This is a genomic window from Ensifer adhaerens (genome assembly GCF_013283195.1).
In the GTDB taxonomy this organism is placed as follows: domain Bacteria; phylum Pseudomonadota; class Alphaproteobacteria; order Rhizobiales; family Rhizobiaceae; genus Ensifer; species Ensifer adhaerens_G.
The window spans coordinates 1,251,066-1,308,736 of record NZ_JABEKT010000002.1 but is presented as its reverse complement, the minus strand read 5'-3'; the positions used below and the strand labels follow the sequence as shown (position 1 = coordinate 1,308,736).

Below are 57,671 nucleotides of genomic sequence, written 5' to 3'. Positions count from 1 at the left end.
GCGGTCTCCCAGCGGAAGATCAACTTTTTCATCGGCTCGCCTCCGCGATCCCAGTTGTTGAAGACGTGGCATCGTGGACGGGCGCACGATCATGGATGGCGTAGCGGCGCGCACGAATGCGCCGCTCGATCAGTTGACGGATGCGGCCGTCAAGCAGGAGCACCGAGAGCAGCAGCGCACCGGCGATGAAGTCGTTCCAGTAGGCCGGGATCTTCAGGAAGACGAGCGCGCTGTCGATCGACGTGATGAAGATCACCGCGGCGACAACGCCTGCGACCGATCCGGTGCCACCGAGAAGACTGACGCCGCCGAGAACATTGACCGCGATCGCCTTGAGTTCGATGCCGTTGCCCGCCTGGTTCGGGATGAAGCCGATCTGGGCGGCAAAGACGATGCCGGCCAGCGCCGCGCAAGATCCAGCGGCAACGAAAGCGGCAAATTGCACGCGCCGCACCGGCACGCCGAGGTGGTGCGCTGCCGCCTTGTTGTCGCCGACCGCGTAGAAGAAACGGCCGAAGCGCGTCTTGCGCAGGAACAGCCAGAGCGCAACGACGAGCAGCACGACGACGACTGTCAACGCTGAAAAGCCGAAGCCCAGATTGGTCGAAAATGCCTTCAAGTCCTGGGGTAGGTCCTCGATCCAGCGTCCACCGGTCAATACCAGCATGATGCCGCGGTAGAGGCCAAGGGTCCCAAGCGTGGCGACGATCGACGGTATGCCGAGATAGGCGACCATCAGCCCGTTGAATGCACCTGCCAGGGCGCCGGTGAGCAGGCAAAGCGCGATCGCCAGCGGAAGGCTGAACCCCGCATTCAACAGCAGGCCAAGCACGGCGGCACTCAGGCCGAGCACCGAGCCGCTGGACACATCGATGTTGCGCGTCAGGATGACGACCATGGTGCCGAGCGAGATCAGCATCAGCACCAGACTGCTCGAAAGCACTGTCGAGAGCGTTGCACCGGAGAGGTAACCCGGCGCTGCCGCGCCGATTGCCGCGTAGGCAAGGGCCAGGATGAGGATGAGGGTAACAACGCGGTTGCGGGCAAAGAGATCAAGCATGGTGAGCCTCCGAGGCGCCGAAGGCCAGTCTGGCGATGGCATCGACGCTGATCGCCTCCGAAAGTTCGCCGCCGTGCCGGCCAAAGGCCATGACCTGCACGCGATCGGCCAATTGCTCGATCTCGTCGAAGTCGGAGGATATGAGGACGATGGCGACGCCTTCGCCGGCGAGCGTGCGGATCAGCGCGTAGATGTCATTGCGTGCGGCAACGTCGACCCCGCGCGTCGGCTCGTCGAGGATCAAAACCTTCGGCCCCGCCGACAGGCACTTTGCCATGAGGACCTTCTGCTGGTTGCCCCCGGAGAGACCACGGGCTGCCTGCCCGGCGCCGGTACATTTTATGCCCATGCTGTCGCGGAAGCCGTCGAAGATCCGGCGCTCGGTTCCCGAGCGCAGGAAAAACGGCAGGCGATGGATCAGATAGGACGAAACATTCCAGTAGAGTGGCGCTTCGAGGAACAGGCCATTCTGCTGGCGATCCTCCGGCAGATAGACGAGGCCATGATCGATGCACGACCGTGGCGATCGGCCCTTCAGCGCCTTGCCTTCCAGATGCACGCTGCCGGCGCTTTGTTTGCGTAGGCCGAAAAGTGTCTCTGCAAACTCCGTACGCCCGGCACCGACGACACCGGCAAGACCGAGGATTTCCCCCGCCCTGACGTCGAGATCGATGTCACGAAAACCCTCTCCCGACAGCCCGCGCACCGTGAGCCTCGGTTGACCGATCTGCGCCACCTTGCGCCCTGCCTTGGCGGTTCCTCCGTCGGCTGCAAGCTGTACGCGGCTCATTGCCTCGACGATCTCTGCGTCCGTATACTCGTCGAGCGGCCCCGACAGCACGATGACGCCGTCCCGCAGCACACTGATGGTGCTGCAGATCTCCCGGATTTCCCGCAGCTTGTGGGAAATGAAGAAGATGCCGACGCCTTGGCCCTGCAGTTTGCGGACGCGCTCGAAAAGTGCGCTCGTCTCAAAGGGGGTCAGAGCCGAGGTCGGTTCGTCGAGGATAAGGACGCGCGCGTCCCGCACCAGGCCGCGCAGGATTTCGACGATCTGCCGCTCGGCAATCTCCAGCGAGGCAGCCTGCGCATCGAGGTCCACGGCAACGGCAAGCTCGGCGACAAGCGTCTCGACGCGAGGCCGCAGCGAGCGTGGCGACGACTTCAAGCCCAGGCAGATATTCTCAAGCACCGTCTGGTTTGGCAGGATATGCGCTTCCTGCGGCACGAGATAGAGGCCGAGATCCTGGGCGAGCGCCGGCGAGGCGTGCGTCAACGTCCGGCCGTTGATTTCAATGCGGCCCGAATTGGCGGGAATCACCCCGGACATGATCTTCATCAGACTGGATTTGCCGGCGCCATTGCCTCCAAGCAGCGCGTGCACCTCTCCAGCTTCGAGCGCCAATGAGACGCCCTTCAGGACCGGCACCGCACCATAGGATTTCCAGATGTCCTCTAGAAGGGCGACCCTCCCGGCCGCTTGTTCCTTCGCCATTCCCCACCTGTTCAAATGTATTCGACTAGCATCATGTGATCATATCGACCGTATGCCGTCAATATGCTCATCCGTACCTAACCACGCCTCGGATCGCTAATATGGCGGCGATTGTGCGAATAACCGCACGAAATCAGTTGGTTGCCAGGCAATAGATTTTTTCGGCGCTCAACACCGTTGACGTATCAAATGTTTTTGAGATACTCAAATGATCATAACAACCCAAAGGAATGGGCCGCATGGCTTCGGACAATGGCGAGTGGAGTTACGCGGATGCGGACGAGGAAACCCTCACCCGCATTGCCTGGTACTACTACAATGATGGCTTGACCCAGAACGAGATCGGCGAGCGACTGAACATGTCGCGCATCAAGGTGTCTCGCCTTCTGGAAAGCGGCCGCCGTTCCGGCATTATTCAGGTGCGCATCAATTCACGCTATCAGGGTTGCCTGACGCTGGAACGCGAGATCAAGGAGCGCTATGGGCTGCTGGAGGCCTACGTCGTGCCGCAGTTGCCCGACCAGGACCCGAGTGATCGTCTCGGCCAGGCGGCAGCCCAATTCCTCATGCAACGCCTGCAGCATGGCGACCTCCTGGCGGTGGGCTGGGGCGCTACCGTCAGCAACACCATCCAGCGGCTTGGCCATCTCGCCAACGAACGCGATATCGGTCTCGTCAGCCTGACCGGCGGCGTCGGAACCTATGTGGACGGCATGCGCACGGCCAACTGGGGTAGCAGCGTTCATCTTGTGCCCGCGCCACTTGTCGTCAGAGACCCACAGGTTGCAAGCAACCTTTCTTCGGAACCGGCCGTCGCCAACCTGCTCGATATGGCGCTCAACGCTTCCTTCCAGCTCGTTGGCATCGGTGAGCTTTCACCCGCCTCGACAGTCGTGCGCTCCGGTTATGTCACGCCGGATGAAGTCGAGCCGCTGCGTCGCAAGGGTGCGGTCGGCGACATCCTTTGCCAGTTTTACAACGAACAGGGCGAGGTGCTGGATCTGCCGCTGCACGATCGCGTGATCGGGGTGAAGCTTGCGACCCTGTCGCGGGCCGAAAAGGTGGTGGCCGCGGCAGGTGGCCTGCAAAAGGTACAAGCCATCCATTCCGCCTTGCGGGGAAAATTCGTCGGTATCCTCATCACCGATGAAACGACGGCCGCCGGACTGCTCGAGATCAAGGGCTAAGCATACGATGAACGCACGTTATCTCCTCGCAGTCGACGCGGGCACGGGCAGCGGCCGCGCTGTCGTCTTCGACCACGATGGCAATCAGATCGCCAGCGCCCAACATGAGTGGTGGCACAAGCCTGATCCGCGCTTTGCCGGCTCGATGGATTTCGATGTTGCAGGCAACTGGGCCCTTTTGGCGCGGGCGATCCGGCGCGTCATTGCCGATGCGGGGATCCGGGCAGCGGACATCGCAGCCGTCAGTGCCACCAGCATGCGCGAAGCCATTGTCGCCTATGATCGCGACGGCCATGAAATCTGGGCCTGCGCCAATGTCGACAGCCGCGCCAACAATGAGGTGCGCGACCTGAAGCGGGACTTCCCGCAGCTTGAGGCGGAACTATACGCCCAATCCGGACAGACCTTTGCGCTCGGCGCCCTACCCCGGCTGCTCTGGCTGAAACGTAACCTTCCCGATGTCTATGATCGCGTGCATCGCGTCAGCATGCTTTCGGACTGGGTGCTCGCCCGGCTTTCGGGCGTGATCGCCAGCGATCCGTCCAATGGCGGTACGACCGGCCTCTACAGCCTGATGGAGCGCAACTGGCTCCCGGATGCGATGGCCAGCGCCGGCATGCGCGACGATATCTTCCCGCCGAGTGCCGAGCCGGGGGCCGTGATCGGTCACGTGACGGCAAAGGCAGCTGATGAAACCGGCCTTGCCGCGGGTACACCGGTGGTGATGGGCGGCGGCGACTGCCAGATCGGCGCGGCGGGTCTCGGCGTCGTCAACGAAGGTGATTGCGCCGTGCTCGGCGGTACCTTCTGGCAGCAGGTGGTCAATGTGGCACCATCCGTTACGGATCCGTCGATGGACCTGCGCATCAACCCTCACGTCGTGACGGGTCTCAACCAGGCCGAGGCGATCAGCTTCTTCGTCGGCATCGTCATGCGCTGGTTTCGCGACAGCTTTGGTGCCGAGGAGATCGCCGCCGCCGGCAGCGGTGGTGACGCCTATCGTTTGCTTGAGCAGAAGGCGGCGCTGGTTCCTCCGGGAGCCTACGGCATTATCCCGGTGTTCTCGGACGTGATGCACTATGGAAAATGGTATCACGCGGCCCCGTCACTGCTGAACCTCTCCATCGACCCAGAAAAATCCGGCAAGGCAGCAATCTTTCGCGCCCTGCAGGAAAACGCAGCCATTGTCGCGGCTCGCAACCTCGCCGCCATTTTCCAGCTTTCCGGCAAGACGCCTAAGAAGATCGTCTTTGCGGCCGGCGCCTCCAAGTCCGCCCACTGGTCGCAAATCCTTTCGGACGCAACCGGACTGCCGGTTGTCACGCCTGTTGTCAAAGAGGCGACGGCTCTCGGCTGTGCGGCCGCAGCTGCAATCGGCATTGGTCTTCACCGCGACTTCGTCGAGGCCGCCGAGAGTTGGGTTCGCTGGGACCGGCATTTCGAACCCAATGTCGAGCACAAGGCGATTTACGATGACGCTGGTGAGCGTTGGGCCCGGGCCTACGCGCTTCAGCGTCAATTGGTCGATGAAGGCGTCACCACGGCCATGTGGAAGGCTCCCGGTCTCTAAACCCTTTCATCGCACGCACCAGCGTGCCGCTCTAACTTTACCAAGGAATACGACATGCTCATTCAGATGGTCAGCATCAACGTCAAGGAAGGCCATGCGGCCGAATTTCTCGAGGCCTTTCGCATCAATTACGAAGGCACTCGCAGCGAGCCGGGCAACCTGCGTTTCGACGTCCTACGCGATCCGCAGGACGAAAACACCTTTTTGATCTACGAAGTCTTTCAATCTGCAGAGGCCCTGGAAGAACATCGCAAGACCGAGCATTACAAGGAATGCGTCCGCATGATTGATCCCATTCTGGCTGGACCGCGGACCAAGGTCTACTACAACGCCGAGATGGCTGACTTTCTCTAAAGCGCCCGTGCGTTCGACGCCGCGAAGGTCGACCGGATGGCGCCCGCAACGAAGGCGGCACGGTATCCCGTCTACAGCGGCGTCGCGCCACAACCTGTGTCGCTGCGCACGATGGCTCCGGGCGATGCCTCGGCCTAGTTCGGGGCGATCGCCCTCACTCCGGCAGAGCTGAGGCCACCGCATCGCCAGACGCCATAGGCAGCGTGCGTGTCCCAGTCGTAGTAGAAGGCGGCCGTCAATTGCCCCGACAACATGAGGGTTTGAAACACGGACCGCATCGCCACGATCGCGTCGGCGCGTTTTCGGTCGTCGAGCGGGCATGAGCGGGTGGTGTTTGCCACCCCCCACTCGGTAACCCAGCAGGGCTTGCCCCGATCCCCTGTCGCACAGAAACGAAGGAGTCCGCGGATATAGCCGGCAAGCTTCGGCCCTGCCCTGCGTCCCGGATAGACGTGAATGCCATAGGCATCGACATAGCTGTCGATCCCGAGCGATTTCAGGAGTGAGATCACGTCTTCCGGGTCGAGGCGCTCCATGCCTCTTTGGTCCGCCTCGGCCGCATTCATGTCCGAGAGGCCGGCGGAGACAACCAGCGCATTCCTGCTGTGGGCCGTCGCCTTCAGCTCCTGCCTCGTAATTCTGGCAATCTCGACATAAGTCGCCAATCCACGCTCAAAAGCTTTCCGGTTGCGGATATCGGACACGCTGCGTGGTGTTGGGGGACCGGGTTCGCGAAACACGACCAGATCGCCATTATAGGCGCTGTAGTTGATCTCGTTGCCCGGCTCGACTGCGGCAAGCGTGACGCCTGCATCGTCCACGCGGCCAAGCGCCGCCTTGAGGCTTTCCCGATATCTGACCGGATCGAGGTCTGAAAGCCGGCGTATGTCCCATATGCGCCCGTAACCCGTTCGCGGGCCCACATCTTCGGCATAATAATCAGGATTCGTAAGCTGGATTTCGAGCAGGATCTTCAGCCCGAGACCGTGAGCGATCTCGACTGCTTCGATGCTCCTGTCAACCGGGGCCGACAGGGACAGCCGAACGTGCGTTGCGCCACTTGCCGCGATATCGCTCAGGATCTTCCTCTGTTCACCCGCGGGCAGCCAGGCAAGATTGACCCTGTTGATACCGAGGATGCCGGTTGCGCCTCGACCTTCTGCGTTCGCCGTGCCTGGCTCTATGGCAAAGAGCGAAAGCAGCGCGCAAAGAACGACCCTGCGCGCCACCGCATTCCATACGCCGCGCTCAGATCCCAATCTGACCGAGCACATTTCTGAAGTTGGCCTCGCAGGCCTGATAGCGGTCAATCGCCGCCTCGGAATCGATCTTCGACAGGAAGTTGGCGAGATAGGTGCGCTTGTCCGCCTCACGGTTCCAGGTCGCCGCCTCGATGTAGGGGAACCCGATGAACTCCAGCATTTCGCGCATGCGGTCGTCCACCGCGATCATCAGGGCGGGAACGCCCGCCTGCATGCCGATGATGCAGCCATGGAACCTGCGGCCGAAACACATGTCCCTGCTGGTGGTCCAGGTGCGCCACTGATTGGTGTCGAAGAACGCGATAAGCTCGTGCTCGCGCTGCCACTTTTCCTTGTGCTTGTACTGCGTCTCGCCGGTGATCCGTCCGCTGGCACGATCGTAAACCGGCGTCGCGTCGTCACCCGGCAGTTCCAGATTGTAGGCGATGACCTCATCCTGGACGACGTAGCTGGCAACGGATTTCGGACCGAGCAGGGCGTGCGCGTCGACGATCGTATCGGCAACACTGCCGAGATAACCGCCAAAGGCGATTTTCTGCGCGTCTGCGAGAGCCGGATTGGCAAGCGCCGTGAGGGACCGGGCCATCTGGTCGGGCGCGAAGTAGAGCGATGGGCAGCCCGTCGGCTTGACGAACTTCATCCCCTGCTCTTTCAGGAACTCTGCGGTAAAATAGCCCCGCGTCAGGAAGTAGCTCTCCCGGTTCCGGAGCACATCAAGGAACTTGAGCGTTCCGGCCGGCAGCAGTTCCTTGAGGCCCTCCTTGCGCTGGATGCCGATGCCCATCACCACAACCGGCATCTTCAGCTTGGCGAAAACCTCTGCCTCGAGATCGGCAGAGTACCCGGGGCGCAGCAGGTTGGCGGAAGCAAAGACGCAGAGATCGAACTCGCGGTTTGCCTGCTCGTAAACCTCGTCCGAGGATCGGTTGTTGGCCAGATGCCAGAACGGCACATAGGTAACATCGTGCCCTCGCAGGCTCTGGGCGGCCCCCTCGCCGATCAGATAATTGCCCGTGTTGGCAATCTTCCTGACCTGAGAGAGGAAGTCCTTTTTTGCCGTCAACTCGTCGAAGTACGGGCGATGATGCACCGTCAGGCCGGAAACCGAGCCGATCGTGCGCTGCAGATACGAGGGAATCCCAGTAAGTAAGATACGCATAACTGTCCTTTGAACGAGCCCTTGGGAGGATACCGGGTGCAACCGGAGCGTTTCCGGCCTGACGGAGGCCGCCAGAAACGCACTGGCTGTCTGTTTCCAAGCACGTCCTGGCGAGAAAGCCCGGACGCACCCTGACCGGAATTGCTCTATTGACCGATGCCGATTTCTCGCAACGTCGAGCGGAACGCACGTTCGCGGTCGGAGTATCTGTCGACGAGTTCCGAGGCATTGAGCTTCTTCAGATGGCCGGCGACGAACTCGCTGCGGTTTTCGGCGCCGTCGATCTCGTTGATGTCAACCGCCGGCAAACCGGTGTAGCCGAGCATTTCACGCATCCGGTCGTCCACCGCCACCATCAGGCTCGGGACACCCGCCTGCATGGCGATGATCGAACCGTGGAAGCGGCGGCCCAGGTTGAAGTCCATCGACGAAGCCCAGGCGCGCCACTGGTTGGTGTCGAAGAAGGTGCGCACCTGGAACGGCTTGCCGAGCCGGTCTGCGCCGGGATAGGCGAGGTTGCCGACCATGGTGCCGGAAGCCGTGTCGTAGACGCGACCCTCGCCATTGGGTTCGACGCTCATGTCGAAATGGAGAAACTCGTCCTGGACCACGTATTGCGGCACGCTGTCGCCGCCCGGCAGAGCCTTCGCATCCAGCACCGTATCCTGGTTGCCGCCGAGATAGCCGGAAAAAATGGTGCGCGCCTTGGCGACGTCAACCTCTGGTAGTTTCTTGAGCGATTTGCGCATGTTGTCGGGCATGAAATAGACGGACGGGCAGCCGGTCGGCCGCACGAACTTGAAGCCCTGGTCCTTGAGGAAACCTTCAGTCTCGAAGCCGCGCGTCAGGAAGAAATGTTCCCGATCCTTGAGGATGGCGAGCAACCGCTTGGTACCCTCCGGCAGATTGTTTTCCAGGTCCTTGCGGTTCTGCTGTCCGATGCCGAGCATGACGATCGGCATCTTGAGCTTTTCGAGCACATCGGCTTCCGCGTCGGCCGAGAGACCCTTGCGCAGCAGATTGGCGCAGGTGAAGACGCAGATATCGAAATTGGCGTTGAACTCGTCGAGGCCGACGCCGTTCTTGGCGCAATTGTAGAGATGCCAGAACGGCACGTGCTTGGCGTTTGGCGAAAGCGCTCGCAGCGCACCTTCGCCGATCAGGTAGTTGCCGGTGTTGCTGATATTGCGCAGCTCCTGCAGAAACTCCTCTTTCGTCTCCGGCTGTTTCTGACGCTCCGCATAGGAGACGGACAGACCGTGAGCGCCATTGACGAGGCGCGTGTAGTGGCCGGGAATACCGGTCACGAGAATCCTTGCAGGCATGCAATCGACCTTTCTGCTTAAAAGAAGGCGTGGGCTCAGCTGGCCGCCCGGATGCCGGCGTCAACCGCCGGGTCCGAGGGAAAGACGGCAGCTCTTGCCTGGGACGAGTTGTCGACCCAGGTGTCGCACCACGCGAGAAACTGTGAAAACGAGGAGGTCCACGAGCGACGGGATGCAGTCTTGATGCAGCCCTCGATCAGCGGAGCCAGTTGGTCCGGGTTGCGAGCAACCTTTTCGATAACGTCGGCCATCGACCTGACGACTTCGGGGTCGGCTGATGCATGGATCAGCACACCGTCTTCGCCATCGACGATCAGTTCGTCGACGGCGCCAACGGACGTGGCGATCGGAACACATCCGAGCTGCTGCGCTTCGGCGATGACGAGCGGAGCCCCTTCCCAGCGCGAGGGCATGACGAGCACATCCGCCCAGGACATCGCCTTGATGAGTTCCTTGCTGGCAAAGGCCGGCGGACGGACGTCAACGGAAAGATCCTTCAACCGTTCAGTCCAGGAGACACTGGAATCGGCGAGAATTTCTCCGCCGATGGCGCGCGCCTCGAAAGGAACGTTCCTTGCCCTCAGCTCTGACAGCATCGCGGCTAGCCGATCGATGCCCTTCTGCCGGTCGAGCCGACCCAGGTAGAGGACGCGCAGCTGCGCGTCGCCGCGCGGCTGTCTGCGGGTTGAGAAGACTTCGGTTTGAACTTTTGGTGGTACCGAAAAGCCCGCGCTGTTTGCGACGGCGAAGACCTTTGCGTGCGGCACGCCGAAACTGTGCAGGTAAGTCTTCAGCTGCTCCGAGCAGGTCAGGAATGCGTCATAGCAATGTTCGTGCGCAATAGCGGCAAAGGGCTGGCCTGCGGGACGCTTGAACGCGGTGTTGTCGACGACGTGAAGATAACATGCGGTGCGCGTCCCCTCGGAGCGCAGCCGTGCGATGAGGGGGTGGACGGCCATGACATGGTTGTTGATCACCAGATCGAAGCCCGAAAGCTGGCCCTTCAATGCTTGCCAGTCGACCCCATGCTCTTCGGCGATGAAGTCCTGGCCGAGGAAGGAGCCCGACCCACCCCATGCGGGAATGCCGAGATCCCAGAAGTGGATGTGATCAAAGCTCTGATCGAACTCGTCGATGACGTCCATCTTCGCGCTGCCGAGTACGAACAGATGCGTCTCGAAACCGGTTCGCTTCAGTTCTCGCGCAACGGCGTAAACGACCTTCTCGGCGCCGCCGAAGGAGGCGTTCGGCACCAAAAGTGCGGCGGTCCGCTTGCCGGCGCTGTGTCCGAGCGGCAGGACGGGCGAGCCACCGACTTCTCTGCGCAGTTCCCTATAGAGCTCGCCATAGGGCACCAACCGCGAAGGCCGCCACGTCCAACGCTTGCCCGACGTGTGACGCAAGGGGCTTGAAGCAATCGCGTTGATGCAATTGACCATCATCTGCTGCGGCGTGATCAGCGATCGGCGCGGCAGGCTCCTGGGGAAAGGAAAGCGAACCTTGAGCAACGTTACCGTCGGCCAGACCTGCTGGTTGCCGATCGATGCGAACCACTCCACCGCATTGTTCAGGATCACGTCTCTGACGAGAGGGGTCGGAACGAAAACGAGATCCGCCGAACCGATATTCTGAGATCCTGCAGGCAGGGCAACCACCTCGATCCCGCGCTTCGCGCCATCATTGGCGAGCTGAACGAACAATGCGTTGGTATTTTCGCTCAACCGCTCCAGGTGGGCGAGTATGTTCGGAAGCATGCGTGAGCGCAGCAGGAGGTCGAAGGCCGAACCGCTGCCTGCCACGAGAAAGGGTGGGAAATGCGCGTTGTCCGGTTCGCCGACATTCGCCCAGAACGCCGGGATGATATCATCAAGACGAAGCACGGTCGGTGACTTGGTCGGATCGGTAAACAGCGAGATCGACGCGTTCTCGGTGCGAGCGAAGAGATAGCGCGGAGCGTCCTCGTGCTCGAAATCCACAAGCATTGGCCGTCTGTAGAGAGCCTTGTGGCGTTTTCTGAGGTAGCTGACCGATGTGGCGCGTTCCCGGTTGGCTTCCTTGAACCGGCTTTCGGCGCGCAAGCGATATTCAAAGACCGTGTCGTGGCAGGGCACCCCGACGAAGCCGTTCTCAATGCAGGACAACCAGAATTCCCAATCTTCAAAGCCGTTCTGCCGGTCGTCGCTGAAGCGCACGCCTGAGCGGAAAACGTCGATGGAAATCAGCGATCCCGTGTCGCAAATATTGTCCGTGATGCAATGCGCCAGCCGCGAATATTGATTGCCGTAATGCGCACGCCAGGACACGGAAAACGTATCTATATTGGTGTAGACCCAGCCGCAGGCAGTATCGTTGAGCTTTTGGTAGAGTGTTTCGATCGTGCGTGGCAGAACTCGATTGTCGGCGTCGAGGAAATACACCGCCCGAGCCTCGGGCAGGTGCTCGACAATGAAGTCGATGGCGCGATTGCGGGCGCCACCCGGCCCCGCATTGCGGCCGAATATCACGTGAATGAACGGATGGGCCGCAGCGTAGAGCAACAGTTGGTCGAATGTCTCGTGGCACGGGTCGCCATCGACCGAAACCACGATCGCAAGCCGGGATGTGCTAAGGTCGGACGCCAGTGCGGATTCGATGGCTTCCATGACAAGCGCCGCATGGCCGTAGAGCGGCATCGCGATCGCGATAAGATCAGCCTCCGGGTTACCGGACATCCAGGGCCTCCGTCGATTGCTTGACCAGTCGGAAGCTCGATACCTTGAGCCAGCAAAAATCGACGCTATCACCCGCTGCCCGGCTGAGGATGATCAGATCCATCGGAACACGGATCGGCTCGTCCATCTGCATGCTGATGCTGATCGATTGCTGCGCACCGACCTCTCGCCAACCACTGAACAGGGTCGAGGGTTTTACCGTGCCCTTGCGGGCGAGTTCGGCGACCTCCGCACGCGCGTTCGAACTGGCGGGGCTCAGGAGAAAGCTGACGGCTGCCGGCGCACCTTTGGGGTGATCGATAATGGCGCTTGCCGACAACGAGACCGTGCCGGGTTCGATGGCACGATTGATCGCGCCGGCCGAAATGCCGCTTGCCAGGGGATGACAGACGATCGCGTGTTCGTGGTCGAGAAACCGGATAGTCTGGAAGTCCGGGACAATTTGAGTGACGGAAACGTCTGCAATTTGGCTTAGTTTCTCAAGCCCAAGCCTGTAATCGATAGTGAACTGCCCTTCCAGCAAGCTGGTCGGGGCAATCATGTTCGCAGTGCTGGCAGGCTTAACCCCAGGCAAACCCGTGAACACCCTGAACGCAAGCGGGCGCAGGTCGAGGTCAGGATGCGGGTGTTCCGAGCGCGCCGAGTATCGCTCGCTGGCGATATGGTGCCCAAGCGAAAGACCAAGTGCGTCCGATCCGCTGGCAGATACCCGCAGACGAAGGGTCCGCGCCGCGCCGCCACAGGCACGCGGCAGCGAAAAGAAGTTCCAGCCAGTGGCCAGGCCGACATAGGGAACATTCCACTCCGCAATGCCTTCGCCACTTTCCAGATAACTCAAGCCGACGATCAGCTCACCAGTGCCCTTCGGCAATGAATGAAAGTGCAAGGCAAAGCCGGCGACGCCGAGGCTCGATACGGGGAGAAGCTGCTCGATGAATGCGCTGCTCAACAGCTGTCCGACGCCCTCATCTTTCGGATCGGCAAAGGGATCATGCGCGAAGACTTCGGCCACCGGCTCCCAGTTCCGGGCATGGAAGGCGTCTTCCAAGAGACGATAGTTCTCAAAAAGTTCTTCACGCTCGCGCCGGAGCATTGCGAGCTCAGATGTGATCGAAGACGTGTATCGGGCCAGCCGTCCGATACCGTCTTCGGCAAGCGCGCGCAGAAGCGCAGAGCTCTCCGCCACGTTGGCGGGGTCAAGGCGCAAGACCGCCAGCTCCGGAACTGTGCGCAAGGCAGAGAGACGTGCCAGCCCCTTCTTCAGATCCGTCTCGCCCTTGTCGGAGAATGCGACCGCAGCGATCGGAAAACTATCCTTCAACATGTCGAAGGAGCCGTCGTCAGGTGCCAGGTAATCCACGAGATGGGCGACATTGCTGCCCTGCAGGATCGCCCGATCGCGATCCGATGCCAGCAGCAGCTTTTTCAAACCGAGTCGGGGCCCTAAGGCGGATTGTCTTACTTCTTGCACGCAACGCCCTCAGAAGAAACGATAACGCATATCGGTGGAGTTCCAAAATGGGCGACAGATATACTATCGAAACCATTCATCACACTGTTTACGTAGCAGTGAATTTTGCGATGCACAACGATAAAGTACATGGAGTTCGCAACAATAAACTTCACATATACTTCAATATTTGAAGTATTGGTCGGTATTGCTGCTACACCACCGGGCGACCTGTCATCGCCGCCATCAGCTCTCGCTGGCGCAGCAGGCAGTCTTCCAGCCGGAATCGCCGCTCGACGGTTCTTCGCGCGGCCGCCCGCATGCTGATGGAGGCCTCTGGATTGCTCAGCGCACCAAGCACTGCCTCGGCGAGTGCGTCGGCATCGAAGAAGGGCACAAGGATACCGTTGTGACCCGTACGGATCACTTCGCGAACCGGAGGCGTGTCGGAGCCGATGATCAAGGCGCCGCAGGCCATGGCTTCCAGCACAGACCATGAAAGCACGAAGGGATAGGTCATGTAGACATGTGCCGCCGAGACCTGGAAAAGCTGGCGAAGGATGTGATGCGGGACAACGCCCGGAAAGATGATGTTGTCCGCCGGCACGTCGAGGGAGGCGAGCAGATGGGATTTCCACGAGCCTCCGCCAGGAGGAGGAGGTCCGTAGCTGGTGCCCTCCCCTCCGACAAAGACGAAAATCGTATCGGGACGTTTGCGCACGATTTGACCGGCAGCCTGCAGCGCCTGGGGAAAGCCACGATAAGGTTCGAGATCGCGGGCGACAAATGTGACGACCGGCGGATCGTTGGCCTTGAGCACGCGGCCGTCTGGGAGCCTGACCGAAGCCGCAGGGTTGGGACGAAACAACGCCGTATCGATGCCTTCGTGGCAGACGGCAATGCGCTCACGCGTATCAGCGGGATAGAGGCTCTTTTGCCATTCGGTCGGGCTGATGCCGCCATCCATCGATTCCAGCGACAACAACTGTGCGACGTTGCGCAGCCGCAATCTCTTGCGCTCCTCGAGATCAGGCACATCGCCGGCCGCAAAGCCGATGTCTGCGCCCTGCGACCGATAGAAGAACTCGCAATATCCAAGGGCCGGAACGTGAGGGAGCGCATCCTTGACGAACATCATGCTGCCCCACCCGATGTGACCGACAACGATATCGGGCTTCATGTCCTGCCGTGTCATCGCGTCGAGCGTTTCGGCGACCCGGTGTCCGATCCGGGTGTGATGATCCGGCACCGCCAGGTGACGTGCGATTGCTGCGGAGGCCCTTGGGCCTGCCTCGGCCCGGTGGCGAATGACGCGCACGGATGGGATTTTCTGATCAACAGTTTCGGTGATCAGGCTGACGTTGTTGCCCGACCGAACCAGGTCAGCCGCCAACGCGGCGAACTGGCCAAAGCCGCGCCGATGAACAAATGCCACATGCATGCTATCTAATCCGCTACCTGAATGATGTGCTTATTGGGTTCCGGCCGGTCACATGTCGTACCGTGACGCGCTGCCCCAGACGAGTTCGAGTTGATGCAGCGTCTGGAAGGCGGTCTCCAGGTTCTGGCGATCCTGGTGACCGCGATTGAGTGCCCGCTCATAGGCCATCGCCGCGTCGCGCAAGTTCGCCCGAAGCAGACGGCCTTTTTCCGTCAACTTGATGCGCGCCGAACGCTTGTCGCGCTGCGACGCCACCCGGTCGATGTAGTCGCCATCGGCCAGTTGTTTCAGGTAGTAGGAGACATTCGAGCCGACATAGTGCCCGCGATCGAGCAATTCGGCGACCGATAGCTCGGCATCGCCGATCGCCAGCAGGACCATCGCCTGCGCCGGACCGATATCGTCGACGCGCAGCTTGGTCAGTTCGGCGCGAACCAAGCCGGAAAATCGCCTGCTCACCCTCTCCATCAGACGCGCAAGCTCGAAATAGGTCAGCTGTCGGCAATCGCTCGCGGCGTCCGCTTGATCTTGGGCTCCTACCGCCGCCGACGCCTGGTCCTCCTGCTGGAGCAACGACACATCTTTGATCCCCGTGGACGGATAGAGTACTCTTTCATTCATCCAACTCTCCATTTCAAAATTTACTTCAAATCTTGAAGTAAACCGAACTACAACAACCCCCTCCCTGTGACCTTAAACTTGCATTACCTCTTACTTTCGTGCCACACATGGCGAAGCAATACTATGCTTCACCTCGATTTAAAGCCACACGTCCTCCACGAATGGCTTTAACGTTAACCTCAGGCAACCGCCCATGCGTGATACTGTTCGGAACGAGACGATAAGCAACGGTCAAATTTTAGGGGTTATGCGCCAGGACGAGATTATCAATCCAAGATTGCTAATATTACAAGCCAAGCGTGTGTTTCTTTCCGTGTCACTTTACGCCGCATTGCTGAGTGTCTGCATAAGCCTGCTTCAGCTGACGATACCGCTGTTCATGCTGCAGATTCATGACAGGGTTCTCAACAGTCAGAGCTTCGATACGCTTACGATGCTGACGCTGCTCGCGATCAGCGCATTGGTCGTCTATGGCGTCCTCGATTTGATCCGGTCCCTTGCATTCCAGGCCATGGGCAGTGCCATTGTGCGAAGGCTTAATGCCCCGGTTCTAGCATCGGCGGTCCAAGCCTCCGTGAATCAAGGGCTTTCGCGGGCGGCGCAATCCCTTCGCGACCTGTCGGAATTGCGTGGTTTCCTCACCTCGTCGGCGGTGGTCGCTCCGCTCGACGCCGCCTGGTCGCCGATCTTTCTGGGTGCGCTATTCCTGCTCCATCCACTGTTCGGGCTCGTGGGGGTTGTGTCAGTGGCGGTGCTCATTTGTTGCGGGCTGGTTAACGACATACTAACGCGCCAACTGACCAAGGAAGCCAACCAGGCGAATGTCGAAGCGGTTTCCAAAATTGCGGGCTCGCTGAGGCATGCCGAGGCGATCGAGGCGATGGGCATGCTGCCCGCACTTGCCAGGCGCTGGCGCACCCTGCAAATCCACGCCTTGGGTGCGCTCGAAGCCGGCGGAAGCAGAAGCAAGGCGATGACGTCGATGACGCGCAGCCTGCGGTACTCGATTCAGGTCATCACGCTTGCAACAGGTGCGCTGCTGGTGCTTGACCAGGCCATCACCCCCGGCGCGATGATGGCTTCGAGCATCCTCGTTGGTCGGCTGCTCATCCCCTTCGACACGATCATCGAAAACTGGCGCCAATGGGTGCTCGCCGTTGCCGGTTGGCGGCGGATCGAGGCGGCGATCGGCGAAGACATGGCGATCCGCCAGACGACGCCGACGCCACATTCGGCCGGCGAGATGATTGTGGATAAACTCGTCTATGCCGTCCCGGGCGTCGAGGTGCCGATCATCAAGGGCGTCTCCTTCTCGCTTTCCCCCGGTGAGGTGCTCGGCGTGGTCGGCCCGTCGGCGGCCGGAAAGTCGACGCTTGCCCGGCTGCTGGTCGGCATCTTGAAGCCAACGTCGGGCGGGGTCTTTCTCGATGGCCACAACACCTATCTCTGGGAGCGCGGGTCTTTCGGCGAAAAGGTCGGCTATCTCCCGCAATCGGTGTCTCTGCTAGAGGGTACGATCCGCGAAAACATCGCAAGAATGGAAGACGGCGATCCTCACACGGTCATCGAAGCCGCGCGGCTTGCTGAAGTCCACGAGATGATCGGCCGCCTGCCCCTCGGCTACGACACACCTGTCGGCGACGGTCATCTGACACTTTCGGGTGGTCAGAGACAGCGCATTGCGCTGGCGCGCTGCCTCTACAATCGCCCGCGTCTCGTCGTTCTCGACGAGCCGAATGCAAACCTCGATTCGCTCGGTGAGCGCGCGCTCGTGCGGGCGATCCAGCGGATGCGCGACCAGGGCGCCATCGTCATCATGATCGCCCACCGGCCATCGATCATGCAGGTCGCCGACAAGCTTCTCGTCCTTGAGAATGGCCGTATCAGTCAGTTCGGGCCGCGAACCGACATCTTGACCGCTGTGCCGGGGCCTGGCGAAACCTTGCGCGAGGTTGCTTCCGCATGACCGACAAAAACACGCTTCCGCTCCGGCCACAACCGTCCGAGCTCGATGTCCGTCCCCCGGTAAGTCTAACCGCCCGGCCGGCGCCGGCGCCTGCCGAGGTCGATGACATCAACGCCGATCGCGCGCTTCGCCGCCTGATGGTCGCTGGGTTTGCAACGATCTTCCTATCCTTCGGCGGTTTCTTCACCTGGGCGGTATCGACAGAACTCAGCAGCGCGACGGTTGCCAACGGCAGCGTCATCGTCGATTCCAAACGCAAGACGATCAGTCATTTCGAAGGCGGTGTCATGGGTCGCCTGATGGTTCAGGAGGGCGAGCAGGTAACTGTGGGGCAGCCGCTCATCCTTCTGGAAGACACCCGGGCACGCTCCAACCTGAACGCGCTCAACAGCCGTCGCATCGGCCTGATCGCAAGGCTCGCCAGGCTCAAGGCAGAACAGGACGGTGCGGCAGCGATCACCTTCCCGAAGAACTTCGGCGAGGCAGGCGGGGTCGCCGTCGATGAAGCGATCAAGGCGGAGAATGTCTTCTTCGACAAGCGGCACGAGGCCAAGTCCGGACGTGTCGACGTGCAGACGAAAACGATCGAGGAATATGGCGAGCAGACAAAATCGCTGTTCACGCAAGTGGAGGCGACCGATCGTCAGATCGCCCTCATCACTGAGCAGCGCACGGCGATCGCCACGCTGGTCGAGAAGGGCTTCGTGCAGCGCGCCAAGCTCATAGAGGTCGATACCCGCCTGAGCGAGCTTGCCCGAACACGCGGCGAACTGGCGGGCGACAAGGCGGGGGCGGAGAAAGCAAAGGCTGGCGCCCAGCTTGCCCTGATCGGTATCGAAAGCGAGTTTCAATCGACGATTGCCGGAGAGATCACGACGGCGCGCATCGACCTGACGGACGTCGAAGAACAGATCATTGCTGCAAAGGATGTGCTTCGGCGCATGGAGATTCGCTCACCGCAAGCGGGCGTGGTCAGCAATATCTGGCTGCGGACCCCCGGAAGCGCCGTTACGCCCGGGCAGCCGCTCCTGGAAATCGTGCCCGAAGACGAGCCGTTGGTCGTCGAATTGCGGGTGAATCCGCGCGATATCGATAGCATATCGGTCGGCTCGCCGACGCAGATCAGGCTGACAGCCTACAATCAGCGTTCGCGCCTGCCCTTCAATGGCGAGGTGACCTATGTCGCTGCGGACCAGTCGGTCGACGAAAAGTCGGGCGTCTCCTACTTCACCGCACGCGCCAAGATCGATGCGACGTCCCTTGCCGCAGATCCCGATGTCCGACTTTATCCCGGCATGCCGGCCGAGGTGCTGATCGTGCACAAGGCGCGCCGTGCCATCGACTACCTCGTGTCTCCGCTGACAGAGAGCTTCAATCGCGCCTTCAGGGAAGATTGACCAAGCCTGAATGGTCGCAAGACGCAGTAAATTACTACAACTTTTGAAGCAATTTACCGCAAGAACGCGGATATAGTTCGCGCAAACTAAGTACATAATAATTCTGATGACAAATACCCATAAATAGTGACAATACCAACGCGAATATTTCACGTTTCTGCCACAGAATCTCTGTTGAAATATACTTTATGCCGATGCACACTCCCGGCGCATCAACATCGACCCGGTCGATGGACGTGCGATTTATCCACCAAGAGGAGAGGCAGATGGCCACACTAGAAGGCGGCGCATACGATGACGCGCTGTTCGGCTCTCGCTTCAACGATTTCATCCACGCCCGAGCGGGTGATGATTTCGTGAGCGGCGGCAACGGACATGACATCATTTTCGGTGACGAAGGTGACGACCAGCTATTCGGCGGCAACGGCAACGATTCGTTGTTTGGCGGCGAAGGCGACGACGTTCTCTATGGCGAGAACGGCAACGACATCCTGACCGGCGGATGGGGCGACGATCTCCTGTTCGGCGGTAACGGCAGCGACATTCTGCTCGGCGGCCAGGGCAACGACTTCCTGTCCGGCGGCAAAGGCAGCGACACGCTGTTCGGCGGTGATGGTAACGACGTCCTCAACGGCGGTGCTGGTGACGATCTCCTGGTCGGTGGAGCCGGCAACGACATCTTCGTCTTCGACGGCGGCGGCGGCAACGACGTCATCCTCGACTTCACACCCGGGGAAGATCTGCTGCAGATTTCGAAGGGCATCAACGGTCTCGACATCACCTCCCCTGACGACCTCGCTTCGCGCATCACCCAGGTCGGCGGCAATGTCATCATCGATCTCGGCCATGGCGATTCACTGACCCTGGTCAATGTCGACATCGACGACATTCACGCAAATCCCGAGAACTATTTCACGGTTCACTAAGCGTGGACAACGCGTGCCCTGCATTCCTCCCGCAGGGCGCGCACTCCAAGAGGGATCGAATTTGCCGTTCAGCGACATCAAACAGCCGAGTGCCGATTACCGGGGCGCAAAGACGTTCCGCCTGGGATCGGACCTGGCGGTTGTGATCTGGGATCTGCCGCCGGTATCGCCGACCTCGACACGGCCGGCGCTGACGATGGTAAAACCGCCCGTGCCGCTCGTCAGCGTGACACTCGCACTCGCCGACGGACAGCAGCGGACGCTATGGGCCATGCGCACGACAAGGGTGTCGATGCCAGCCGTCATTGCCACCGAACGCGACGGTAACGTGGTTCCTGTCAGCATCGAACCGGCAAGCAACCTACCTCCCCTCGACATGGAGCAGCTGTTTCTGGAGCTCGCGCCGGATGCGCGCATCAGATTTCTCAACGTCTTGCTGACGACCTGGCGAAGCGCATTCAAAATTGCCGGAGATCCCTATTTCTGCCTGATCGTCGAGGACGCTCTCAATGCGTTGGCACCATTGCCTCGGCCGGCGCGCACAACCTGCGAACTTGGCCGTGGACGGTACCTGATCGAAACGACGATCAATGCGGAGTTTGACGACAAGCTTTCAATCTACGTCGTCGGCTCGGCAAGTGTCAGCCAGTTGCGACCCAAGACCATCGTCCGGCGCCGCATGCGGGGAGCCTGGCAGACCTGCCACTTCATCGCCGAGATGCCGAGCCTCAGCCCCCCTTTTCAGCTCGTGCTGCTCAGCAAGAACGGTGCCGCCATCAGGCAGCTTACGGAGCGTGAAGCGCAATGTCCGAGCCTGACGCGTTGGTGGGCAGACAATCGCGACGCGGTCGAACTGCGCGAATTGCTCGTTCAGCACCTCGCTACCTGGCCGAACGGCGGACCGGCCACCGCGATCGACCTGCAGATTCGCGCGCCCCTCAAAGAACGTCATGTTCAGAGAGCAGCACAACAGCCATCCGGGCAGGTCGATCTGGCACTCGCACTTTCCGACAGCCTGCTCGTCGGCGGCTGGTATCATGATCCCTCCTCCATGCTCGCTGGTATCGACTATCTGCAGGCGGACGGGAAAGCCGTGCCGCTAGACGGCAACATTTACGAATTCCCCGGATGGGCACAGACGCAGGCTGACAAGTCGAAAACGGACGTGACCGGCTTCGTCGCCCGCCTCCCCCTTGATCAGCCGCTCGGCCCTCTGCTGCAACCGCGCTTTCAGATGCGGTTCGCGTCAGGGGCGGTGAAGTCCCTCATCCCGCCGCCGCAGCCCTTCGAACCGGTGCTGCAGCGAAACCAGATCCTTCGCGCGGTCCCGCCGCAACATGCGATCGACGATGCCTTCCGCACCATCCTCGCGCCGACGCTCCGGGAAGTGGAGCAGCGTCTCGGCAAGACGGTCGAGGTGAAGCGGACGAGAGATTATGGCCTGGCGCAACAGGCACCGCTCGTTTCTATCGTCATCCCGCTCTACAAGGTCCTCGATTTTCTGCGCTTTCAGCTGTCCGGCATGGCCACCGATCCCTGGTTGATGGCAAATGCCGAGCTCGTCTTCGTGCTCGATTCCCCGGAGATCCAGGACGAAACCGAGCATTTGCTCGGCGGGCTGCACCTGCTGCATGGCTTTCCCATGCGGCTCGTGGTGATGAACCGGAACGGCGGTTACGCGCGGGCCTGCAACACCGGCGCACGCATGGCGCGCGGCTCACTGCTTGTCATGCTCAACTCGGATGTCGTTCCTTGCGAACCGGGCTGGGTGCAGACCCTGATAGAGCCGGTCATGAGCGGGGCACTCGGCGCCGTCGGCCCCAGGCTGATCTTCGAAGACAGGTCGCTGCAGCATGCGGGCCTCTACTTCGGCCGCGACCAGCGCGGGATCTGGCTGAACCACCACTTTCACAAGGGCATGCCCAGCAACTACCTGCCGGCACAACTGGCTCGAACCGTTCCGGGCGTTACGGGTGCCTGCCTCGTCACGTCGAGGGACATCTACGACAGCGTCGGCGGCTTCACCGAGGACTATATCATCGGCGATTACGAGGATAGCGATCTCTGCTTGAAGATCCGTCGGGCCGGCTTCGAGATCGGCTACGAACCGGCTGCGTGCCTCTATCACTTTGAGCGCCAATCGATCCGGCGCAGCCAAGACTACATGCGCGGGGTCGCGAGCCAGTACAACTCGTGGCTCCACACTCAGCGCTGGGACGACGACATCGCCGCGCTGATGGCGCGTGATGAGCGTCCGCCGAGTAATCCCGAGCCCGCATCCCCCGATGACCGCACACTTGAATGGACAAATGCATGATCGATGCCCTGCCGCGCGATGAAGTCGGCGCACCGTCGCCCTTTGACGATGCGCATCTGTCCTGGCTGACCGACAGCATCTCGCGCAACCGGTTCCTTCCGCAACCGGATGCCAACAGCATTTTCGTCGGCGACGGCGATTTCCGGGCAATCGGCGCCGAGTTTCTCGGACATTTTGTCCGAACGGGCGGCTTACGCCCCCATCATCGCGTCCTCGACATCGGCTGCGGCATCGGCCGCATGGCCGTGCCGCTCACCCAATATCTCGATGGCGACAGCGGGCGCTATGAAGGCCTCGACCCCGTGGAGGGTGGTATCCGCTGGTGCAGGTCGACAGTGACGCCGGCCTACCCGAACTTCGCCTTCCAACGCCTCGACATCGCCCATGAACTCTACAACCCCTCTGGGAAGATTAGAGGACGTGAGCTGAAACTGCCGTTTGCCGACGGACAGTTCGATTTCATCATCATGACATCGGTCGTCACACACCTGCCGGCAGAAGAGGTCATGGCCTATCTGGCCGAAATCTTCCGGGTGCTTGCATTGGGCGGCCGCTTGTTCATGACGGCCTTCATCGTCGACGACGCCGCCAGACAGAATGCCACGGGCCGACGCGATCCGCGCCTTGCGTTCGCGCGCGCCGGCCAGGGGCCTTGCTGGTTCGTGCCGGATCAACCGCCGCTGGCAGCGGTCGGCTTCGACGACGGATTTCTGGAGGACGCACTTGGTCGCACCGGCCTCTCGGTCGTGCTCAAATCCTTGGGCCACTGGCGTGCACCGGGCGGCACCCACTATCAGGACATTCTCGTGGGCGAGCGTCGACGGAGCCACACATGAGCAAGCGCATTCTCGTGGTGGCGCACAATCATCCGGCGCTTCATCCGGGCGGCACGGAGGTCTTCGCGCATGATCTCTTCCGCGCCTATCAACGGGCCGGACACGAGGCTCTGTTCCTGGGTGCGGTCAACCAGGTTCACCGCGAGGCAAGGCCGGGCACGAGCTTCCAGGCCATCGGGCCGACAGGCGACGAAATCCTGCTTTGGGCCGGCCATTTCGATCGCTTCTTCATGAGTCAGATCGATCTCTACGGTTTCGTGCCTGACCTCACGGAATTGCTGCGCGAGTTCCAACCGGATGTGGTGCATCTCCACCATATCCTGCTGATGGGCGCCGAGTTTCCGCATATCGTCCGCAGGACGCTGCCGGCGTGCAAGATCGTCATGACGCTGCATGACTACTACCCCATCTGCCATCACGACGGACTGATGGTGCGCACCGACAAGCGAGAACTCTGCCATGCCTCGAGCCCGGACCGCTGCCACGCCTGTTTCAAGGACATCAAGCCCGATCGTTTTGCCCTGCGCGAACAACACCTCAAGGCGCTTCTGAGCACGATTGATACTTTTGTCGCGCCAAGCGAGTTCCTAAAGCGGCGATATGTCGAATGGGGAATTGCCGAAAGCCGTATCGCGGTCATCACCAACGGACTGCCGGTGCGAGCATTCGAGACCAGCAAGGACAAACTCAAGGGCGGCCGCCCCACCTTCGGCTACTTTGGCAACCTCAACCCCTGGAAGGGCACCAAAGTGCTGTTGGAAGCGGCGCGCCAGCTGATCGTTGATGGCGTCGACTTCGAGCTCCGCGTCCATGGCGGCGCCCCGTTTCAGACCCCTGAATTCATCGCCGACATCGAGCGTCTGTTTTCCGAAACGGCACCTCAGGTGCAGCGACGCGGACCCTACCGGCGGGAGGATGTCGGTGCCCTTATCGGCGCCGTCGACTGCACCATCGTGCCGTCAATCTGGTGGGAAAATGCGCCGCTGGTGATCCAGGAAGCCCAGGCACAAGGCCGACCGGTGATCGCAAGCAATATCGGCGGAATGGCCGAGCTTGTGAGGAACGGTGTCAACGGCCTGACTGTTGCTCCCGACGATCCGCGCCAGCTCGCGGCTGCCATGCGGCAGATCATCGAAAAGCCGACGCTACTCCGTCAACTGTCGGGCAGAGCCATTCGGCCTGACGACATCGACACGACCGCTTCGCGCTACCTCGCTCTTTTCAATCTCCAGCAGGTTCAGGCCGCATAAAGAGGATCCATGGCTGAAGTCGCAGAAAAACTCGATACGCCCCCTGAGGGCGATGGCGCCAAACCCGTCAACGGTCGGGTCGATGCCATCGATGGCGGACGCCTGTTTGGTTGGGCGTTCGACCCTGTTGCCCCGGGGCAAAGGCTCAAGGTGCGCGTCCTTCTCGATGGCGCACCAGTCGCCGAAGCAATTGCCGACCGCAATCGCCCGGATCTCAGGCGAAACGGGATCGGTGACGGCAAGCACGCTTTCGAGATCGCTCTGCCGGAGGCAGTGCAAAAGCGCAGCCGCGATCTCGTCGTCATGGCGATCACGGGCGACGGGGCGGGCCAGCCTCTGCGCGTGCCGCAACCGGACGAGCAAGCAGCAGAAGCCCTGATCGCCGCACCTTTGACCCGGGTGCTCGACAAACTGGACGTGCTGATGGCCGCCCAGCGGCAGCTGCAGGTTTCTCAACGTTCACTGCAGCGCATTCCGTCTGTCGGTGCGGATGCGGTGCCGGCTGACGGAACGGACGACCCGAACAGTGGCATCGATGGCTTTCGTACCGAGATGATCCGGCGGCTCGATGATCTGGACGTGCACCTGCTGCGGATGGATGGCGTCGTGGCGGGCATGGAGAAGACACTTACCGGCCTGCAGAAGCGGGCGGGCGGTGACACCAAACCGCTTGTGATGCTCCTCTTCGTTCTCGTGGGATTTGCCGCCGGCGCGCTGCTGACTTTGCTGGCGAGATGATGATGCGACAGGCAACGGCAATCGACGAAAAAGTCTATGGTGCCACCGCTGGCCCGACTGCGGCCAAGGCTCCGCGCTTCGGGAAGGGTCGAGCCATTTCCTGTCGGATTGATCAGGAAACCGTGCTGGTCCTTGGCAGCGGCCGCCCGAGGGGTCAGGCGGTTTCGGTCAAGGCTGATGGCGCAACATCCTCGCAGGACGACGCCTTTGTGACAAACTGGGCCCTGTCGGCGCCGTCGCCTTCGGCAACACACGGCTTCGCGGCGCTTCTGACGCTGTCGCAAACCGACGTGCCAATCTCGATGATCGACGTTGACGACGGCCGCACGCGTGAGCGTTTCATCGTAGCCCCAAAACAAATCTCGATTGACGAGGTGGCAACCCTTATTGCGCAGACGGCTGCAGCAGAGACCGCCGCGGTCATCGGTCGCCTCGCCGATCAGTTCATGGCACAGCCATCGAACCGCAGCAGGATTTCTGCCGGACTTTCGCTGATAAGGGCGCAGCAGCCATCCGACGGCTACATCGAACTGGTTGGCGAGACCCATGACGGCGTCATCGTCATCATGGGCTGGAGCCGCGCGTTCGTTCCCGGACGTTTCCAAGCCTATCTTCTTGCCGGCGCGGTGATAGTTGCGGATTGTTTTGTCGCCAGTTTTGCCCGGCCTGACATACCGGAGGGCGAACTGGGCTTCATCGCCGTTCTGGAGACGGGCGGAAGGGTGCGCGCTGACACGCTCAAGGGCATCATATACAACGCTGGTGGCGGTTGGCACCTGACACCGGCCCATTCCCGCTTACAGGTCAGCGCGGCTCTCGACACCCCGGACCATATCCGTTCCGTTCTGCTCGATGCCCGGGCCACGCCGGAAGCCATGCTGCGCTTGCGGTCGGCGGCAAACGGCTTTACCGGCAAGGACACGGTATCGAGCCTCCCCTTCCCGGTTCGCATGGATGTTGATCGGGTTTTCGAGACCGATGACGGCGACATGCTGATTTCCGGCTGGATGCTCGACCCGGAACACCACGTGACTGCAGTCAAGCTCCGCCGGCCCAGCACGGAGGCCAGGCTCGACGACATGTGGACGCGGCTCGATCGGATCGACGTTTCGCAAAGCTTTGCCGATCAACCCGCGTTCCGGGCGTCGCTCGACAGCGACGATCAGGCTCACGGGTTCGTCGCCCATGCCAGACTGCCTGGTGGCAAACTCGACGCAGCGCCATTTCTAGAGCTCACCTTGCGAGAAGGGCGCCGCGCCTTTCTGCCCCTGATGCCGAAGCGGATGCCCGCCCGAACAGCCGCACTCCAGCAGTTGTCTCTGTTCGATGCGGCCAACTTGGCGCTGCCGGCGATCGTCGATCACCAGATCGTTCCGCTGCTTTCCAACGCCGCCTGTGACGCGCCGCGCATGGAAGCGATTGTCGACGTCGGGGTGTTCGACGAGAAATCCGGCGTCCCAATAATCGTCGGCTCTACCGTCGGCATGCCGGAAGTCGGTCCGTTGCTTGCGTTGTTCGCGCTCGATCCGCAGACGCGTTGCGCTCCACTCGTAATCGCCGTCAGCAAGTCCGCCTTCCAAAGGGATCTCGCCCGGTTGCGACAGCTGGTACGGTTTTACGGGCTTTCGGTCCGCATCGTCTGTGCCGCCGGTGCGCTGGATCGCTTCGATCTCCTGTCGGTTGGGGCAGAAGAGGTTTCAAGCGAGACGATCATAACGATGTCCGGGTCACTCGTGCCGGCGGCCAAGGGCTGGTACGGCGCATTGACGGCGGCGGGATCGGACCACGTTGGAAGCGTGATCTCGCCAATGCTCGCCTATGATGATCATTCGGTGAAATGGGCCGGAAGCTGGCTTTCCGAGGGTGGCGATCAAATGCTGCTCGATCGTTATGCCGGTTATCCGCTGATGGCGATTGCGGCACTGCAATTGACGCGGGTCGACGTCGCGTCGCTTGAATGCTGCATCATGCCGCGTGCGGTCCTGAAGGACGTGATGCGCGATTGCGGCGTTTATCTCGGCTCAAAACAGAAGGCCCGCGAGATCGGCCTGAGGATCAACAAGGCAGGCATTGCCTCCTGGCTGCTGCCGTCGATCCAGATGCTCGGCTGCGACGAACCGCTGTCGGGAGAGCAGAACGGCAAGCTTGCGGTGCTCGCCGAACGCATCGATGCGGAAATACTTAAGTCGCGGTGGCGCAACGGCCGCGAGAGCCACCAACTCTTTGACAGGATTTCTGCATGAAGGGGCCAAAGCTTCGCGTCCTGGTGATTTCGCACGCGCATCCCTCGTTCTCGCTCGGCGGAGCGGAGGTCGCGTCGCACAACCTGCATCGCAGCCTGAACGCGATGGAAGATGTCGAATCCGTATATCTCGCGGCGGCTTCCCCTCCACTTCAACGCCACGCGTCATCGGCGCTCATGAGTGCACGACTGCCGCAGGAAGAGGTGTTGTTCCACACGGATGCCTATGACCATTTCCACCTGGCGAATGAGGACGTCGAGGCGATCGAACGCGATCTCCTGCGGTTCGTGCGGGACGTCAAACCGGATGTGGTTCATTTCCATCACGTTCTGGGGTTCGGTCTGGAAGCGCTCTATGCGGTACGGTCGGCTCTGCCGGACGCCGCAGTGCTTCTCACGCTTCACGAATTCGTGCCGATTTGCCACAACCATGGTCAGATGGTGAAGCGACCGACTGGCCAGCTCTGCGAGCAGGCTTCGCCCGCGGCCTGCAACAGTTGTTTTCCGGATATTCCGGCATCAAGGTTTCTCAGGCGCGAAGCGCTGGTGCGCACCATGCTCCTCGACATGGTCGATGCATTCGTTTCGCCAAGTACCTTTCTCGCCAAGCGCTATGCCGAGTGGGGTATCGACCGGCAACGCATTCGGATCATCGAAAATGGGATCATGGGCAAGGAGGCGGCCCCCGCTCGCGACGTTCCCCGAACCGACGCGCGTCGCAATCGGTTCGCGTTCTTCGGTCAGATGACGCCGTTCAAGGGCGTCGATGTGCTGATCGATGCCGTCGGCCGAGTGCCGGACGAAATATGGGGTGACGACGCCTATCTGATGATCTTCGGTGCCAATCTCGAGCGCCAGCCGGTCGAATTCCAGGAGCGGATGAAGACGCTGATCGAGCGCGCCGGTCGCCGCGTCCGCTTCTACGGCAGCTACCAGAATGCGGATCTGCCAAAGCTCATGCGCTCCGTGGATTGGGTGATCTTTCCGTCGATCTGGTGGGAGAATTCGCCGGTCGTCATCCAGGAAGCGCTGCTGCACAGCCGCCCGATCATCTGCTCCGACATTGGCGGCATGGCCGAAAAAGTCCGCGACGGCTCCGATGGCCTGCATTTTCGCGCCGGCAACGGCCAGCACCTTGCGGATCGGATGGTCGAAGTCCTGAACGACGACACGGTTTGGGACCGTTTGCGCAGCACAATGCGGTCGCCCTTCAGCGCCGAGGAATGTGCGCGAGAACACCTTGACGTCTATCGCAGCCTGCTCAGCGAAAGAAACAGTGCCGCACATCGCGTCGAGATGCGCGTCTCATGACAATTCCAGTGACGGAATAAGCTTTTGGCACGCATATTGGTCATGATCCCCGCCGGCGAGGTCTACGCGCATGACAGCGTTCGCTGGTACAACCATCAAGACATCCGGTCTCACATCAACACCTATCACAATATGGGCGATGCCTTCGTTTTCGACTCGTCGCTGAAGCTGCTGCGTTTCGAAAAACTCGGTGTTCTGGAGATATCGGAGTTCAAACCACGCGAGATCGCCCGTCTTCGGGAGGAATACGACTACGTGTTCCTGCGGGGATCGAACTACATTCACGATGCCATGAACTGGGAGGCGGCAGCGACGGTCCTTAAGGCGCTCGGCCTGCCCGTCATCGGCTTCGGTATAGGCGCACAGGCGCCGGTGGACGGAAAAATCAGGATCTCCGACGACACCCGCGCTGTTCTGCAGCTGATGTCAGAATCAACGACCACAATCGGTGTGCGTGGAGCCTATTCGGCCGACGTTCTCTGGAGCCTTGGCATCCGCAACGTGCGGATCGTCGGCTGCCCCACCGCCTTCCGGCGGAACGATCCGGAATTGCGCATCACGCTGCCGCCGCTGGAACAGGTCCGCAATGTCGGTGTCACAGTCAGGCGAGAAGTCTCCGGCGCCTACGCCAAGGACATCGAACGCTATCTCACCTTCCACCGTGATCTGGTGAAAGTGACCGCCGGGCGTTTCCAGACGGTGCTTTTGGCGCAAGGCGAAGTCGAGGAGAAGAAGCTCGTTCTGGGGGACGAGGCGCAACGCGCAGAGGCCATCACCGCGCTCAGGGCCGATCACTGGACATCATCCTGGTACCTTGATGAAGCGATGCTGGATCTCTACCGGAGTAGGCTGTTCTACTCGGATGTGGTCGCCGATTACGAAGAGTTGATCCGCGGCCAGGATCTGGTGCTCGGCTATCGCCTGCACGGCAACCTGATGGCATTGGCAAACGGCGTCCCGTCGATCTACTGCACCTATGACAGCCGGACGGCCGAGTTCTCGGACACATTCAAGATCCCCAGTTTCGACATCTTCGGGCAGACGACGTTCTGCCTCGAGGACTATTGGGACCAGGGCCTTTTCGACCGGTACAACCGCGCCTGGTTCCACACCTACGGCGAAATGTGCCGGTTCCTCACCGAAAATGGTGTCGCGCACAAGATGCACGACATCCTCGAAACCCCACAGGCGAAAATCTCCCGAGTTGCTTGAAGCGAAGAGGCGTGAACATGCAAAACGCAAAGACCCCGAACAAAGTGCGCAAGGCGATCATCCCGGCTGCCGGATTCGGCACCCGAATGCTGCCGGCGACGAAATGCGTTCCCAAGGAACTGCTACCGATCGTCGACCGTCCCATCCTCGACTACATCGTCAGCGAGGCGTTTGCCGCAGGCATCGAACACGTGATCATTGTCACCGGTCGCATGAAAGGTGCAATCGAAGACTACTTCGATCACGCATTCGAGGTTGACGCCACCCTTCGCAAGGCCGGCAAGAACCCGCTTGCCGACCAGTTGGCGACGGCGACGCCCGATGCCGGAAGCATCTCTTTCGTGCGCCAGCAACAGGCCCGTGGCCTTGGACACGCCGTCTGGACTGCGCGTCACATCGTCGGCGACGAACCTTTCGCGGTTCTGTTGCCTGACATGTTGATGGTCGATCACCAGCCTTGCCTCAAATCCATGACGGATCTTTACCAGCGGCACGGTGGCAATGTGGTGGCCGTAGAACGGTGCCTGCCGGAAGAGGCCCACAAGTTCGGCATCGTTTCCCTGAGGCAGACGATGGGGGGCGCGCTGGTCGACGGCCTCGTGGAAAAGCCTGCCCCGGGCACGGCGCCGAGCAACCTGTTCATTTCCGGCCGCTACATCCTGCAGCCCGAGATTTTCTCGATCCTTGAGAACCAGACGCCGGGTGCTGGCGGCGAGGTCCAACTGACCGACGCCATGATCACGCTGATGGCAAATCAGGAGATCCGTGCGTTCGAATTCGCCGGCCGTACTTTCGATTGCGGAAATCCGACCGGCTTCGTCACGGCCAATCTGCATATGGCGATGACGCGCACCGACATTGCTGCGGGGATATACGGCGAGATGCATGCGATCATGTCTCCCGCGCGCGCTATAGCTTGATTTCAACACAATTGGCAGTTGGCGAATTAGCGGACATTTCGCCAGCCGCCGCCGAGAAAGTGCCTAGGCCACGGGACACAGACAGAAGTGTTCATGGCACATTTGCAGGAACGAGGCTGAACCCCACCCTTCACCTGAAAGGCGATGTAGGGGCTGTCATCGGCGACGTGGACCCGAACGTCGTCGGTCTCTGCTTGCTGCCGTCAGGTGGCTAACACTCAGCATGCAACATTGGGTATGAAGACGCTTGTATACCGGGATGAATCTGGCTTACCTGACCCCGATTCAATTTCCAGGGAGTGAGCGTGGCAAACAAGAGTGGACGGCCAAACATTCTTCTTATTACGTGCGATCAATGGCGTGGCGACAGCCTCTCCGCAGTTGGTCATCCCGTCGTAAAAACGCCCAATGCCGACGCGTTAGGCCGAGAGGGCGTGCTGTTCCAGCGCCACTATGCAGGTACCGCGCCCTGCTCACCGGCGCGCGCCTGCCTTTACACCGGCCTCTACCAGATGAACAATCGGGTCTGCCGCAACGGCACGCCGCTCGACGACCGCCACGATAACATTGCCCGCGCTGCCCGCAGGGCCGGCTACGACCCAACGCTCTTCGGGTATACTGATGTTGCACCCGACCCGCGCAACCATGCGCCCGCCGACCCGTTTCTGCGCACCTATGAGGGCGTTCTGCCCGGTTTCACCACCCGCCAGCTTTTGCCCGAGCATCAGAAGGCCTGGCTGTCCTGGCTTGCGGCCCGCGGCATCGATTCCAGCGCCGGCTTCCCCGCCGTCCATCGACCAGCTGCTTCAGATGCCCCGGAGGTCAGCAACGCCGTTCCCGCCTATTCCACGGACGAGACGCCTACGGCTTTCCTTGTCGGCGAATTCCTGCGCTGGCTGGGTGAGCAGGACGAAGGCGAGCCTTGGTTTGCCCACGTCTCGTTCCTCAGTCCACATCCGCCATTCATCGTGCCCGAGCCGTTCAACACGATGTACGACCCGGCAGAAGGGCCGGGCTATCATCGCGCTTCCACGGTCGACGCGGAAAAGGCACATCACCCGTTCCTCGCCTATCATCTCGAGCACCACCAGAACAAGTCGGGCTTCATCCCTGGTGCTGCCGGCAAGGTCGCCGACTGGACCGAGGACGAGTTTCGCAGGATCCGTGCGCTCTACTACGGCATGATATCGGAGGTCGATGCTCAGCTAGGTTGCATGTGGAAAGGCATAAAGGACAAAGGCGTCTGGGACGATACCATCATCATCCTCACGTCAGACCACGCGGAGATGATGGGCGACCACTTCTTGCTCGGAAAGGGCGGATGGTTCGATGGCAGCTACCACATCCCCCTCATCATCAAGGCGCCTGGGTGTGCGCAGGCTGCTGGCACGAAAGTCGATCGCTTCACCAGTGCGGTGGACATTATGCCAACCTTGCTCGACCTTATCGGCGGCAAGGCTCTGCCGCATCTCGACGGCCAGTCGCTGAAGCCCTTCCTCGATAACGCAGACCCCGATACTTGGCGCGACGCCGCATTCTGGGAATACGACTTCCGCTCGATCGCCAAGGGGACAGCCGAGGCCCATTTCGGTCTGGGCTCACGTGCCCTCAACCTGTCCGTTGTCCGCACCGAGACGGTTAAATACGTGCACTTCGGTGCCGGCCTGCCGCCATTGCTCTACGATCTCGCCAATGATCCGGGCGAAACGCGCAACCTCGCCGACGACCCGGCCTGGCTGTCTGTTCGGCTCGAATGCGCAGAGCGGCTGCTAGCCTGGCGCGCGCGGCATCTGGACCAGTCGCTGGCCCTGTCGGAACTGACAGACGCTGGCGCAGTGGGCCATCTAGCCCGCCTGCCCTGATCGCCGGCGATCAAGCGTCTCGCCACGTCCGCATGGCGCGATCTCCGCCAGCTTCTTCGCGAACTGGTATGCGATCGGGTGCCTCATTTGCAATGAAGGCGCGAAGTCCAGCGTGTTGCGTTGACTCTCGATGGCTTGCGAGATTTCTCGACGCGCTTGCCCCGCATTCACGTCGCGACGGTAGACGCCTACCGCCGAAACCAGCCGTCGCGGAGCGGCCTTGAACCGACGGCTTGCGGCAAAGGGCATCCAGTCGTGTTCAAGATTGAGGCTGTTGGTCCCGTTCCGAGAAGGGGCAACAGGCAGGAGAGTAGCTCAGGGTCATATCTGGTGTGTTCGCCGCGCCCGCCAAGCGGAGTGCACATTCAAGTTTTTGAAAGAATTCATGAAAAGACAACGATAAGGCAAGGACCATTAGATTTTCTTGCTCTGACCCAAAGGTATTCGCGTTTGCGCGGCTGACCTGCTGACCTGTAACCTCAAATCCAGTCGGCCGAGATTTCGTCGAAGGTGCATCACGGACTCGCCTTGAGCTGCCAGTAGAGGATCTGCGGCTCCTGCATGGTCCGCCCCCCCCACGACATCTCCGGCCATTGCCAGGAGGCGCTCCGAAGTCCGGCGGCAAGGACACGTTTGGTGGCCATTGTTCCCGCGGGCTTTCACGAGGTTTCGTCTTCCACCCTGACGAATGAGCGTTGCGTCGGCAGGAGCCGTCTCAACGAGCAGACGAGCAATCTTTCGTTGTCTTAAGCTCCATCCAAAAGGCGGAATATGTCTAGCAAAGTTCCCTCGCACGCCCGCATCGTCATCGTCGGCGGAGGCGCCATCGGTACCAGCATCGCCTATCATCTCGCCAAGGCCGGAGAGAAAGATGTGGTGGTCCTGGAAAAGACCGCGTTGACCGCAGGCTCGACCTGGCATGCAGCCGGACTGATGGGGCAGTTGCGAAGCAAGGTGAATCTTACCCGCCTGATGCAGTACAGCGCCGATCTCTGCGCCCGGATCGGTGCGGATACGGGACAGGACGTCGGCTGGAAGAACGTTGGCAGCCTCCGGTTGGCCGCCTCCGATGCCCGCTGGGAGGAATTGAAGCGCGCCCACACCGCCGCGAAAAGTTACGGCTTCGACATGGAACTGGTCGGTCCGGACGAGATCCGGCGACTGTTTCCGCTTGTTGACGTCAAAGGGCTGCGCGGTGCTACCTGGATTGCCTCGGACGGCCACGTCGACCCCTATTCGTTGACCCATGCTTATGCGAAGGGTGCCCGGGCAGGCGGCGTGCGCATCGTTGAGGGCGTTACCGTAACCGGGTTTACCATTGACGATCGCCGCATCACGACCGTAAAGACCACTGAAGGTGACATTGGCTGCGAGGTCGTGGTCAATGCCGCCGGCCTGTGGGCACGTCAGCTCGGTGAACTCGCGGGCATCGACCTGCCGATCACCGTGGTCGAGCACGAATACTTCGTGACCGAGAAATCACCGCTGGTACCGGACGACCTGCCCACGCTTCGCGACCCCGATGCCAATTTCTACGTCAAGCCGGAGCCGGGCGCTATGGTGATCGGCGGTTGGGAGAAAGAAACGCGCGCCGCCTACGGCCTGGGCAAGTTGCCGATGAGCTTCGGCCAGGAACTGTTCGCCGATGATCTCGAGCGCATCGCCGAAGTGATCGAAGGCGCATCGAACCGTATTCCGATCTTGAACGAGCTCGGCGTGCGCTCGGTCGTTAACGGTCCCATACCGATTTCGGCCGATGGAGAGCCGGTGATGGGCCTTGCGGGCGACTTCGAGAACTTCTTCGTTGCCTGCGGCTTCACGTCCGGGATCGCGGCCTCGGGTGGTGCCGGGCGTGCCATGGCAAACTGGATTCTGGAGGGCGACCCGGGCATGGACCTCTGGGCCTTCGACCTGCGCCGTTTCGGCAACCCGCACGGCGGGCTCGCCTATCTGCGCGACAGTGCCATCGAGGCCTACTCGAAATACTACGCCGCCGCCTGGCCGGAAGAGGAACGTTCGGCTTGCCGACCGTTGCGCCGGTCGCCGCTTTACGAGGCCCTGACGGCGAAAGGGGCGGTCAACGGCGTGAAGTTCGGCTGGGAACGCCCCAATTACTTCCTGAAATCCGGCGAGCCAAAACCGCCGCTCGAAACCTTTGAGCGCGCGCCCTATGCCGAGGTCATCGGTCGGGAGCATCGGGCGGTGCGCGAGGGCGTGGCGCTGGTCGACCAATCGTCCTTCTCCAAGTTCGAGGTCTCAGGCCCAGGTGCTCTTCGTTACCTGCAATGGCTGGCAGCCGCCAACGTCGATCGCAGCGAAAACGCGGTGATCTACACGCAGCTCCTCAACAAGCGCGGCGGAATCGAAGCCGACCTTACGATCATGCGACGCCGCGAGGATCGGTTCCATGTGGTAACCGGCTCGGCCTTCGGCACGCGCGATGGCGGCTGGATCCGCCGACACATGCCGCGCGACGGCTCTGTTCACGTACAGGATGTAACGGGCGCCTATGGTGTCATCAACCTTTGCGGCCCCTTGTCGCGCGACGTCCTTGCCAAAGCGAGTGAAGACGACGTCGGTAACGACGCCTTTCCCTACATGACGTGTCGCGACATCCGCATAGGCTGGGCCCCGGTCATGGCCGCACGCGTCACCTATGTCGGCGAACTCGGCTGGGAGCTCCATGTGCCGACCGAATACATGGCATACGTCTACGAGCTGTTGAAGACGGCAGGCGCCGAGTTCGGCATCGCCGACGTCGGCTATAAGGCAATCTCCAGCCTGCGCATGGAAAAACGCTACCTCTATTGGGGCGCCGACATCACTCCCGACGACACACCCTTGGAGGCGGGGCTGGGCTTTGCGGTGTCCATGAAGAAGGGCAACTTCCAGGGCCGCGATGCGATCGTCGCGCAGAAGGAGACCGGTATCGCACGCAAACTTGCCTGCTTCCGGCTCGATGAGCCTCTGCCGGTCTATGGCGGCGAAGCAATGTCGGTGGACGGCCGCATCGTTGGTATGACCACTAGCGGCGATTTCGGACACACCGTCGGCGCTTCGCTCGTATTCGGATATCTGAAGGGCGAGGACATGGCGCTCAGTGAAATCGAAGTGGAAGCATTTGGCCGCCGCAGCAGGGCGACGGCCGTCGAACGCTGCGCCTATGATCCTTCCGGTGATCGCATCCGCCTGTAGATGCGACACGAGCGGGCCGGCGCCACAAATTGCAACATTTCCCTGCGCGGGGCGAGCATACCGCCACATTGGCGGCATGTCCCATTCGCCACATTCGTGGGCACTCGCGCCGCGCCGCCACGACGAAATTTTGAAGCACCTCGCCACGGACGGCTCGGTGAGTATCACGGAGCATTTGTTTTTTCGACGTGTCTCACGAAACCGTTTGCCGTCACATGAAATACCTGGCGGAGCGCGGCCAACTCGGCTTCGTCTGGGGCGGCGCCGCTTTATTTCAGACGAAGGAACTGGCCCTCACAGCGGACAGCCAAGAGAATATGTCCGTCAACGAGGCGTTCGGGCGGACGGCGGCCGCGCTTGTCGAAGAAGGCATGGTGGTGTTCCTCGGTACCCGAACAACGGCGATTGTAGTGGCGCGTGCGACCACCGGTCGGAAAAACCTGACAATCAGCATCACGGGTCGGACGATCGCGTATGGCGGCGACCGCTGCCCGGCGCCACACCAGGCGCCGGGATGTTGAATCTGTAACGAAGGCTGCCTTAGCCGATGATCAGGGTCATGCCGAGCGCGGCGACGATACCAACGGGTACTTTCGGGTTGGACAAGACGTCGTTCCTGGCTCGGCACATTTAGTGGCGCGGCAGCCGCCGCTCGACGCTTTCGTCGACGGTGCGCGTCGGGCTTCGCCCTACACCTTCACCCTCAGACCTTTCGGGTCATAGGCGGGGGAAAGATGCACCGTTGCAGCGAAGCGGTCACCGGCCAATTCGACTTCGAAACGGCCGGTTTCCAGGAACGCCCGGTCGACACCTGCGGGATTGTCGACGAGAGCGAGGGCAACGGAGCGGCCGAGCGTATGGGCGTAGGCGGCCGACCGGACTTCCCCTATCGGCTGTCCATCACGCAGGATCAGTTCGCCGCCCCAAAGCATCGGCAAGGGATCGTCCACGGTGAATTGCACGATGCGCTTGGAAGATGTGCCCTTCATCTTCGCCGCCACGAGCGCTTCACGGCCGATGAAACCATCAGGCTTGTCGAGCGACACGGCAAAGCCGAGACCGGCCTCATAAGGTGTGATATCCGGCGTCAGCTCACGGCTCCAGGCGCGATAACCTTTTTCCAGCCGAAGCGCCTCCAGCGCATAATAGCCGCAATCGGTCAGCCCGAAATCGCGCCCGACATCATGCAGCGCCTCGTAGACACCGACGGCGAACTCCGTCGGGACGATCAGCTCCCAGCCGAGTTCGCCGACATAGGTCATGCGGTTGGCGTAGGCCGTGGCGTAGCCGATATCGATTTCGCGGATCGTGGCGAAGGGGAAGCCTTCGTTGGAAAGGTCGGCAGAGGTAAGACGGGTAAGAATATCGCGGGACTTAGGCCCCATCAGCGCCAGGACTGAATAGGCCGAGGTAACGTCGGTGAGCGACACATGGGCGTCTGCCGGCAGGTTCTTGCGAATCCAGTCCGCGTCGTGCACCGCTTGCGCCGAACCGGTGACGAGAAGAAAGCGGTCGGTCGCAAGACGCATGACCGTCAGATCGCTCTCATAGCCGCCGCGATCGTTCAGGAGCCCGGTATAGATGGACCGGCCGATGGCAACGTCGATATCGGCGGCGCAAATGCGATTGAGGGTGACTGCGGCATCCCGGCCTTGGATGAGAAGCTTGGCGAAGGACGTCTGATCGAAGATGCCGACCGCCTCGCGCGTCGCCTTCATCTCGCGCTTGACCGCTTCGTGCCAATTCTGCCGGCCGAAGGCATAGTCCGTGACCGGCTTTTCTCCCTCGGTCGCAAACCAGTTGGCGCGCTCCCAGCCCATCTTCGAACCGAAGCAGGCGCCCTTGGCCGCAAGCCGGTCATAGAGCGGCGAGCGGCGGAAGGGGCGCGCCGTGTCCAGCTCGCGGTTGGGCCAGGGCATGGCATAGTGCAGCCCCAGCGTCTCCTTGACGCGGTCATGCAGCCAGCGCGGATTGTTGTTGAAGGTTGCGAAGCGGCGGATATCCACCGGCCAGAGATCCATGGTCGGCGCGCCGTTGACGATCCATTCGGCCAGTGCCCGACCGGCGCCCCCGGCACTGGCAATGCCCATCGAGTTGAAGCCGGCGCCGACGTAGAAATTCTTCAGCTCCGGCGCCTCGCCGAGCATGAAGTTGTTGTCCGGCGTAAAGCTTTCAGGACCGTTGTAAAACTTCTTCACCTCTGCTGTCGCCAGCTGCGGCACGCGCTGCAGGGCGCTCTGCATCAGGATTTCGAACTGGTCCCAGTCGTCGGGCAGCAAGGCGAATTCGAAATCGTCGGGAATGCCCTTCATGCCCCACGGTTTCGCCTCCGGCTCGAAACCGCCCATGACCAGCCCCCCGACCTCTTCCTTGAAGTAGATATAGCCGTCGGGATCGCGCATCACCGGCAGATCCGGATGCACGCCTTCGATCCTGCCGGTAACGATATACATGTGTTCGGCCGAATGCAGCGGCACCGACACGCCGCACATCAGCCCGACCTTGCGCGCCCACTGGCCGGCGCAGTTGACGACGATCTCGGCCGAGATCGTTCCCTGGTCGGTTTCGACGCCGGTCACGACCCCATCGGCAACAGAAATCCCGGTGACGCGGACGCGCTCTATGATCCGAGCGCCGCGGTTGCGCGCCCCCTTTGCCAGTGACTGCGTGAGATCGGTCGGGTTGGCCTTGCCGTCGCCGGGCAACCAGACGGCACCCGCCAGATCGTCGATCGCCATCACCGGCCAGAGATCCTGGGCCTCCTTCGGCGAGATCACCTCGATGGCAACGCCCTGGGCGCGCGCAGACGCGGCGGTGCGCTTCAGCACCGTCATGCGGTCGGCAGACCTCGCCACCGAAACGGAACCACAGTTCTTCCAGCCGGTGGCGAGCCCGGTTTCAGCCTCCAGTTCGCTATAGAGCTGCGTCGAATATTTGATCAGGCTCGTCATGTTCGCATGGCTACGCAACTGGCCGACGAGGCCGGCCGCGTGCCAGGTGGTCCCGCCGCTCAATTGCCCCTGCTCCAAGAGTACGACGTCCGTCCAGCCGAGCTTGGTCAGGTGATAGGCGACCGAACAGCCGATAATACCGCCACCGACGATGACGACCTGTGCATGCGTTGGAAAATTCTGAGCCATGAAACGACCTCCCGATGCCATGGAAGGCCACACCATAACAACGGAGGCGCAAAGAACAAGACAGAATGTTACAAAAACTTACATTACGTCACTCTGCGACGATCACGATTGGCCCCTTGCGCTTCAGCGCCTCGCAGATCGCCTCCGGTGGGCGCCGATCGACGATCACTCCGGCTGCGAGTTCAAATCTTGGAATCCGCAACGGAGTCAGCCGGCCGAACTTCGAGCTGTCGAGCACGAAATAGGCCTTGCCCGCCGTCGCCGTCATGCGGGAGCGCTGCTCCGCGCCGTTGCGGGTAAAGTCCGTCACTTCACCATCAGGAGACAATCCGCCGCCACCGAGGAACGCCACATCCACCCGGAAGTGGCTGATTGCCTCCAGCGCATCGATGCCGACGGCCGCCTCTTCCGCCGGGTCGATCTCGCCCCCGAGCATATGCACCCGCACCTGCGGCTGACGACACATCTGCAGCGCGATTGACAGCGAAGTCGTACAAATCGTTAGGTTTTTTCTGTCCGCCAGCGCATGTGCCACGGCGAGCGTGGTGGTGCCCGAGTCGAGAAATACCACCATGCCGTCGCGCACGAGTGCTGCCGCGGCCCGGCCGATCGATGCCTTAGCCGATGCGTTCTCACCTCGCCTTTCGGTGAAGGCAGCTTCGGTCGGCTCAAACAACGTCGCCCCGCCATGAACGAGATCCAACTGGCCGCGCTCGGCCAAATGTTTCAGGTCACGCCGGATCGTCTGCCGCGACACATCGAAATGGTCGGCAAGTTCAGTAATGCTGACAGTGCCATCGGAGACCAGACGGCGGAGGATCTCGCCATGGCGGCGGGGAGCGAGGGCGCGAGCGCTTTGACTATCTGACATGTTGTTATCTGCGATCATTTTTGGCGTTTTGACAAGATCTGCCTCTCAGGGCGAGTCGTCGCCTGATTGAGTTGTGTTTTGCACAGTGAGGCCGACGACATCGCCCGGTCACGCGAAATTATGGGCCCGAAAGTCTATTTATGTTGCATAATGTAACTATTATTTGCATTATGTCCCGAGCGCTGATGAACTCAAAGGGAGGCAGAGCAGTGCAAAAGGCATGCACACAAGGCCGCCGGTTTACCTTCTACCTTCTCGACGGCTACAACCAGCACGCATTCAGCTCCGCGCTCGAGCCGCTGCGGCTCGCCAACGACGTGATGGGCAGGCCCTATTACAGCTGGCGTATGCTGACACGCGACGGCCAACCGGCGCGGTCAAGCTGCGGAATGCGCATGGCAGCGGATGGAGCGCTCACCTCGGAGCAGGACGGACTGCAGCAGCTAGATCGTCCACACATGACCGTTGTCTGCGGCGGCAGTGCTGTTCCTCCAGCGGATGGAAAGGCCGAAGGCTGGCTGCGTATGTCGCGGCGAGGCCGGATTCCCATCGCCGCGCTCGCAGGCGGCCTCTACAGCCTTGCACGCGCCGGCCTGCTAGACGGGCGTCGCTGTGCCGTACATTGGGAACACTTTCCGGACTTTTCCGAGCGGTTCTTCGAAACGAAAGCCCGCCAGACGGCATTCGAGATCGACGGCGAACTCTATACCTGCGCCGGCGGCAATGCCCCCTTCGACATGTTCCTGCGCATCGTCGAAGACGACCTGGGCCGCGACATGGCAAACCGCGTTTGCGAAGTGGCGCTGTCGGAGCACGTTCGCGGGGCTGGTGAACGCCAGCGGCTGCCGCTTCAGACCCGCGTCGGCATCGACAACCGTCTGCTGATCGACATCATCGAGCAGATGGAGGCGAACATAGCCGAACCATTGAAACTTGCCGATATGACACCATCGACAGGCCTGTCGCGGCGCCAGGTCGAACGCCTGTTCAAGCGGGAGATGGGGCGCTCCCCCAAACGCTACTATCTCCAGATGCGGTTGGAGCGCGCGCACCTGTTTCTCGTCAATTCGTCGCTTGCGGTCTTCGAGATCGCTGTGGCTTGTGGATTTTCCTCGGCGTCGCATTTCTCCCGGACCTACAGGGAGACCTACGACTGTACGCCGCAGCACACGCGCACGACAGAACTGGAGCGCCGGCGCCGCACCCTTGCGGGCGGCGAGGAGAGACGAATGATCTTGGAGGAGCGTCGTGTCGCCTAGGTCATTTTCAAGAATAGTGCGAAACGGATTTCAGTCGGGAATGCGTAAAAAATGGAGAAAAAGAGTGTTGCGTCGCGCAACTCCGGAGCGTCGGTGTTGATCGCATAAGATGCCCGCGCTCTGTCCGGGCATCTGCCACACCATTGCTCGACAGAGCAGGACCCGCGAGAAGGTTGAAGGCATTCCCGCTATGCACCATGCGCCTCACCGTTACAGCGATTGCAATGTCCTGCCGAATAGCTGGGAGATTGCCTCAAACGAACAGGACGTTGCGCTCCTGTGCACGCAGGCGTGGGTCGTGCGACCGGATTGTCACAGGCCGGCTATCCAGGAGCTCGAAGCAACGGGCCAGCGTCTCCTCCGAAAGCCGCTGCATCGCCTCGCTGGTGAAGAAGGCCAGGTGCGGAAAGAGGATAACGTCCGGGCGTCCGAAGAGGGCGCTGAGGGGATGCCCTTCCTTCGCCAGAGGTTCCTGACCGTAGACGTCCAGCGCGACGCCTTGGAGACGACCTGCGAGCACCGCTTCGACCAGCGCCGCCTCGTCGATGAGTGCCCCACGCGAAACGTTGACCAGAACCGCCGTCGATTTCATGCAGGCAAGCTCCGCCCTGCCGATAAGATGGCGCGTCGATGCGTTCAAAACGGTGTGCAGCGAAACGAAATCGCTTTGCCGCAGCATCGCGTGAAGATCGTCGACCTTCTCGATTCCGCATCCTGCCATCACCGACGCGTCAACATGCGGGTCGTAGCCGAGAACACGCGCCCGGAAACCGGCTCCCGCCATGCGCGCCATGCTGCGGCCGATCCTTCCGGTTCCAACCAACCCGACTGTCGCGCCCGTGATGTCGCGTCCCAGCCAACGCCGTTCCGGCCAGATCCAGCCGTCGCGCTCCATGGCTCGGCCGACCTCCGGCAGGCGCCGGGCAAGAGCGATCATGAATGCAAAGGCCGCTTCAGCAACGGTCTCCTCAGCGTAGTCCGGCACGTTGACGACAGGTATGCCTCGCGCCATGGCGGCCGATATATCAATTGCGTCGATACCGACGCCATATTTGACAATACCCCTCAGGCGCTTTGACTGCGCGATAATGCCGGCAGTGATCGGCGTGTAGCACGTCAGCAGCAGATCGGCATCCGCCGCCTCGCGCATCAGCGTGTCCTGCGAAACGCCATCGGGCAAGGTGACGAGCTCAACACCACGCGCGCGCAGTCCAGCGTCGATTTGCGGACATTCGAGTTCCTGGTCCGTTCGAATGGCTTTCATGGCAATGCTCCTGATTTGTCCGCTGCCGGTGCCGTCAGCCCGCCAGGATCGACTGCTCTACAATAGTCAGAGCCCGATCGAGCTCCTGGCGCGTGATCACCAGCGGTGGCGAGAGCGTCATGACATTGCCCCCGCTGATCTTCAGGCTCAGCCCCGCCTCCAGGCAGCGATAATAGGCGCGTTCCGCAAGCGCATTGTCGGGCGCAAAGTCTGCGCGGTCGCGAACGATCTCGACACCGAAGAGCAGGCCGCGGCCGCGGACATCGCCAATAGCCTCGCAGCGTTCGCCGAATGCGCTGAGCCGCTCCATCGCATACGCCCCAAGTTCGACCGCCCTCTCCGCAAGTCCCTCCTCGATGATGATCGAAATGGTGGTCAGCGCTGCGCGTGTCGTCACCGGGTTCTTTTCATGCGTGTAATGGCCGATCGCATAGTCACCCGCCACGTCGAGATCGCGCCGGGCAACCACACCGGCGATCGGCAGGATGCCGCCGCCGAGTGCCTTGCCGAGTACGAGTATATCGGGGACGACGTCGTCGTGTTCACAGGCGAAAAAGCGCCCTGTCTTGCCGAGGCCCGTGGGAATTTCATCGAAAATCAGCAAGGTTCCGTGCCGATCACAAGCCGCGCGTACCTGTTTCCAGAAGCCAGGCGCCGGCGGATTGGGCGTTGCCCGCATGGGCTCGGCAACCAGCGCGGCAAAATCGCCTTCGCGGGCCAGCACGTAGGAGACCATGCTGGCACAGGCGCGGGCAGAAGCTTCGAGCGTGTCCTGGCCATAGGCGCAATGACGGTTGGCCCAGGGCGCGACGTGTTCGGCGCCCGGCAACAGCGGTCCGGCGATCCCAGAGCGAAAGGTGGCCTCGCCGCCGACGCTCGATGCGCCGAAACCGGCACCGTGGAAGGCGTCCCAGAAGGACAGTGTTTTGAAGCGGCCCGTGGCAGCGCGCGCAAGTCGCAGCGCGACCTCGATCGCATCTGAACCGCCCGTGGTAAACAGCACTTTGCCGAGATCGCCAGGCGCCAGTCGACCCAGTGTTTCTGCAAGCTCGACGGCGGGTTCGCAGGTGAAACGTCGCGGTGCGAAACACAAGTCGTCGATCTGGGCCTTGATCGCCTGTTTCAGGCGGGGATGCCCGTAACCGATATGGTGGACGCTGTTGCCGTGGAAGTCCATGTAGCGGCGGCCGGCGGTATCCTCGATCCAGATGCCCTCCGCTTTGGCGATAGCCGTCAGGCAGGGGCTGGAAAGGCTCTGGTGGAGAAACGCGTCTGCGTCCCGTGTCACCAGGGATGTCGTCCGCTCATCGCTTACCCGAGCGTTCCAGATCCCCCTTGCTACCGAGGTGTTGGCTTCGCCCTCCGTGTGAACCAATGCGGATGCTGTGGCGCTCATCTTTTCTCCGATCGACGTAACATCGTGCTGGGACGCGTAACCTATCGCATCTATCGGAAGCGGAACAAAATCGATATTATCTAACCGAATTAAGATTCTATCGATACAACGAATTCTCACGCCAACGGTCTTGTCCTATCATGCGCTATGTCCAGCTTCGGGCTTTCCATCACGTGGCTCTCACCGGCAGCTTTTCCATGGCCGCGCGCGCCTTGCACCTCACGCAACCTGCCATCTCTGACCAGGTGCGCTGGCTGGAAGAGGAATATGACGTTGCCCTGTTTGTGCGAAAACGCCGGCAAATCGAGTTGACTCCCGCGGGCGCCCGGCTCCTTGTGACGACCCGCCGCCTCTTTGATGCCGAGGGCGAGGCTCTCGACGTCCTGCAGGAGGAACGATCGTTGCGGGCGGGCGTACTCAGGATTGCCGCCGATTCGGTCGATCATGTGCTCGACGTCCTTACCGTTTTCCGCGAGCGGTTTCCCGGTATCCAGATCAAGATCGTGGGCGGCAATTCTCACAGCATCGTGGAGGCACTGCTTGCCTATGACGTGGATATCGGCGTCCTCGGCGAACTGCTCGACGAGCGCCCGTTTGACGTTTTTCCGCTCAATGTCTCTCCCGTCGTTCTCTTCGCCGCGCGCTCTCATCCGCTTGCGACACGGGAGAGTGTCCCCCTCGAAGCGTTGAGCGCATGGCCGCTGGTCATGCGTGAGCAGGGTTCACGCACCAGGCAGATGTTCGAGAAGCTCGCTGAGGCACAAGGCGTGCCCCTGCGCTTTGCGATCGAGGCCGAAGGCCGCGAAGCCGTCCGGCGGATCGTTGCCGCCGGCGCGGGTCTTGGGATCGTTTCGGAGGCTGAATTCGACGACGATCCGCGGCTGGTAAAAATCGCGCTCGAACATCAACCCCTTTCGATGCATGAAAAGCTGATCTGCCTGAAGGATCGCCGCAACAGCAAGTCAATCCACGCGTTCTTCGCAACCGCTCGGTCTTTGACGCGCGAGGCAAGTGGCGGTCAATTTTCTTGAGGCCCGCTAGCTTGAGGTCATTTCGGTCAGCCAATCCCGAAACGCCATAACCTTCGGCAGTTTTGCCTTGGGCCCTGACGTCAGGAACCAGTATGACCCGGCGGCTTGAAGCCGGACACCGAAAGGCTCCACCAGCAAGCCACTCGAAAGCTCACGCTCAACAAGTGCTGCACGGCCGAGCAGGACGCCCTTTCCCTCCACGGCTGCACGTATTGCCATGATCGATTGATCGAAGAACGACCCTGACGAGGTATCGACGCCGTTTACGCCCGCATGCGTGAACCAAGTGTCCCAATCTTCAGAATATCCGGGCACATGCAGCAGATCATGGCCATCCAGGTCCTGCGGGTCAGTGAGCGCCTCGGCATATTTGGGTCCGCAGACCGGAAATGCCTCGTCACGCAGCAGGAGCATGGCATCATGCTTCGGCCAGTTGCCCAGTCCGAAGGCGATCGTGGCGTCGACCTTGTCTTCGCCCTGGTCGAGTGCTGTCAGCCTGAGGTCGATGTCAGGGTGGCTGGCGCGAAAAAGGTCGAGCCGCGGTGCAATCCATTGACTGGCAAACGACGTGGGCACGTGCACGACGAGCATCTCGCGCGTGCCATGCCCGGCAATCCGGCGGCTGGCTTCGTCGATCGCAGCGAAAGCCCGGCCAAGCTCCTCGGCATAACGCCGGCCGCGATCCGTCAGCCTGACCCCATTGGCATGGCGGGTGAACAGGGCCTTGCCGAGCCTTCCTTCCAGCGCTCGAACGTGCTGCGACACCGCAGACGGTGTGACGTTCAGTTCAGCGCCGGCTCCGGCGAAACTGCCGAGCCGCGCGGCGGCCTCGAAGGCTCGAAGCCAATTCAGCGGCAAGTGTGCGGACGCCATATCACCCTTAATTTTTCTAATCCTTTCCCCAAGGTAATCGCGTTTGCCCTGCCTGGCAAGAACAGCTCCAATGCCCTCGGTTCAGTATACTGGAGGCATTCTTATGAACGTCCATTGGCTGCAAGCATATCGTCCCGGCTCCGGCCTGCCCGGAGCATTCTATACGGATCCCGAGGTCTTCGCCGAAGAGCAACGGCTTATATTCCGCAACAGCTGGTTCTTCGCAGGCCATTCCGTGGAGCTTGCCCATTCTGGCGACTACATGACGTTCACTGCCGGTGGGGTGCCGGTCGTCGTGGTCCGTGATCGCGATGGCAGACTGCACGCACACCACAACGTCTGTCGCCATCGTGGCTCCATCATCTGTACCAAGGAGAAGGGTCGGTCGGCCCGACTGGTTTGTCCCTATCACTCGTGGACCTACGCGCATGATGGACGGCTCATCGGGGCGCCGATCATGGGTGAGGATTTCGACAAGACGACACATGGGCTGAAGAAGGTATGTGTGGAGGAGGTCGATGGGCTTGTCTTCGTCAACCTCGCCGACACACCCTCCCCTTTCCACGAACTGCGCGACCATCTGTCGCCAATCTTGAAATCACAGGGCATGGCACGGGCCAAGGTCGCCCTGATCCGCGATTATGAACTCGATGTGAATTGGAAAATCGTCGTCGAGAACAATCGCGAGTGCTATCACTGCGAGGCCAATCACCATGGGTATGTCTCCGTGCAGTACGACACGGAGAACGACAATCCCGATCTCCAGGACGAAATTGCCGAGCGGTTGGGCGAGTGTCGACTTCGCTGGGAGAAAGCCGGTCTCGACGTTGCGCGCGTCAACACCTCGTCCAACAACACAGCGGAATGGTTCCGCGCCAATCGCACGCCTGTGCGAAAGGGCATGGTCACCGAGAGCCCTGATGGGCAGGCGGTTTGCAGGGTGCTGATGGCAGGTTTTACCGATGCCGACATGGGCACCGCGCGCGCCAACACCAACATCAATTTCTGGTGCCACGCCAATTCCGACTATGCCCATACCGTGCGTATAACGCCGGTATCGCCGACGAAGACCATCGTGCGGGGTTACTGGCTCGTGGACGAAAATGCCGTCGAGGGACGCGACTACGATCCGGAAGCAATTGCCGCCTTTCATCACCAGGTGATGTCGGAAGACTGGGAAATCTGCCGCCGCCAATGGATCGGCGTCACCTCCCCCGGTTTCGAGCCCGGCCCCTATTCGCCGACCAAGGAGGCGAATGTCGATCGCTACGTTCGCTGGTACGTCAACCAGATGACCGCAACATGACGACCCGCTATTTCGATGTGGGACGATGCCGCCGATCGCAACGAACTCGTCATTGAAGTTTTTCGGTCGGCATCCTCGTTCGGTTTCCGCAAACGACATCAAAACCGTTCGTGTGACCGACGTTATCGGCCTCAATTCCCCACGTTCGACTTACCAGAAGCGGCGGCGCGCGGGCGAAGTGGAATGCTCTGCCAGCGGCAGCTCAGCCTATCGCCAGGCCTGCGTTCGGGCCAAGAGACCACGGGCGAACAGCGCGTGGATGAGCTTGGCGGCGACGTTGGTGTAGAAGATCATCATGCCCATGGCTGCCGCCGGTGCGATGTCGCCCGCATCATCCATGTTGAGCACGGCGACCGAGGCAAGCTTGGTATCGGCAGCGTAGAGGAAGACCACCGCAGAGACGGTCGTCATGGCGTTGACGAAGAGATAGATCGCGATGTTGAGGATCGCCGGCAGACAGACAGGTAAAGTTACCCGGAAGAACAGCCGATGGAAGGGCTGCTTCAAGGAGGCCGCGACGGATTCGAATTCCGGATCCATCTGCTTCAGCGCCGTTAGCGCCGTCAGATGTGCAACGGTGTAGAAGTGTGTGACCGTCGAGACGACGAGGATCGTCATCGTCCCGTAGATGGCGTTCAGTGGATTGGCCGGGTTGTTGAAAAAGAAGATGTAGGCAAGTCCGAGCACCATCCCCGGCACGGCCATCGGCATCATCGCCAGGAAATGGAAGACGTTCCGGCCGAAGCGGAAAGCATCCGCCTTCTCCACCATATAGGCGCCGGCGAAGACGATCACCGAACCAAACAACGCAGTCAGCAACGCAAGCTTGATCGAGTTGGCATAGGCCGTCCAGCCGCCGCCGTCCATCAGGTCGAAGGCGAAATTCTTCGCGGTCAGCGTCAGGTCGTAGGGCCAGAACTTCACGACCGCTGCGATCTGGCACATGGCGATCATGCCTAGGATGAAGAAACTGACGAGGCATGCGAAGGCAAGACAGATGCCGTCCATGCGGACATTGGGCTTGGGCACATAGGGCACCGCCCGCGCCGAAAGCAGCGCCACCTGGCGCTTCTGCATATGGCGGTCCACTGCGAAGGCGAGGATGGCGGGCACCAGCAGAATGACCGAAACGACCGCCCCCATCTCGAAATTCTGCTGGCCGATCACCTGCTTGTAGATATCGACGGCAAGCATGCCGTATTGACCGCCGATTACCTTGGGCAACCCGAAGTCGGTGATGACAAGCGTGAAGACGACAAAAGCGGCAGAGACGATGCCAAAGCGTGCGCCTGGTAAGGTGACGGTCGTGAACGTGCGCCACTTGCTGGCCTTGAGCGATGCAGCGGCTTCGTAGTGGCGGGCATCTGCGATGGAGAGCGCGGTCAGGATGATCAGGAAGGCGTGCGGTAGGGTAAAAAACACCGAGCCAATGACGATGCCGATCGGGCCGTAGATCGAGTAGCCGAGAAGCCAATCCTTGAAGATGCCCTGATTGCCGAAGAGGTAAACGAGCGCGATTCCGGGCAAGAGCGACGGCACGAGGATCGGTATGGCGAGGATGCCGCGGAACAGACCTTTGAGCGGCATGCAACTGCGCGTCAACCCGTAGGCGAGAGCAAAGGCGATGGAGATCGTCACCACCGTACTGATCGTTGCCATCAGCACCGAGTTGTAGATCGAGCGGGCAAGTGCCGGCGTCGAAAAATAGGTCTTGAAATTGTCGAGGCCGAGAGTGCGTGCCGGCCGCAGCATAATGCGCCGGAAGGTGCCTGAGTCATATTCACGCCATTCGGTGCCCTTCTCCAACGTCGAACCGGCGAGAAACGCAGCATCATCCGTGGTGCCACGAATTCGGTACTGGACCGGACTGCGGAAGCTGAAGTCCGGGAAGAACTTGGTGGCTGCGAGCCGGCCATCAGTACTGCTCGCAAGGTCACCTTCCGCCACGGCGCCAAGCTTCCTGTTGAGCGCATCCGCTGTCTCGACCGGGCCCCATTTCGCGCCCGTTCCGTCGCTGACCTGGAACTCGAAAGCGGCGAGATCGAAGCGATAGGTCGACAGCGACTTCGACAGCATGACGAAAAGCGGCGCACCCAGGGCGACGATCAGGTAGAGCCCGATGATGGCCATGAGGCCAAACTTGATGCGGTCATCGCGGGACGTTTCCTGCCGCAGTCGCTTGCCGGCTAGCGGCAGGTATGGTGCTTCGAGGGCGATGTTCATCCTCAGGCACTCCTTGGAAAGAGCAGCAGACGATCGCGCGGGATTTCCACCTGGATCACCCCACCCGTCTCTATGTGTAGCCTGCGCACCGCATTGACGGAGAAGTCGGCAACCAGGGTGCGCTCGCCAAGCCGCGGCGCCGTCAGGCGCGTGCGCCAGAACATGCCCAGGAACTCCATCTCCCGTACTTCGGCATCGATAAGGTTTTGTGGCGTCGCCGGCCGGTCGACGGCATTGACGGCGTGGGCATTGGCCCCATGCGGAATGATATCGACGGGGCGCACCACGGCTGTCGCAGTCGCGCCCACCACAAGATCCTTCGTTGAGCAATCGAAGGCCGAGTGGCCAATCTCAACCGTCCCGTCCTTCAACACCTTTGCAGGGAATTGGTTGGTTTCGCCGATGAAATCGGCAACGAAGAGGGTTTTCGGGTGGCTGTAGATTTCGGTCGGTGACCCGACCTGCTCGATGACGCCGTGGTTCATCACCACGATCCGATCCGCCATCGCCAGTGCCTCTTCCTGGTCGTGCGTTACCATGATGGTGGTAACACCGAGCTTTCGCTGCAGCGACTTGATTTCATGGCGCAGATGTACCCGAACCTTGGCGTCTAGGGCGGACAGCGGCTCGTCCAACAGAAGCAGGCCGGGCGATATCGCGATAGCACGTGCAAGCGCGATGCGCTGCTGCTGGCCGCCGGAAAGCTGGGCCGGATATTTTTTGCTCTGTTCAGAAAGCCCGACCGTTGCCAGCAGCTCAGCGACGCGCGTAGCAATCTCCGCTCTCGATCGGCCGGCGTTTTCAAGACCGAAGGCGATATTCTGCTCAATGGTGAGATTGGGAAAGAGCGCATAGGACTGGAAGACAATGCCGTAGTCCCGGTTGGAGGCAGGCAGAGTCGAGATGTTGTGGCCGCCCTGCAGGATCTTGCCACTGGACTGAAGGTCGAGGCCGGCGATCGCGCGCAGGAGGGTCGTCTTGCCACAACCGGAGGGACCAAGGAAACAGATGAATTCACCCCTTGCTATGCTCAGGGAGATGTCACGAAGGGCGACGAAGTCGCCATAGCTCTTCCAGAGATCGGAGATTTCCAGATAGGACGCCGCGTCTGCGGCGGTGGGGGGAATGCTCGTGGGTGTCGGTTCGATCGACAGGGCATGTCTCATCTGCAAGCTCCGCTGGCCGTCAGGCAATTTTCGAGAATGCGAAAGGCGGAGCGCGATGCACTCCGCCCTTTGTCGATCAGAGGTCAGCTCTTCGGTTCCGACTTCGCGTCGTAGCGCTTCTGCCATTCCTTCAGGATGGTGGCGCGATTGTTCGCGGCCCATTCGAAGTCGTTGTCGATCATCTTTGAAGCGATGTCGGAAGGCAGATGCTCGACCGGTTTGGCGACGCCGGGATAGGCGACCACGGCATAGCCGGCATTGTACATTTCGTTGGCTTCCTTGGTGACCGACCAGTCGACCAGGGTTTTTGCGGCTTCGAGGTTCGCCGTTCCAGCGATGATTGCCGTCGCCTCCGCTTCCCAGCCCGATCCTTCCGACGGGAAGATGATGTCGATCGGTGCGCCTGCGCTCCTGGCCTTGGCGCCAGGGAACTCGAACGAAACGCCAATCACGGCTTCGCCGGCACCTGCCATCTTGCACGGCTTCGAACCGGAATGAGTGTAGGCGGAGATGTTCTCATGCAGCTTGTCCATGAAGGACCAAGCCTTCTCCTCGCCCCACATCTGCATCCAGCCGGACACGTCGAGGAAGCCTGTGCCAGATGAGGCCGGGTTCGGCATGACGACATGCCCCTTGTACTCGGGCTTTGTCAGGTCGTCCCAGCTCTTGGGAGCCTTCAGGCCGAGCTTCTCGCCCTCGACCGTGTTGTAGCACAGGGCCGCGACATAGGCATCCATGCCGACCCAGCTCGGCGGGTTGTCCTTGTCGACGAATTTCTTGTCGAGCGCCTCGACGCCCTTCGGTTGATAGGCTTCCAGCATGCCTTCCGTCTTCAGGAGCAGCAGCGATGTCGCAGCCAGCCCCCAGACGACATCCGCCTGCGGGTTGTCCTTTTCGGCGAGTAACTTGGCCGTCATCACGCCGGTCGAATCCCGGACCCAGTTGATCTTGATATCTGGGTGCGACTTCTCAAACGTCGCCTTGTAGCGATCGAGGTCGACAGCCTCGACGGCGGTGTAAACTGTGAGTTCTGTCTGGGCGGATGCTATGGCGGGAAGCGCCACGGACATGGCGCCGGCAAGCATAAAAAACATATGACGGTTCATGCTGAAAATCTCCTCTGGAGGCCTGGAAAAAATCCGGGAAGCATGGCTGGCAATCTGTCGCTGCCCTTGTCTTGCACGCTTCAGGAGGCATTCTGCGTGGGTCATTTCAATTAGTAAAATTTATTATTCTTATCGTTGGCAAAGTAAAAACTATGGATCTTCTGCCGCTTTATTGAGCACCCGCGGGGCAATTGACGATGAAACTACCACCGGCTGCATCGCCGGGCGGCATACGCCGAAAAGGGCTGCAGCAGGCCAAGAAAAAGGGAGCTGCCGATCGGCAGCTCCCAGAAATGGTGGCCAGGCAGGGGACGCCCGGATCACCGGGGCCCAGCTTACCAGGGCAGGGAAAACGTCTTGACGTTGGTGAAGCTCTTCATGGCTTCGATCACACCCTCCTTGTAGCCGTTGCCGGAATCCTTGATGCCGCCGAAGGGAGACATCTCGATGCGGTAGCCGGGCACTTCCCAGATGTTGACCGTCCCGACCTTGAGCCCGGCGATGTACTTCTGCATCCGGCGGAAATCGTTGGTGCAGACCCCCGACGAAAGGCCGAAGGCGGTCGAGTTGGAAAGTGCGATCAGCGCATCGTCATCATCAGGCGCCCGCACGATCGGAATGATCGGCGCGAAGGTTTCCTCCATCACGAGTTCGCTCGAATGCGGCACGCGATCGACCACGATCGGCGGCAGAAGGGCACCACGGCGACCGGGATCGTAAAGGATCTCAGCACCCTGCTCGGCCGCCATATGCACCCGGCGCTCGAAGGTTTCGGCGGCACGGGCATGCACGACCGTGCCCAGGTCCGTCGCACGATCCATCGGGTCGCCGAAGCGGAGTTTCTTTGCGCGCTCCAGCACCAGCGGCACGAAGCGGTCGGCGACGCTTTCCTGGCAGAGGATGCGCTTGACGGCCGTGCAGCGCTGGCCGGAGTTTTTCGTCGCGCCGGCAACCGCAAGGTCGGCGGCCTTTGCCAGGTCGTCGTCGGAGAGGTCGTTGAGAATGATCAGCGGATCGTTGCCGCCGAGCTCGAGGATCTGGCGCTTGTAGTGCGCGTTGGCCGCGATCAGCTTGCCCACCGGCACGCTGCCGGTGAAAGTGATGAGGTCGAAGTTCGGGTTGGTCATCATTTCCATGCCGATATCAGCCGGCCAGCCGGTGACCACCGACAGCATTTCCGGCGGCAATCCGGCCTCGTAGAGAATGTCGGCGAAGACGAGTGCCGTCATCGGCGTCAGTTCCGTCGGCTTCAGCACCACGCAATTGTTGGTAGCGATCGCCGGCGCCACCTTGTGCGCCACCATGTTGAGCGGATGGTTGAAGGGCGTGATCGCCGAAATGGCAGTCAGCGGCTCGCGCATCGTGAAAATCTTGCGCGCCTTGCCATGCGGAGTGAGGTCGCACGAGAAAATCTCGCCGTCATCGCGAATGCACATCTGGCCCGACAGCGTCAGCACATCGAAGGCGCGGCCGACCTCGTAGAGCGAATCTTGCTTCGAGATACCGAGCTCCAGCGTGATGATGTCGGAGATTTCCTCCTTGCGGGCAACCAGCATCTCGGCCGCCTTTAAGAGGATGCGCTGGCGTTCGTATCGCGTCAGCTTCGGCTGATAGGCCGCCGCGATCTCGAAGGCCTTGCGGGCATGTTCGGCATTGCCGGCCGGAACGGTGCCGATAACGGCATCGTTCCAGGGATAGTGCACCTCGATCACCTCCTCGGCATCGACCTTTTTACCGGCAATGCGCATGGGCTCGTGGCGCAGAGCGAACGTCGTTTCCACCTTGGTCATCGGCCGCTCCTCACTTTGCTGGCTGCGCTGCGGCGACCAGCGCATAATAGAAGGCGTCGAAATTGCGCAGAGAGGCAGCTGAGGTAAGCTCAGGCAACTTGCGGTTCGAAATGAAAGGCACCTGCTGCTCGGTGAGGCCTCCGTGTGAGCGCAAGGGCTCGTTCAGCGCGGCAAGGTCATGGCGATGTTCGCTGGTGCCGAGCGTCTTGTTCTCCGAGGAGATGAGCACGATATCGCCGATGCGATCATCCGGGAGTTCGAAACGGATGCAGGCCTCTGGTCGCGAAAGAACAACGTCGATGCCGTCGATCGCCGCAAGACGCTCGATGATGTCTTCCTTGTCAGCGCGTTCCGGCAGATATGCGGTTGCGAACGAACCAAGTGCGCCGTGATGCACGACGTAAGGGTCGGTGATCGGCAGGATGACGCGCGCGGCATCCTTGCCGAGCCATTCGTCGAGCACGTCCTGCACATAGATGACATCGGGCGAACCGTCGGCCTTGTGCTTCGGCTTCATGCCGTGATCGGCCGTCACGATGATTGCGGCACCCAGCGCGTCGAGTTCGGTCAGGTATTTGTCGAACATCTCGTAGAACGCGTTCGCCTGGGGAACGCCGGGCGCGTATTTGTGCTGAACATAGTCGGTCGTCGTCAGGTACATGACATCGGGAGAAAACTCCTTCAGTAGCTTCACGCCGGCGGCGAAGACGAATTCCGACAGTTCCGCCGAATAGACTTCGGGCACCGGACGGCCGAGCCAGGCCGAGGCATTGTCGATGCCGTGCTCCGCCTTGGTCGACTTGTCGGCCTTTTCGGACGAGAAGCAGATCGCCCTGCCCTCGTCGAACTTGAGGCCGTGACCGAGAAGTGCGCGGAGCTTGTCCTTGGCGGTAACCACGGCGACCTTGGCTCCGGCATCATAGAAGGCCTTGAAGATGGTCGGCGCGCGCAGAAAGCGCGGGTCGTTCATCATCACTTCGTTGCCGGTCTGCGGCTCATAGAGATAATTGCCGCAGATGCCGTGAATGGCCGGCGGACGGCCGGTGGCGATCGACAGGTTGTTGGGGTTGGTGAAGCTCGGGATGACGCTGAGCGCCGTGCGCTCGGTGCCCGTCTGGCGCATGCGGGCAAGCGTCGGCATCAGCCCGGCCTTGATGGCTTCGTCGAGATAGGCCGGTTCGCAGCCGTCGAGGCAGATGGCAATGGCCGGGACGTTCGGCCAGGGGTAGCTGCGCCGGTTGGCGGTGACGGCGACATTGATCTTGGACATCTGGTTCATCGGGAAAATCCTATCGTTCATTCAAGCGGCGAGACGGCTGCGTTCGGCAAGCGCGACCGCCGGCGGGGCGGCACTGGCAACCCCCATTTCGGTGAGAGATGTGCGTGCGGCCTCGACCACACGGCGCATGACATGCTCGTCCATGCGGCCGATGCAGCCGACGCGGAAACTGTCGACGACCGTCAGCTTGCCGGGGTAGATGATGAAGCCCTTCTGCTTCATCAACTCGTAGAAGCGGTCGAAGGCGAAGGCCGGATCGGCCGGGCTGAAGAAGGTGACGATGATCGGCGACAGCCATCGGTCGGCAAGCAGCGTTTCGAAACCCGCCTCGCGCATGCCGGCGACCATGACGTCGCGGTTGCGGGCGTAGCGGGCGCCGCGGGCAGCAACACCACCCTCCTCCCGGTGCAGCCGCAGCGCCTCCAGGAATGCGGCGACCACATGGGTCGGCGGCGTGAACCGCCACTGGCCGGTCTTGTTCATGGTTTCCCACTGCGCGTGCACGTCGAGGCTGAGCGAATGGCTACGCCCCTTGGCGGCCTCCAGCTCGCTCTTGCGGGCAATGACGAAGCCGAAGCCCGGAACGCCTTCGATGCACTTGTTGGCCGACGAGACGATCGCCTCGTAGCGCAGATCGGCGATGCCGGCTGGAACGGCGCCGAAGGCGCTCATCGAGTCGACCAGCAACTTGCGACCACTGGCATAGACGACGTCGGAGATTTCCTTCAGTGGATTGAGGATGCCGGAGCTGGTCTCGCAATGAACGACGATGACGTGGGTGATATCAGGGTCCGCATTGAGTGCTGCGGCGACTTCAGGGCCGCGCGGCGGCATGTAATCGCCTTTGTCGATCGTCACATGGTCGCGGCCGAGATAGGTGAGCGTCTGGGCGATACGATTGCCATAGGCGCCGTTGATCAGCACCAGTACCTTGCCGTCGCGCGGAACGAAGCTGCCGAGCATTGCTTCTACCGAGAACGAACCGCTGCCCTGTATCGGCACGCAGTCGAATTCGCCGTCGGTATCGCCGGCAATGTCGAGAAGCTGGCGGCGCAGTTCCGCCGTCATCGCGCGAAAGTCGCCGTCCCATGAGCCCCAGTCGCGGAGCATCGCCTCCTTGACTTCGTAGGCCGTCGTCAGCGGGCCGGGGGTGAGCAGATAGGGCTCGCCCAGTCTCGGCGTTTCCAGCGGTGCGATGGTTCTGTCAGAAGCGGTGTTTGGCATTGTCCGTCCTCACGTTGGCGTCTCCGGGGATGACAATGCGGCGGGTTGATATATATGTAAAATCGTTCTTTTGTATGAATCTATCGATTCATCTTATACAACTACGCAGCCGGCACGAGACGGCTTTCGAGTAGGTCGCCGGTCTCGCGAAGGCGCGGATAGGCCATGGTCGTGACCAGCGAATTAAGTTCCTTCAGCGCGCGAACGATCTCCAGATGCATGTCGCTCGACTGGATGCTGGCGGATATTCCCTGCCTGAGCCGCTCGAGGTGGCTCTGGCTGCTTTCCTGCACCAGCCGCCGGACATGCTCCTTCTGGCGCACCATCTCGCGGGCAATCACCGGTTCAGGTGAAACCAGCAGGCTGGCGGCGAGCTTCACATTCGAAAACACGGCCAAGTGCAGCGCCATCAGTTCGTGCCAGCCCGCTGGCGAAAAGGCTCCGGCACCTTCGAGCCTCTCCTCTGCCATGCGCAGCAGGCTCTTCGACACGACGTCGCCGGCATATTCCAGATGAATGGCCGCCTCGGTGAGCTCGATGCCGCGCCGGGACTGTTCGTCCGTCAGGATGCCGCGGTTGACGGCGGCGATGAAGAGCTTGATCTCGCTATGGGCGCGATGGATGTCACCATCAATGCGCCGCAGCGCATCGACGGTCTCGGGCGTTGGCGAGGCGATCACGTCCATGACCGGTTCGAGCATGCGTGTAATCAGGTTTCCCATATGCAGCACTTCCCGTGCGGCGGCGGCCAATGCCTGAGCAGGCTTGTCGACCAGAGATTGGTCCAGCGCGCTGACATGCGCCAGGAGGCCGGCGTCCTTTTCCGCGACGTCTTTCGGGGTGAGCAGACGAACGAAGCGCGCCATCAGGCCACACGAAACGAGACCGAGAAGCACCAACGCTGCATTGAACAGCACATGCAGATTGACGAGCTTGGAAGCGACCGTCACACCGGGCAGCCACGCGAAAGACACCTGCAGGGAAAACAGCGCGAAGACCGTGGCACTGAACAGCGCCCGAAAAATGAGATTACCGAGCGGCAGCCGCCTGCCCTCCACCGGCAGGCCGCGCGTCAGCCACAAAGCGATCAGCCCGCCGCCGAGATTGACGCCAAGAACGAGCGGGATGCCGACGTCGAGCGGCAGCAGCCCCTTAGCCGCAAAGGTCAGGATCAACAGGATTGCGGCGACGCTGGAATGCAGGCCCCAGGTGAAAAGCGCAGCGACGATCATCACCGTCAGCGCGTCCTTGCTCAGCATCTCGATCGCTGCCGGCAACAGTGGACTTTGGCCGAGCGGAAGCGTCGCGTGGCCGATCATCTGCAGCGACAGGAGCAACAGGCCGATGCCGAGAACCGCACGCCCGGCCTCGACTGGCTTTCGAGCACGCGCCTTGAGATGCAGGAGACCGCCGCCGGTAATCAGGAGCGGCGCCAGCCAGTGCAGATCGAAACTCAGGATTTTCACGACGAGCGCCGAGCCGAGGTCGGCGCCGAGCAGGACCGCGAGGCCAACGTCCAGTGTCAGCGCGCCGCTGACGGCAAAGCCGGCGGCGAGCATAGCGACCGCCGTCGAACTCTGGAGGGCAACTGCGATCAGACAGCCGTAGGCTGCCGCGCGTGGCCTGCCGCCGGCACCTCCGACGGCCCGGGTGACGACATCGCCACAGGCGGCCTCGACACCCTTCTTGACCAGACTGACGGCGTAAAGCAGCAGGACTGTTGCAGCGGCGAGTTCGAGGGCGACGGCCGAAAGGTTCATAGGCGCGCTCCGGAAAGGTTTGGCTCCGGAAACTATCTTTTGCCCCTTTACATAAATCAAATCGTTCGTTCTGATGATTCCATCGACAGAATTTATCTATTGAAGGATGTTACCGTGCGCTATGTCCAGCTCCGTGCCTTCCACAATGTGGCCATCCACGGCGGCTTCTCGCGGGC

At 61.1% G+C, this 57,671-nt stretch carries 43 protein-coding genes (2 of these 43 cut by a window edge); 21 read left to right on the top strand and 22 right to left on the bottom strand.

The genetic code is table 11. The features are described 5' to 3' along the window. The 3 genes in view from LPJGGPFB_RS22355 to lsrA are tightly spaced (each overlapping or abutting the next) and all read right to left on the bottom strand, a layout consistent with a single transcriptional unit that may run on beyond the window. Nucleotides 1-32, bottom strand: the beginning of a protein-coding gene (locus LPJGGPFB_RS22355) for an ABC transporter permease subunit (RefSeq protein ID WP_173422085.1). Its footprint begins 985 nt before the window's first position; 32 of the gene's 1,017 nt are visible here — the first part of the coding sequence; the start codon lies at nucleotides 30-32; the stop codon falls past the left edge of the window. Further along, a complete protein-coding gene (gene lsrC / locus LPJGGPFB_RS22350) occupies nucleotides 29-1,060 on the bottom strand; it encodes an autoinducer 2 ABC transporter permease LsrC (protein WP_173422084.1) in 1,032 nt (343 codons plus the stop codon). The genes LPJGGPFB_RS22355 and lsrC overlap by 4 nt, the downstream gene beginning before the upstream one ends. After that, nucleotides 1,053-2,555: an autoinducer 2 ABC transporter ATP-binding protein LsrA gene (lsrA, locus tag LPJGGPFB_RS22345; RefSeq protein ID WP_173422083.1), complete on the bottom strand. Its 1,503-nt coding sequence runs from the start codon at nucleotides 2,553-2,555 to the stop codon at nucleotides 1,053-1,055. Before lsrA ends, lsrC begins: the two co-directional genes overlap by 8 nt. A gap of 239 nt (nucleotides 2,556-2,794) precedes the next feature. On the opposite strand from lsrA, the gene LPJGGPFB_RS22340 reads away from it, so the two are divergent. From LPJGGPFB_RS22340 to LPJGGPFB_RS22330, 3 genes are read left to right on the top strand one after another with little or no spacing between them, the layout of a single operon-like run. Further along, entirely contained in the window at nucleotides 2,795-3,742 is a 948-nt protein-coding gene (locus LPJGGPFB_RS22340; protein WP_173422082.1) for a sugar-binding transcriptional regulator, read from the top strand. Nucleotides 3,743-3,749: 7 nt separating this feature from the next. After that, complete coding sequence (gene lsrK, locus LPJGGPFB_RS22335) at nucleotides 3,750-5,312, top strand: autoinducer-2 kinase (RefSeq protein ID WP_173422081.1); 1,563 nt, start codon at nucleotides 3,750-3,752, stop codon at nucleotides 5,310-5,312. Between the two features lie 54 nt (nucleotides 5,313-5,366). Next, nucleotides 5,367-5,666, top strand: coding sequence for an antibiotic biosynthesis monooxygenase (locus tag LPJGGPFB_RS22330; RefSeq protein WP_173422080.1), 300 nt, complete (start codon nucleotides 5,367-5,369; stop codon nucleotides 5,664-5,666). 134 nt (nucleotides 5,667-5,800) lie between these two features. On the opposite strand, the gene LPJGGPFB_RS22325 is transcribed toward LPJGGPFB_RS22330, so the two are convergent. The 7 genes from LPJGGPFB_RS22325 to LPJGGPFB_RS22295 all read right to left on the bottom strand — a co-directional run bounded on the left by LPJGGPFB_RS22325 (nucleotide 5,801) and on the right by LPJGGPFB_RS22295 (nucleotide 15,635). Beyond that, nucleotides 5,801-6,895, bottom strand: a complete 1,095-nt coding sequence (locus tag LPJGGPFB_RS22325; protein WP_427858282.1) for a vWA domain-containing protein — start codon at nucleotides 6,893-6,895, stop codon at nucleotides 5,801-5,803. A gap of 19 nt (nucleotides 6,896-6,914) precedes the next feature. Then, nucleotides 6,915-8,087, bottom strand: coding sequence for a polysaccharide pyruvyl transferase family protein (locus LPJGGPFB_RS22320; RefSeq protein ID WP_173422078.1), 1,173 nt, complete (start codon nucleotides 8,085-8,087; stop codon nucleotides 6,915-6,917). Nucleotides 8,088-8,233: 146 nt separating this feature from the next. Continuing rightward, nucleotides 8,234-9,412: a polysaccharide pyruvyl transferase family protein gene (locus tag LPJGGPFB_RS22315; RefSeq protein WP_173422077.1), complete on the bottom strand. Its 1,179-nt coding sequence runs from the start codon at nucleotides 9,410-9,412 to the stop codon at nucleotides 8,234-8,236. 35 nt (nucleotides 9,413-9,447) lie between these two features. Continuing rightward, the gene (locus LPJGGPFB_RS22310) at nucleotides 9,448-12,123 is read right to left on the bottom strand and encodes a glycosyltransferase (protein ID WP_173422076.1); all 2,676 of its coding nucleotides are present in this window, start codon (nucleotides 12,121-12,123) and stop codon (nucleotides 9,448-9,450) included. Further along, on the bottom strand, nucleotides 12,113-13,594 hold the full coding sequence (locus LPJGGPFB_RS22305) for a DUF6212 domain-containing protein (protein WP_173422075.1): 1,482 nt from the start codon (nucleotides 13,592-13,594) through the stop codon (nucleotides 12,113-12,115). Before LPJGGPFB_RS22305 ends, LPJGGPFB_RS22310 begins: the two co-directional genes overlap by 11 nt. Nucleotides 13,595-13,787: 193 nt before the next feature. Beyond that, nucleotides 13,788-15,014 (bottom strand): glycosyltransferase family 4 protein, encoded by a 1,227-nt coding sequence (locus LPJGGPFB_RS22300; protein ID WP_173422074.1) that lies wholly within the window; start codon nucleotides 15,012-15,014, stop codon nucleotides 13,788-13,790. A gap of 48 nt (nucleotides 15,015-15,062) precedes the next feature. Beyond that, nucleotides 15,063-15,635 carry a MarR family transcriptional regulator gene (locus tag LPJGGPFB_RS22295; RefSeq protein ID WP_173422073.1) on the bottom strand — a complete coding sequence of 191 codons (573 nt, stop codon included), beginning with the start codon at nucleotides 15,633-15,635 and terminating at the stop codon, nucleotides 15,063-15,065. A 193-nt stretch (nucleotides 15,636-15,828) separates the two neighbouring features. On the opposite strand from LPJGGPFB_RS22295, the gene LPJGGPFB_RS22290 reads away from it, so the two are divergent. From LPJGGPFB_RS22290 to LPJGGPFB_RS22225, 14 genes are all read left to right on the top strand, one after another. Continuing rightward, a complete protein-coding gene (locus LPJGGPFB_RS22290) occupies nucleotides 15,829-17,601 on the top strand; it encodes a type I secretion system permease/ATPase (protein WP_173422072.1) in 1,773 nt (590 codons plus the stop codon). Continuing rightward, nucleotides 17,598-18,998: an HlyD family type I secretion periplasmic adaptor subunit gene (locus tag LPJGGPFB_RS22285; RefSeq protein WP_173422071.1), complete on the top strand. Its 1,401-nt coding sequence runs from the start codon at nucleotides 17,598-17,600 to the stop codon at nucleotides 18,996-18,998. The genes LPJGGPFB_RS22290 and LPJGGPFB_RS22285 overlap by 4 nt, the downstream gene beginning before the upstream one ends. A 266-nt stretch (nucleotides 18,999-19,264) precedes the next feature. Next, a complete protein-coding gene (locus tag LPJGGPFB_RS22280) occupies nucleotides 19,265-19,924 on the top strand; it encodes a calcium-binding protein (RefSeq protein ID WP_173422070.1) in 660 nt (219 codons plus the stop codon). A 61-nt stretch (nucleotides 19,925-19,985) separates the two neighbouring features. Beyond that, nucleotides 19,986-22,241 carry a glycosyltransferase family 2 protein gene (locus LPJGGPFB_RS22275; protein ID WP_234902958.1) on the top strand — a complete coding sequence of 752 codons (2,256 nt, stop codon included), beginning with the start codon at nucleotides 19,986-19,988 and terminating at the stop codon, nucleotides 22,239-22,241. After that, on the top strand, nucleotides 22,238-23,077 hold the full coding sequence (locus LPJGGPFB_RS22270; RefSeq protein ID WP_173422068.1) for a class I SAM-dependent methyltransferase: 840 nt from the start codon (nucleotides 22,238-22,240) through the stop codon (nucleotides 23,075-23,077). The genes LPJGGPFB_RS22275 and LPJGGPFB_RS22270 overlap by 4 nt, the downstream gene beginning before the upstream one ends. Further along, nucleotides 23,074-24,327 (top strand): glycosyltransferase family 4 protein, encoded by a 1,254-nt coding sequence (locus LPJGGPFB_RS22265; protein ID WP_173422067.1) that lies wholly within the window; start codon nucleotides 23,074-23,076, stop codon nucleotides 24,325-24,327. Before LPJGGPFB_RS22270 ends, LPJGGPFB_RS22265 begins: the two co-directional genes overlap by 4 nt. A gap of 9 nt (nucleotides 24,328-24,336) precedes the next feature. After that, a complete protein-coding gene (locus tag LPJGGPFB_RS22260) occupies nucleotides 24,337-25,065 on the top strand; it encodes a hypothetical protein (protein WP_173422066.1) in 729 nt (242 codons plus the stop codon). Nucleotides 25,066-25,067: 2 nt separating this feature from the next. Next, a complete protein-coding gene (locus tag LPJGGPFB_RS22255) occupies nucleotides 25,068-27,308 on the top strand; it encodes a hypothetical protein (RefSeq protein ID WP_173422065.1) in 2,241 nt (746 codons plus the stop codon). Next, nucleotides 27,305-28,618, top strand: a complete 1,314-nt coding sequence (locus LPJGGPFB_RS22250) for a glycosyltransferase family 4 protein (RefSeq protein ID WP_173422064.1) — start codon at nucleotides 27,305-27,307, stop codon at nucleotides 28,616-28,618. Before LPJGGPFB_RS22255 ends, LPJGGPFB_RS22250 begins: the two co-directional genes overlap by 4 nt. 24 nt (nucleotides 28,619-28,642) lie before the next feature. Beyond that, nucleotides 28,643-29,830, top strand: coding sequence for a polysaccharide pyruvyl transferase family protein (locus LPJGGPFB_RS22245; RefSeq protein ID WP_173422063.1), 1,188 nt, complete (start codon nucleotides 28,643-28,645; stop codon nucleotides 29,828-29,830). 17 nt (nucleotides 29,831-29,847) lie between these two features. Further along, on the top strand, nucleotides 29,848-30,750 hold the full coding sequence (locus LPJGGPFB_RS22240; protein ID WP_173422062.1) for a UTP--glucose-1-phosphate uridylyltransferase: 903 nt from the start codon (nucleotides 29,848-29,850) through the stop codon (nucleotides 30,748-30,750). A gap of 305 nt (nucleotides 30,751-31,055) precedes the next feature. Beyond that, nucleotides 31,056-32,612, top strand: a complete 1,557-nt coding sequence (locus LPJGGPFB_RS22235) for a sulfatase-like hydrolase/transferase (RefSeq protein WP_173422061.1) — start codon at nucleotides 31,056-31,058, stop codon at nucleotides 32,610-32,612. A gap of 771 nt (nucleotides 32,613-33,383) precedes the next feature. Next, entirely contained in the window at nucleotides 33,384-35,807 is a 2,424-nt protein-coding gene (locus tag LPJGGPFB_RS22230; RefSeq protein ID WP_173422060.1) for a GcvT family protein, read from the top strand. 215 nt (nucleotides 35,808-36,022) lie between these two features. Further along, nucleotides 36,023-36,328 (top strand): DeoR/GlpR family DNA-binding transcription regulator, encoded by a 306-nt coding sequence (locus LPJGGPFB_RS22225; protein WP_173422059.1) that lies wholly within the window; start codon nucleotides 36,023-36,025, stop codon nucleotides 36,326-36,328. Nucleotides 36,329-36,496: 168 nt separating this feature from the next. On the opposite strand, the gene LPJGGPFB_RS22220 is transcribed toward LPJGGPFB_RS22225, so the two are convergent. Further along, nucleotides 36,497-38,947, bottom strand: coding sequence for a GcvT family protein (locus LPJGGPFB_RS22220; RefSeq protein ID WP_173422058.1), 2,451 nt, complete (start codon nucleotides 38,945-38,947; stop codon nucleotides 36,497-36,499). An 88-nt stretch (nucleotides 38,948-39,035) separates the two neighbouring features. After that, nucleotides 39,036-39,836 (bottom strand): DeoR/GlpR family DNA-binding transcription regulator, encoded by an 801-nt coding sequence (locus tag LPJGGPFB_RS22215; RefSeq protein WP_427858281.1) that lies wholly within the window; start codon nucleotides 39,834-39,836, stop codon nucleotides 39,036-39,038. Between the two features lie 191 nt (nucleotides 39,837-40,027). Here LPJGGPFB_RS22215 and LPJGGPFB_RS22210 point away from each other — a divergent pair, with 191 nt between their 5' ends. Continuing rightward, complete coding sequence (locus tag LPJGGPFB_RS22210) at nucleotides 40,028-41,077, top strand: helix-turn-helix domain-containing protein (protein ID WP_173422057.1); 1,050 nt, start codon at nucleotides 40,028-40,030, stop codon at nucleotides 41,075-41,077. 253 nt (nucleotides 41,078-41,330) lie between these two features. Here the strand turns inward: LPJGGPFB_RS22210 and LPJGGPFB_RS22205 are convergent, their stop codons facing one another. Together LPJGGPFB_RS22205 and pbfA are read right to left on the bottom strand one after the other, a co-directional pair. After that, complete coding sequence (locus tag LPJGGPFB_RS22205; RefSeq protein WP_173422056.1) at nucleotides 41,331-42,341, bottom strand: 2-hydroxyacid dehydrogenase; 1,011 nt, start codon at nucleotides 42,339-42,341, stop codon at nucleotides 41,331-41,333. A gap of 34 nt (nucleotides 42,342-42,375) precedes the next feature. Next, nucleotides 42,376-43,737, bottom strand: a complete 1,362-nt coding sequence (gene pbfA, locus LPJGGPFB_RS22200) for a (R)-1-hydroxy-2-aminoethylphosphonate ammonia-lyase (RefSeq protein WP_173422055.1) — start codon at nucleotides 43,735-43,737, stop codon at nucleotides 42,376-42,378. Between the two features lie 140 nt (nucleotides 43,738-43,877). On the opposite strand from pbfA, the gene LPJGGPFB_RS22195 reads away from it, so the two are divergent. Beyond that, a complete protein-coding gene (locus LPJGGPFB_RS22195) occupies nucleotides 43,878-44,768 on the top strand; it encodes a LysR substrate-binding domain-containing protein (RefSeq protein WP_173422054.1) in 891 nt (296 codons plus the stop codon). Between the two features lie 6 nt (nucleotides 44,769-44,774). On the opposite strand, the gene LPJGGPFB_RS22190 is transcribed toward LPJGGPFB_RS22195, so the two are convergent. Then, nucleotides 44,775-45,641, bottom strand: a complete 867-nt coding sequence (locus tag LPJGGPFB_RS22190) for a LysR substrate-binding domain-containing protein (protein ID WP_173422053.1) — start codon at nucleotides 45,639-45,641, stop codon at nucleotides 44,775-44,777. 103 nt (nucleotides 45,642-45,744) lie between these two features. Between LPJGGPFB_RS22190 and LPJGGPFB_RS22185 the strand changes: the two genes are divergently transcribed. After that, nucleotides 45,745-46,947, top strand: coding sequence for an aromatic ring-hydroxylating oxygenase subunit alpha (locus LPJGGPFB_RS22185; protein WP_173422052.1), 1,203 nt, complete (start codon nucleotides 45,745-45,747; stop codon nucleotides 46,945-46,947). Between the two features lie 207 nt (nucleotides 46,948-47,154). On the opposite strand, the gene LPJGGPFB_RS22180 is transcribed toward LPJGGPFB_RS22185, so the two are convergent. From LPJGGPFB_RS22180 to LPJGGPFB_RS22150, 7 genes are all read right to left on the bottom strand, one after another. After that, a complete protein-coding gene (locus LPJGGPFB_RS22180) occupies nucleotides 47,155-49,170 on the bottom strand; it encodes a putative 2-aminoethylphosphonate ABC transporter permease subunit (protein WP_173422051.1) in 2,016 nt (671 codons plus the stop codon). Nucleotides 49,171-49,172: 2 nt separating this feature from the next. Then, nucleotides 49,173-50,336 (bottom strand): putative 2-aminoethylphosphonate ABC transporter ATP-binding protein, encoded by a 1,164-nt coding sequence (locus LPJGGPFB_RS22175; RefSeq protein ID WP_173422050.1) that lies wholly within the window; start codon nucleotides 50,334-50,336, stop codon nucleotides 49,173-49,175. Nucleotides 50,337-50,419: 83 nt separating this feature from the next. Beyond that, entirely contained in the window at nucleotides 50,420-51,442 is a 1,023-nt protein-coding gene (locus tag LPJGGPFB_RS22170; protein WP_173422049.1) for a putative 2-aminoethylphosphonate ABC transporter substrate-binding protein, read from the bottom strand. Nucleotides 51,443-51,777: 335 nt separating this feature from the next. Next, nucleotides 51,778-53,232: a phosphonoacetaldehyde dehydrogenase gene (gene phnY / locus LPJGGPFB_RS22165; protein ID WP_173422048.1), complete on the bottom strand. Its 1,455-nt coding sequence runs from the start codon at nucleotides 53,230-53,232 to the stop codon at nucleotides 51,778-51,780. A 10-nt stretch (nucleotides 53,233-53,242) separates the two neighbouring features. Continuing rightward, the gene (phnA, locus tag LPJGGPFB_RS22160) at nucleotides 53,243-54,511 is read right to left on the bottom strand and encodes a phosphonoacetate hydrolase (RefSeq protein WP_173422047.1); all 1,269 of its coding nucleotides are present in this window, start codon (nucleotides 54,509-54,511) and stop codon (nucleotides 53,243-53,245) included. A 21-nt stretch (nucleotides 54,512-54,532) separates the two neighbouring features. After that, nucleotides 54,533-55,735: a 2-aminoethylphosphonate--pyruvate transaminase gene (locus LPJGGPFB_RS22155; RefSeq protein ID WP_173422046.1), complete on the bottom strand. Its 1,203-nt coding sequence runs from the start codon at nucleotides 55,733-55,735 to the stop codon at nucleotides 54,533-54,535. A gap of 101 nt (nucleotides 55,736-55,836) precedes the next feature. Next, nucleotides 55,837-57,495, bottom strand: coding sequence for a Na/Pi cotransporter family protein (locus LPJGGPFB_RS22150; RefSeq protein WP_173422045.1), 1,659 nt, complete (start codon nucleotides 57,493-57,495; stop codon nucleotides 55,837-55,839). Nucleotides 57,496-57,609: 114 nt separating this feature from the next. Between LPJGGPFB_RS22150 and LPJGGPFB_RS22145 the strand changes: the two genes are divergently transcribed. Beyond that, nucleotides 57,610-57,671, top strand: partial view of a LysR substrate-binding domain-containing protein gene (locus LPJGGPFB_RS22145; RefSeq protein WP_173422285.1) — the 5' portion only. Its footprint extends 829 nt past the window's final position; only the first 62 of its 891 coding nucleotides appear in the window; it begins with the start codon at nucleotides 57,610-57,612; its stop codon lies beyond the right edge, outside the window.

Bases quoted from the DNA above. Each gene is read 5' to 3' on its own strand.
- lsrC (WP_173422084.1), bottom strand. From the start codon at position 1,060: ATGCTTGATCTCTTTGCCCGCAACCGCGTTGTTACCCTCATCCTCATC.
- lsrA (WP_173422083.1), bottom strand. From the start codon at position 2,555: ATGGCGAAGGAACAAGCGGCCGGGAGGGTCGCCCTTCTAGAGGACATC.
- LPJGGPFB_RS22340 (WP_173422082.1), top strand. From the start codon at position 2,795: ATGGCTTCGGACAATGGCGAGTGGAGTTACGCGGATGCGGACGAGGAA.
- lsrK (WP_173422081.1), top strand. From the start codon at position 3,750: ATGAACGCACGTTATCTCCTCGCAGTCGACGCGGGCACGGGCAGCGGC.
- LPJGGPFB_RS22330 (WP_173422080.1), top strand. From the start codon at position 5,367: ATGCTCATTCAGATGGTCAGCATCAACGTCAAGGAAGGCCATGCGGCC.
- LPJGGPFB_RS22320 (WP_173422078.1), bottom strand. From the start codon at position 8,087: ATGCGTATCTTACTTACTGGGATTCCCTCGTATCTGCAGCGCACGATC.
- LPJGGPFB_RS22315 (WP_173422077.1), bottom strand. From the start codon at position 9,412: ATGCCTGCAAGGATTCTCGTGACCGGTATTCCCGGCCACTACACGCGC.
- LPJGGPFB_RS22310 (WP_173422076.1), bottom strand. From the start codon at position 12,123: ATGTCCGGTAACCCGGAGGCTGATCTTATCGCGATCGCGATGCCGCTC.
- LPJGGPFB_RS22300 (WP_173422074.1), bottom strand. From the start codon at position 15,014: ATGCATGTGGCATTTGTTCATCGGCGCGGCTTTGGCCAGTTCGCCGCG.
- LPJGGPFB_RS22295 (WP_173422073.1), bottom strand. From the start codon at position 15,635: ATGAATGAAAGAGTACTCTATCCGTCCACGGGGATCAAAGATGTGTCG.
- LPJGGPFB_RS22290 (WP_173422072.1), top strand. From the start codon at position 15,829: ATGCGTGATACTGTTCGGAACGAGACGATAAGCAACGGTCAAATTTTA.
- LPJGGPFB_RS22285 (WP_173422071.1), top strand. From the start codon at position 17,598: ATGACCGACAAAAACACGCTTCCGCTCCGGCCACAACCGTCCGAGCTC.
- LPJGGPFB_RS22280 (WP_173422070.1), top strand. From the start codon at position 19,265: ATGGCCACACTAGAAGGCGGCGCATACGATGACGCGCTGTTCGGCTCT.
- LPJGGPFB_RS22270 (WP_173422068.1), top strand. From the start codon at position 22,238: ATGATCGATGCCCTGCCGCGCGATGAAGTCGGCGCACCGTCGCCCTTT.
- LPJGGPFB_RS22265 (WP_173422067.1), top strand. From the start codon at position 23,074: ATGAGCAAGCGCATTCTCGTGGTGGCGCACAATCATCCGGCGCTTCAT.
- LPJGGPFB_RS22260 (WP_173422066.1), top strand. From the start codon at position 24,337: ATGGCTGAAGTCGCAGAAAAACTCGATACGCCCCCTGAGGGCGATGGC.
- LPJGGPFB_RS22255 (WP_173422065.1), top strand. From the start codon at position 25,068: ATGCGACAGGCAACGGCAATCGACGAAAAAGTCTATGGTGCCACCGCT.
- LPJGGPFB_RS22250 (WP_173422064.1), top strand. From the start codon at position 27,305: ATGAAGGGGCCAAAGCTTCGCGTCCTGGTGATTTCGCACGCGCATCCC.
- LPJGGPFB_RS22240 (WP_173422062.1), top strand. From the start codon at position 29,848: ATGCAAAACGCAAAGACCCCGAACAAAGTGCGCAAGGCGATCATCCCG.
- LPJGGPFB_RS22230 (WP_173422060.1), top strand. From the start codon at position 33,384: ATGTCTAGCAAAGTTCCCTCGCACGCCCGCATCGTCATCGTCGGCGGA.
- LPJGGPFB_RS22225 (WP_173422059.1), top strand. From the start codon at position 36,023: ATGAAATACCTGGCGGAGCGCGGCCAACTCGGCTTCGTCTGGGGCGGC.
- LPJGGPFB_RS22220 (WP_173422058.1), bottom strand. From the start codon at position 38,947: ATGGCTCAGAATTTTCCAACGCATGCACAGGTCGTCATCGTCGGTGGC.
- LPJGGPFB_RS22215 (WP_427858281.1), bottom strand. From the start codon at position 39,836: ATGATCGCAGATAACAACATGTCAGATAGTCAAAGCGCTCGCGCCCTC.
- LPJGGPFB_RS22205 (WP_173422056.1), bottom strand. From the start codon at position 42,341: ATGAAAGCCATTCGAACGGACCAGGAACTCGAATGTCCGCAAATCGAC.
- pbfA (WP_173422055.1), bottom strand. From the start codon at position 43,737: ATGAGCGCCACAGCATCCGCATTGGTTCACACGGAGGGCGAAGCCAAC.
- LPJGGPFB_RS22195 (WP_173422054.1), top strand. From the start codon at position 43,878: ATGCGCTATGTCCAGCTTCGGGCTTTCCATCACGTGGCTCTCACCGGC.
- LPJGGPFB_RS22190 (WP_173422053.1), bottom strand. From the start codon at position 45,641: ATGGCGTCCGCACACTTGCCGCTGAATTGGCTTCGAGCCTTCGAGGCC.
- LPJGGPFB_RS22185 (WP_173422052.1), top strand. From the start codon at position 45,745: ATGAACGTCCATTGGCTGCAAGCATATCGTCCCGGCTCCGGCCTGCCC.
- LPJGGPFB_RS22180 (WP_173422051.1), bottom strand. From the start codon at position 49,170: ATGAACATCGCCCTCGAAGCACCATACCTGCCGCTAGCCGGCAAGCGA.
- LPJGGPFB_RS22175 (WP_173422050.1), bottom strand. From the start codon at position 50,336: ATGAGACATGCCCTGTCGATCGAACCGACACCCACGAGCATTCCCCCC.
- LPJGGPFB_RS22170 (WP_173422049.1), bottom strand. From the start codon at position 51,442: ATGAACCGTCATATGTTTTTTATGCTTGCCGGCGCCATGTCCGTGGCG.
- phnY (WP_173422048.1), bottom strand. From the start codon at position 53,232: ATGACCAAGGTGGAAACGACGTTCGCTCTGCGCCACGAGCCCATGCGC.
- phnA (WP_173422047.1), bottom strand. From the start codon at position 54,511: ATGAACCAGATGTCCAAGATCAATGTCGCCGTCACCGCCAACCGGCGC.
- LPJGGPFB_RS22155 (WP_173422046.1), bottom strand. From the start codon at position 55,735: ATGCCAAACACCGCTTCTGACAGAACCATCGCACCGCTGGAAACGCCG.
- LPJGGPFB_RS22150 (WP_173422045.1), bottom strand. From the start codon at position 57,495: ATGAACCTTTCGGCCGTCGCCCTCGAACTCGCCGCTGCAACAGTCCTG.